The sequence below is a fragment of the Bacillus sp. B2-WWTP-C-10-Post-4 genome, assembly GCF_009183805.1.
Classification (GTDB): domain Bacteria; phylum Bacillota; class Bacilli; order Bacillales; family Bacillaceae_G; genus Bacillus_A; species Bacillus_A cereus.
Window position 1 is genome coordinate 1 of record NZ_WEII01000011.1, and the last position, 57,671, is coordinate 57,671.

Consider the following 57,671-nt stretch of genomic DNA (forward strand, 5'->3'; position numbering starts at 1 on the left):
CATTAATCCATGTTTTACACTGTATTCCTTAACAACATTTCGGTACAATACAAATACAACGATTTTAAATGAGGTGATGTTCATGGCAAAGCGCTATGAAAATATGGATAATGTTAGTACAAAAAAATCAATTCGCTCTTTTTTACGCTGGCGTAAAGAACGAAAGCAAAACAAAAAAGATTTTTCTTTCTTAGTAGAACAATCACCCGTTAAACAAAGTGCATTTTTGCAAAGTAATGTTGAAAAAACGACTATCACATGGATTGGGCATTCCACTTTTCTTATCCAAACGAATGGACTTAATATATTAACAGATCCAGTATGGGCTAATAAATTAAAGCTAGTTCCAAGACTTACAGAACCTGGACTCTCTATAGAAGCACTACCTAAAATTGATATTGTCCTTATTTCACATGGTCATTATGATCATTTAGATTTTTCAACTCTTCGTCAGTTGAATGATGATGTTCTATATCTTGTACCTATTGGATTAAAAAAATTATTTACTCGTAAGAGATTTAAACATGTAGAAGAGTATAAATGGTGGGAAAGTACGATAATTAACGAAGTTTCTTTTCACTTCGTACCTGCTCAGCACTGGACGAGAAGATTCTTATTTGATATGAATACGTCTCACTGGGGCGGATGGATTATTGATAATGAAACGACTATGGAAACCATATATTTTTGTGGCGACAGTGGCTATTTCCAAGGTTTCAAAGAAATTGGTGAACGCTTTTTAATTGATATTGCTCTTATGCCCATTGGCGCTTATGAACCAGAATGGTTTATGAAAGTATCTCATGTTTCACCTGAAGAGGCCGTGCAAGCTTATTTAGATTTAAACGCTACACATTTTATACCAATGCATTACGGAGCTTTTGCACTCGCCGATGAAACACCTCGTGAAGCAATAACTAGACTTCGAAATAATTGGAATTTGCGCATGTTACCGTGGGAACAACTGCATGTACTCTTTTTAGGTCAAACTTTTATTTATAGTAACGCAACAAATGATAAGCAAATAAACGAAAAAATTGAAACTTTACATGTGTAACGTAATGACTGATTTTCTATATCCAACATATAATATAGAAAATCCTATAGTGAAACTTTAATCAGTGGGATTTCTTCATCCCCACTGATTATTTGCCTTCACCAATCAAGCTTTTACGGGCAGCCCGCTACCTAACCTCTTTGCTCCAGCTAAATTTGAGGTAGAGAGTTTTACTGTCCGCAAATAGCGGGATAAAGGGTGTTTTCTATGAATGAATATTTACAGACTCGCTATATCATTAGCGGTAGTGCCTGTGTAGCTCTTCTTATTTCTTACTTTCTATTTACATAAAAAGCTACTTGAAATATATTTTCAAGTAGCTTTTTTATTACTCTGCTAAATACATAAATCCGATTGCGCCCGGACCTGTATGAGTACTAATAATAGGCGTTGTATAAAAAATTTCTGATTGAGCAAATCCACTCACTTTTTCAACCGCCGCTTTCATACTTTCAGCTAAAGGAATTGCTTTCGCATGCGGAATTGCAACAGCTTTTACGACTTTTCCAGCCGTATCTTGCTCAAATAACTTAGCTAATGTTTTTACAATTTGGCCTTGGCTACGAACTTTCGTTACAGGATTATAAACACCGTCTTCAAGACTAGCAATTGGCTTTATATTAAGTAGCGAACCGATAAACGCTTTTCCTTTACCGATACGTCCACCCTTCACTAAGTTTTCTAATGTATCCACTACTACATATAAACGAGTATTCTTTCTTACTTCATCTACACGTTTTAAAATTTCTTCTAGTGAGCGTCCGTCATTTGCCATTTTTGCAGCTTCAATTACTTGATATGCTAAAGCATGTGTAATAAATTGAGAATCAACAACTGTTACTTTTGTATCAGTCATTGATGCAGCGCTATTTGCAGTTGCTACAGTACCGCTCATTCCACTTGTCATATGGATAGAAAGGACTTCGCTTCCATCTTCCCCTAGCTTGTCATACATTTCTACAAATGTACCCATAGCTGGTTGTGATGTTTTTGGTAATTCCTCTGATTTAATCATTTCTTCAATAAATTCGTCAGGTTGTAAATCAACGCGATCTAAATATGTTTGTCCATTTACAGAGATTGATAATGGTAAAACATGAATGTCATACTTTTCGATTACGTCTTGTGATAAATCTGCCGTTGAATCTGTTACAATTTTAATTTTTTGCATACTATACTTCTTCCCTTTCCAATACGCTCTCCTTGTTATTATACTAGTATTCCCATTGCTTTCAACAATTTGGAACGAAATTTCATCAAATTAATTATATTTTCATATCTAAAATGAAAAAGACAGAGTTTACTAACCCTGTCCGTACTTCGTATCATGCATTTTTTTCAAGGGTATTTGTTTTATATACATTTAAATAATCATTCCACTTCAAACAATTTTGTAAATATTCACGGAAAGAATACGAAAATCTTGGGTGTTTTTGTCTTTGAATTTTTGCAATAAATAATTGAAGACGAGACTGAATTAGAAACGATAATGGATGCTGTGCCTGTAGGACAGGGATTTCGAATATTTTAATGCAATCCCCTGTTGAATGAGTGAAATAAAAACTTTTCGTAATCACAATATCAATCCTCTTTTTCATTGGATTTTTGAACTTCCTCTACTTTGCGCTGTAACACGTTGTTTAAAGTGGAGTAAAATCAGACTTATATGATTTCTGTAGTCCTTATGGCTAGAAGATTTATACTCTATTCATCTCCACCTAATTCACCTTCCCGTCCTAAATATCTCTGAGACGGGAATCTCATTATCCATCAATTGTTTAATACATTTAGTATAAGCTTATAAAAGCGCAAAGTTTGTCTAAATTTTGGAGATTCTATAATTTTTTTCTTCTATATATTGTATACGTTTATAGCTATAGTATAACAAATAAATAAAAAAGTGCCTTTATAACGAGGCACTTTTCGACTGCATTTCTTCTCTTTTCTTTTTCCTCTTACTAACAACCTTTGATAACGCAATACTTACTTCATAAATACAAATAAGCGGCACTGCAACTAAACTATGAGATAAAAAGTCTGGCGGTGATATACAAGATGCAATGATAATTAATGCTACGTAAGCATACCTTCTTATTTTTATTAAAAATTCCGCCGTAAGTATTCCAATACTAGTTAAAAACATTACAACGACTGGCAATTCAAAAATCACAGCAAATGGAACTGTTAAATTAAGTACAAAATGAAAATACTTTTCTGTCGTAAACATCGTATTAAACATTTCATTACCTATCGTAGTTAAAAAGTGAAATAGAAACGGCATTACAATGAAATATCCAAAACATAAACCTGCGAGAAATAATATAGACAATACCGGTATATACATTATTGTCATCTTTTGTTCATTTGGATGTAAACCCGGTTTTACAAATAACCAAATTTGTATAGCAGCAAAAGGAATTGTACAAACGATAGCAAATACTGTAGCAATCGAGAAAAAAATCCACAATACATCACTTGGACCGAGAACAGTTAATTTCATTGGTAAATCTTTTACAAGCCAAAAATAAATATCCTTTGTAAAAGTAAATCCAATAATTAAAAATAGTACAAAGGATAACACCGTATATATTACTCTTTTTCGAAGCTCAACAATATGTTCTACTACGCTCATTTCCCGATCTTCCATCTCGTTCACCACACTTTATTTATCCATTACAAGGAAAATACACTACATTTTTTCTTTCTTTTCCTTTTCTTGAAATGCGTCATCTGTCAATTCTTTCGTTGATTTTTTAAACTCTTTTAACGTTTCCCCTAAAGCCTTCCCGATTTCCGGCAATTTTTTAGGTCCAAATAAAATGAGTACTGCTACTAAAATTAAAATTAACCCTGGAAAGCCAATATTTGAAAACATTTCCCCATCCCCTTTATTAGTAGTTTCCTTGTCCTACTATTACATAATTTTATTTTGTCAAAAAAGTTTGAAAACGTCAACAAATCCATTGTCTTTTATCAAAAAAATTCAAAAATATAATCAATTATACAAATTTCATTTTCTATTGCTCTTGTGTATGATATGGTAAGGGAAATGACATATTATTTTATGATAGTAGAAAGGATTTGCATTATGACTGAAAAAATGACACGAATGACCCAATTTGTAAAAGAAGAAATTGCAAATGCAATTACACATGGTATCGGTGCCATTTTAAGCATCCCTGCCTTAATCATATTGATTATTCATGCTTCTAAGCACGGTACCGCATCAGCTGTAGTTGCATTTACTGTTTATGGTGTAAGCATGTTCTTACTGTACTTGTTTTCAACATTGCTACATAGCATTCATCATCCTAAAGTAGAAAAAATATTTACTATTTTAGATCATTCAGCCATTTACTTATTGATTGCTGGCACGTATACTCCTTTTCTACTTATTACACTTCGTGGCCCATTAGGATGGACGTTGCTTGCTATAATATGGACACTAGCAATCGGAGGTATCGTCTTCAAAATTTTCTTTGTACGTCGCTTTATAAAGGCTTCAACTTTATGTTACATCATTATGGGATGGCTCATAATCGTTGCCATTAAACCACTTTATGAAAATCTAACTGGACATGGTTTTTCACTACTTTTAGCAGGTGGAATTTTATATTCTGTCGGAGCTATATTCTTCCTTTGGGAAAAGCTACCTTTCAACCATGCTATATGGCACCTGTTCGTTTTAGGTGGTAGTGCGATGATGTTCTTCTGTGTACTCTTTTATGTCTTACCTACAGCATAATAAAAAAGGATTCAGCTTACTATAAGCTGAATCCTTTTTTATTACTTATGTAATTGTGATGCGATAACTTCCTGTGTATGCTTCGTTAATTCTTTAATATCCATATTCGCATAATCTTCAGGTGTAATCGGCTTAGAAATTGTTACTGTTGCATGAGCTGGCTTCATACGATTTCCATTCGCTTCAAACATCTTATATGTACCATCTAACGTTACAGGTAAAATTGCTACACCTGACTTTACTGCAAGGTGGAAACTACCAGCCTTAAACTCTCCAACTTCGCCGCCCTTACTTCTCGTTCCTTCTGGGAAAATTACGATAGAATGTCCATTCTTTAATAGTTCGATTCCGTCTTTAATTGCTTTAAGAGATTGACGACGATCGCTACGATCCATAAATACACAATTCATAAGTTCCATCCAAGTTGGTACAACTGGGAACTTTTTAATCTCTGCTTTTGACACGAATCCAATTGGTTTATTTAAGTAACCTAGTAAAACAGGGATATCCATATTACTTTGGTGATTACTTACAACTAGTACCGGCTTGTCTTTCGGAACATTTTCAAGCCCTTTCACTTCTACTGTCCCTCCAGCTACACGTACCATTTTCTTACCAAACCAATTTGTCGTTTTGTACACAGCATTATCTTTTTCTTTTGGCGCCATCTTATTTACTTGTCTTTTAAGACGCCACATTCTCGGTGTAATCGCAATTACAATTAAAATTAAATAAAAGATTTTAAAAAACGTTTGAATCATACAGAACCCCCACCTATTATCATTCCGACCTTCATTATACTAGACAAACGAAGGAAAAAGAAGAAAAAAGTCCAAACAGCAAGTGTTTGGACTTTTTAAGCATTCTATATTAGAAACGTTTTGCTAATTCACGAGCATTAGCAATTGCTGCTTCTTTAATTTCTTGTGCTTTTTCAGGGTTTGCATTCATACCTTCAACTGCGATATATTCAGTATCATTTACACCGACAAATCCTAATACAGTCTTTAAGTGATTGCGACCGAAGTCTACAGCTGCGTATGCTCCTTCAGAATATACGCCACCTGTTGCTTGAATGTGAAGTGCTTTTTTACCTTCTAATAAGCCGACTGGACCATTTTCAGTATATTTGAATGTTTTACCTGCGATTGCTACGTTATCTAAGTATGCTTTTACTACTGGTGGATAGCTAAAGTTCCACATTGGAGTTACGAATACATAACGATCTGCATTCATAAATGTTTCTAAGTTTGTGTTCATTGCTGCTACTTTTTGTTGTTGAACTTCAGTTAAAGCTTCAAAGCCTTCACCTGCTGCAAATTTACCCCAAGCAGCAAATACATCTGCATCAATTGCTGGTACTGTAGTGTTGAATAAATCAATTGTTACAACTTCGTCTTGTGGATGTTCGTTTTTATAAGCTTCGATGAAAGCTTCCCCTACTGCCATTCCGAAAGAACCTTCTGCTGAATTTGGATTTGCTGTAATAAATAGTACTTTTGTCATTGTATTCTCTCCCTTTTTTTTCTTTATCTTTAATTCAAGATTTGTTTTTTAAAAGTTAATAACTTACCTTATGTAAGTATAATACAAAAAGTTTTAATCAATGTCAATAAAAAATAGCTACTTTTTTTTCGTAAGTTAATGATTTACTTTGTTTCCTTAAAATTTAGTATACAGATATTAAGAATTCTTTCGTATAAAAAGGCTACCTCTACAACTTATAGAGATAGCCTTCTATTACATATTATTTTTGAAATACATGTTTTACTTTTTCAGCTGGAATATTACTCCCGCCTCTACCTTTTACATCTTCAATCATCATTGTAATGACCATATCTGGTGAATTTAAATCAAATGCAGCGAACCAACCTAGTTCTTTTCCTTCGGCCTCTTTTGATACTTTTAATTCCGCTGTACCTGTTTTTCCAGCAAGAGTCATACCATCAATTTTAGCAATTTTCCCTGTACCATCTGGATCATTAATTACTTTCGTCATTGCAGTTTTTAATATATCCTGATTTCCTTTAGAAATTACATTTTCTTTCCAAGCTTTTGGTTGTTTATCTGTTTTAATAATATACGGTGACGGAATCGTTCCATCATTTACAATCGGCGCATACGTTAAAGCTAAATGAAGAGGAGTCATTAATACTTGTCCTTGTCCATATCCCGTATCTGCCATTTGAATATCATTTTTAATGCCGTCATTTGCAATTTTAGAAGCAGGGAATCCATATTCAATTGGTAGTTTCTCATCGAATCCGAATTTTTTTGCTTCACTCATAAACTTGTCTTTTCCGATTTTTAAAGCTTCTTGTGCGAAGTAAATATTATCCGAGTATTTCATCGCCTTATCAAAATCAATCGGATTTGCATCTTTCACACGCGTTACATAGTAATTACCCCAAGAAGAATTTTTTGTCCATTTTAATCCTTCAATTTTCAACTCTTCTTTTGGATCAATCGTTTTCGTTTCAAGACCAATTGCAGCTGTAATAGGTTTAAATACAGAACCTGGTACCGACAATTGTGTAAAGCGATTTGTCATTGGTTTTTTCGGATCATTATTCCAAGCTTCGCGTTGTGCCTTCGATGTCCCTCGTGCAATTATATTAGGATCATATGCTGGACTACTTACTAGTGCAATTGTTTCTCCACTTTTCGGATTAATTGCTGCACTTGAACCAGCTTCGCCCTTCATTTCATTATACGTTTTTTCTTGAACAACACTATCAATAGTTAAAGTTACATTTTCTCCATCAACAGCATCTGTTTTTGCTAAATTTTTAATTTCTTTTCCTTGCGCATCTTCTACAAAGACACGGCCACCTTTTTTACCGCGTAGCTTTTCCTCTAATACTTGCTCTAAGCCAGCTTTACCAACTGGGTCATCAGCTTGATAGCCTTTCTTTTGTAGCGTTTTTAAATCTTCAGCATTTACCTTTCCAATATAACCAGTCAGATGAGCTGCCGCTTCCCCTAACGGATATGTACGAACATTTACAGGTTTTGTTGAAACACCTGGTAAATCAATGTACGTATTTTGTGTTGCCCCTTCAGGCAAAATTCCAATTGGTACGAGATACCCTGGTTTTACCCATTTAGCAGCTAATTTTTGATCAATTTCTTCTACAGACATATTTAATAACTTCGCTACTGTTTCTTTCGTTTGCGGAGCAGTATCGCCTAACTTTTCAGGAATCAATCCGATTTCAGAAGCTTTCCCATTCGTTGCAAGACCTTTTCCATTACGATCGTATATTTCACCACGTTTTGGCTGTGTTGTCTGCATACGCACTTTACTATCTTTCGTCATACCTGGGAAAATAAAATCAGGAGTCCAATCTATTTTCCAAGATTCTTTATCTCCATCTTTTTCTTTCACCATTTTTGCTTCATGACCAAATGTAATTTTACCACCAACTGTATCCATGCTTACTTTAAAAGGAACAGGGCCTTCATCTTTTTTATCTTCTTTTACTTCCCCTGCTTCTACCTTTAAGTCTTTCACTTCGATACCAGAATAAATTTTTTCATATTTCTCAGTAAACTCTTTCTTTGAAATATCTTTTTTTGCATTTTTTGATAGTTGATCATACATATCTGCAAATTTTTGTTTATTCCACGCTTTTACATATGTATCAAACGCTTCTTGTGGTTTTTCTTCTTTACCACATCCAACTAACATGAATGTTAAGCAAAGAAAAAGAATCCCCCATATCTTTCTCAATCGATTCTCCTCCTCTTTCTATATTAGTACTTTTGAAAATTTTAGCATTTTTACATGCTACCTATCATTATAGCACTATCGAATCTCATCTATAAACTTATATTGGTGAATATAAATAAAAAGATTGATGCGAATTCTCACATCAATCTTTTTTATTATTGTTGCTTCTCATATACATGGTAATAATACGTATACGGGTTTTTTTCATCCGTTAAACCTTTTTCTACAAAAATCTCTTTCCAATTTGTCATATCCATTTCTGGGAAGAATGTATCTCCTTCAAATGCATGATGGATTTTTGTTATATATAACTTGTCTACATAAGGTAAAAAGAGGTCGTAAATTTGCGCTCCACCAAAAATAAAAATCTCTTCTTCATTTTTACATAGTTCAAACACTTCTTCTACAGAATGAACAACTTCACAACCTTCAACATGATACCCTTCATTACGAGTTACAATAATATTACGTCTTCCAGGCAGTGGTCTACCAATCGCTTCATAGTTCTTTCTTCCCATAATAAGCGGGTGACCCATCGTTGTTTTCTTCACGTATTGTAATTCACTCGGTAAACGCCAAGGTAAATTATTATCTTTACCAATTACTCTATTTTCGTCCATAGCGACCATAAATGAAACAATCATTTTTTCATCTCCTCTACAATTATACTGCAACCGGTGCTTTAATTGCTGGATGCGGATCGTATCCTTCAATCGTTAAATCTTCCATTTCAAAATCGAAAACAGATTTCACATCTGGATTTAATGTAAGTTTCGGGAATGGACGTGGTTCACGTGCCAATTGCTTTTCTACTTGTTCAAAATGATTTGTATAAATGTGTGCATCACCAATTGTATGAACAAATTCTCCCACTTCAAGTCCGCATTCATGTGCAATTAAATGTGTTAGTAGTGAGTAACTTGCAATGTTAAATGGAATTCCAAGGAATATGTCACCACTTCTTTGATATAACTGACAAGAAAGCTTTCCATCTGCTACATAAAACTGGAATAGCGTATGACAAGGCGGTAAGGCCATACTCGGTACGTCTTCAGGATTCCAAGCAGAAACGATTAAACGACGTGAGTCTGGTGTTTTTTTAATCATTTCAATTACATCTTTTAATTGATCAAGTGTCTCACCAGCTGTCGTTTTCCAAGCACGCCATTGTTTACCGTAAACGTCTCCTAAATAACCATATTTATTTGAGAACTCATCATCTTCTAAAACGTTCTTTTTAAACAATTCCATTTGCTCGTCGTACTGTACTTTAAATTCTTCATCTTGTTGTGAGCGAAGACCAAAATCAGTCATGTCAGGACCAGTATACTCATCACTTTCTACCCAGCTCTTAAAAGCCCATTCATTCCAAATGTTATTATTATGCTGCAATAAATAGCGAATATTTGTATCACCTTTCATAAACCAAAGTAGTTCACTTGCTACAAGGCGAAATGGTACTCTTTTTGTCGTTAATAAAGGAAATCCTTTGCTCAAATCAAAACGCATTTGATATCCAAATACAGATACCGTTCCTGTCCCTGTACGATCTTCTTTCTTCGTACCATGTTCCATTACATGGCGGCATAAATTTAAGTATTCATTTTCAGCATGTTTCATATGTAGGAAAACCTTCTTTCAATCGTATATGGAATTTATCATAACATGAAAAATGGTAAATTTAATAATCTTAATTAATAAAATTTCTTGCGCTAATTCTTACAAAATTATTAACTTTCCATATTTTAAAAGGTTTTCATTTTCTATTACCGAAAGTATAGTGCGGTAGATCAAAATTTATATTTGGAGGTTAGAAATATGTCTAAAATTGAAACACCTGTTATGACTTCTTTACAAACCACGGTTGAAAAAATGATGAAGGATTTAAATGTTCCTGGTGTTGCTGTCGCTGTTATAAAAAACGGTGAAGTTATTCTTTCAGAAGGTTTCGGCTATCGTAATATAGAAACAAAAGAGGCTGTTACACCGAATACTCGATTCGCAATCGGTTCCTCAACGAAAGCGTTTGGTACACTTTCATTAAGCTTGTTAGCACAGCAAAAAAAGTTTAATTGGGATGCTCCTGTCCCGTCTTATATACCTAACTTTACTTTATCTGAACTACTTGCTAGCTCACAAGTTACAGGACGGGATTTAGCTTCTCATCGAACTGGAGTGAGTCGTCATGAGGCTCTTTGGTACAGTTCTTCCTTATCTCGAAAAGATCTCGTTGAAAAAATAAAACATTTACCACTTGATGCACCGTTCCGGACTGCATTTCTATATAACAACTTAATGTATGCAACAATTAGCTACATTGTTGAAAACATTACAAATCAAACGTGGGAGCAATACACTACAGAACATATTTTAGAACCTTTAAATATGAGACATACAAACTTCTCTGTTAACGATTCACAAACTACAGATGATTACGCTTTACCTTACATTGAAAATGACGGTGAAATAAAAGCAGTTCCATTCCGTAACATCGATACAGTTGGCGCTGCTGGGTGTATTAATTCCACAATTGAAGATATGGCAAATTGGGTACTTCTCCACTTAAATGAAGGAAAATTTGGAGATCATGAATTAATCTCCTCTGAATTATTACAACAAATGTATACACCACACAATTCAATTCCAGACCAACCGGTTTTATCACTCCCTGAATCTCCATTAAATAGTTACGGTCTTGGTTGGTTTATTAGCGCTTATCGTGGTAAAAAAGTGATTCATCATGGCGGTAATATCGATGGATTTTCAGCGCTTGTTTCATTCATACCAACAGAAAACATAGGCCTTGTCATTTTAACGAATGCTGGAGGAACATTACTTCCTACTTATCTCGCTAATCAAATTTATGACGAACTACTTGAATTAGAATCCATTGATTGGCATAAACGTGCTGTAGAAGATACTAAAAAAATGAAGGAAATGATGAAAGAAGCAACTGAATCCCTCCCTGAACAAATTAAAGGGACTACACCTTCGCACAAGTTAGAGGATTATACTGGTACTTTTGAACATCCTGCATACGGAACATTACAAGTATACAAACGAGATGATTCGCTATATGTACAATTTATGGAAATGGATATTCAATTAGGGCATCATCATTACGACATCTTCTCCACAAAAGTTGACTTATTCCAAATGAAAATGAGCTTATTATTCGCTTATGAAATGAATGTAAGTGGTGAATTCCCATCCCTTCAGTTACATGTACCAGCTACATTAAGTACTCAGCCGCTTACATTTAAGAAAATTAAATAAGTATCTTGATGGTAAAAAATAAAGGTAGGTGCGAATCACACCTACCTTTTCTATTTCATATCAATCTTATCTGGTTGAAACCAAATTGGCTTCGATAACTCAAAGTTATTATGATCCTCTAAAACTATAGTAAGACGCTCTAACATATCATCTAACATATGCGGCGCTGCTCGTAATGTCCAGACAACTGAGGAGAAAACTGTCATGCCAACATACACCGTGTATAATTTCCAGAACTCCTCTGGTATTTTCCTATTAAAGTATCCTTCTATTTGTCCGATTGAATACGGAATACTAATATCCCTTGCAAACAGTGCAATTTTTACGAAATCATGAATTGGGTCACCCCAGTCATAGCCATTAAAATCAACAACACCTACATATTTTCCATCCCGTACAATTATATTTTCTAAATGAAAATCATCGTGTTGAAATCGATTCGGGCGGCTCTTTAAATATATTTCATTTTCTTCTATAAACTTTATGATTTTATCATCATTTTTTATTTTTATTCCGCATGTTTTGTATACCTCTACATATTTACTATGTTTTTTCATAGCTCTTTCATACCATGGAAGTATATCCTTAGGAGCTTCAAATGTATGCATTTTTGCTAAATCTTTTCCTGCCTCTATACCAATATCATATTGTTCTTTTGGTGAATATGTAGGCAATAGCTTCTTCGCATCTTCCCCTTCTAAATATGAAAAAATACTATAGCATACACCTTCTTCTTCCAATATACCTATTTCAATTGGCCTTTGTGCCTGTACGTTACGTTTTACCATTTCATTTAAAATTTGAAACTCTATTTTCTTTCTTTCATACTCTTTTATATCGCCTGTCCGAAATAAATATTTTTCATTATTTGCATTCGTAATTATATATTTCTTATCAGGCGAAAAACCTTTAGAAATTTCTTCAATATTCGCTGCATCTTTTACTATTTGTATATTGCTTTGCCGTGCTGTAATTATTATCTTCATATCTATTCCCCTTACATTTCTGCATTTGGTGTATAGGCAACTTCTACAATAACTCCATTCGGATCGTAAAAATCAATCGTATAGTAACCTTCCGAATAATGATTCATTTCAATTGGACCACGTATTACCTTCACTTTCGTACTAGAAAGAAAATCTGCTACTTCATCAACTACTTCTCTATGAATAGCTTGATAACAAATATGTCTAGGCCCTAACGTCCTTACAATTTCCTCATCTACTTCTTTAAAGTATATTTCACTTTCTCCTGTGCTATATGCTACTTCATTTAACTTTCTCCACCCAATTATGGAAAACAACTTATTATAAAAAGAAATGGACTCCTCTAAATTTGCTACCCAAAATTCAATATGATGAATGCCTGCTCGCAGTGTATTCATATTAAGAATACGCTCCTTGTACTACTTGCACAATTTCCATCGGCTTATGAACCATGTAATCTGGTGCATCTTTTTTCACTGTTTCAATAACATCATATCCCCAAGATACCCAAATTACGTTCACTCCAGCCTTTTTACACGCTGCTACGTCTCGCTGTTCATCACCGACATATAACATATCTTTCTCTGTTATCTTTTTCGATTTTAAAAATCTTTTTATCATCTTGTCTTTACCGAACAAATTTTTAGAACAATACACTTCTTGTATATTTTCTATATCATTCTTTTGTAAAAACGCCCGAATATGCTCTTCTGAGTTCGATGATATGACTGCAATTCCGTAGCCTTTTTTATGTAGTTCATCTAATACTTCCTTCATCCCATGGAACAAAATAAGATCTTTTATAGCAGGTTGATACAATTTATAAAACTCCAGCGCTAATATCGGTAGTTTATACAGTGGTACATCGAGTTGTTTACATCTCTCCGCCATCGTTAACTTGCGTAAATACTCAATTTCTTCTTCTCTTACCGTTTTATATCCGTGCTTTTCAGCAATTTGATTATAAATTGGTACAAATATATTTTGTGAATCTACTAATGTGCCATCAAAGTCAAAAACAATATATTTTTGCATTCCCATACTCCCTTTGCTTCTTTTTTCTAAACCTATGTTATTCAACAACATGGTTGTCTGTCCCTTCTATAAAAATAAAAAAGAACAAGATTTTCTTGTTCTTTTTAAGAAAGCCATTTCGGCGGTACATTCGTATTCCAATAAATATTTCCTAACTCATGATGTCCTGAGTATCCATCATCAAAACGATGATAATGGAAATTAAAATAATAACCATCTTGCGGTGGATGATCTCTTCTTACATGGAAACGCAATAAATCATTTCCTGATTTCGTATCGTAGACATGAAAAATCTTTTCATTATTCCCACCAGCTGGTTTTTGAGAAATCGCTAATGATTGTAGTGAATCTTCTGGTACATCACTAGCAAGCTCAGCAATTGCCTCTTCAATCTTTGGTAATATTACATCTTTAAATTCATCTTCAATTACTGGACCAATTTTAGTACCAAACTTTTGCATCGACTGCTTCTCTGCTTCTTGCATCGCATAAGTAATAAAAGTATCGGTGGTTAACCTGTCATTCGTTTCTTCATATGTATAGGACGTACTCTCCAAACTTTGTTGCCCAGCTGTGCTCGTAGGCTTGTCCGCAGCTTTGGCATTATCAAGCAATATGGAAGGAGGCGTCACTAAACCAAATGTAAATACGGTAATTAATGCGACTAAGGTTTTTCTAAACCAATTTGGCATTTATGTTCCCTCCCCTTTCACTCATTATTTTTTATATAACGGTGGTTTCTTCTATTATACAAAATGATTGTAATTTTTGCACTTTACAATTTTGTTAACGTTCACATATTTTTCACTTGAATATGAAATTGTAAGATTTCATACAATATTAATACCACGATATTGAGGAGGCACTTGAATGACTTTAGACGTCATGTATTCCGCCGCAAGCATACTCGTTTTAGTATATTTTATTTATCAATGTGTTACAGACTAGAAAAAGAGCCGTCAATGGCTCTTTTTTAATGGTAGAAATACAATCCATACAATTAATAAAATAAAAACAATGCCACTGATCACAGCTGGCAATAAATAAAACTGTGAAAGTATAACTATTACAATCAAGGAAAAGAATAACATATAACTATCTATATATCATTATAAAATATTTATTTTCATAGCAGGAAAAAACATTTTTTAACAGAATATTAAATGTTTGATTACATTTTATTGGAGTGGATAATATGTCTTTTCAAATTCGTGAAGCAACGATAGATGATATAGACGCACTTTGTTCTTTAACGAAAGAATTAAAAGGTTCCTCTATTTCCTATGAAGATATGAACAACCGATTACAATTCGTACAAATGAGTCCGTTTGATTTTTTATATGTTTACGAGGAAGAAGAAGCTATATTTGGATTACTTGGATTTCGTATACGTGAAAATTTAGAAGATGTAACACGTTATGGAGAGATTTCAATTATTAGCGTTGATTCTAACATACGACGGAAAGGCATTGGACAAGTGTTGATGGATTATGCCGAGCAATTAGCAAAGAAACATAATTGCATTGGCACATGGCTAGTTAGTGGAACAAAAAGAGTAGAAGCTCATCCTTTTTACAAAAAATTAGGATATGAAGTAAATGGCTACCGATTTGTAAAACATTTTTAAACTACTTATAAATTGAAGGGACTATAACTATGACAAACATTAAAGCAATTTTCATTGATCGTGACGGTACAATTGGTGGTGACACTACAATACATTATCCAGGATCTTTTTCATTATTTCCATTCACAAAAACATCCTTGCAAAAACTAAAAGCTAAAAATATAAAAATTTTCTCTTTCACAAATCAACCTGGTATCGCAGATGGAATTGCAACTGTAGCCGATTTTGTACAAGAATTAGAAGGCTTCGGTTTTGATGATATTTATGTATGTCCTCATAAACACGGTGATGGTTGTGAATGCCGTAAACCAAGTACAGGCATGCTGCTTAAAGCAGCAAAAAAACATGGACTTAATTTAACACAATGTGCTGTAGTTGGTGATCGCTGGACTGATATTGTTGCAGGAGCAAAAGTAAATGCGACTACGATTCTAGTCCGAACAGGCGCTGGGTATGATGCTTTGCATACGTACCGAGACAAATGGGCACATATTGAACCAAACTACATTGCAGATAACTTTGAAGATGCAACGAACTGGGTTTTAAATCAACTATAATACAAATGAAGTTTTTGATTCACTCGAAATAATTTAAAACATAGTTTAAATAGCCTTTTTGGCAAATAATTGTCTTCCACAAAACGGATCACCTCAAAAGGTAGCAAGTTCCCTTTTGATACGCAAACATTGCAATTCAAATTATATTTTTTATTAGTAACAGCAATTAACGTAAAGAAGGAATAGCTTAGTGGCTATCCCTTCTTTATTGACTTCTATTATTTACATTTGTTATTTGTTTTTATTGAGTATTCTCATCGTTTTTATACTCCAAAACATCCCCTGGCTGACACTCCAAAGCTTTACATATCGCTTCTAATGTTGAAAAACGAACCGCTTTTGCTTTCCCATTTTTCAAAATAGAAAGATTCGCCATCGTAATTCCAACCTTCTCCGAAAGCTCCGTTACACTCATTTTTCGTTTTGCTAACATGACGTCAATATTAATAATGATTGTCATATCCGCCACCTCAGACCGTCAAATCATTTTCTGATTTTATGTTAATTGCCTCTTGTAGAAGTCGTTGGAGGATAGCAGCAAAAACGGCGATAACGAGCGAAGCAAAAACGATAATGAGTCCCACTAGCCCAATAGGAGGGTCCATTTTTTTCGCTATAAAATGAAAAAGTGGTAAACTTAATACATACAAACCACTGATTGTAATTGCACAGCGCTTTATATTCTTTAACGCCTTTACTGATAATTCCGAGAACGCTGTGTTCTCATCAATGTACTGTAAAAGATTGAAAGCCTGATAAAGAGCAACGTAAAAAGGCACAGCTGCTCCGTACATCACAATGAAAACAAGATATTTCATCGGAGCAATATTAGGATACAAATTTGCTGCGAAATTCGCCATTTCCGGCACTAAAAATATGCATAAAGCAAGTACTGAAATTCCAGCAAGAAAAATAATTACTTTTAAGAACGTTGTTGAACTTCGTTTAAGATTCATTTACAATACCTCACTTATTTAATGGCAACATAATTTTATCACAACATTTATTGTTTAACAATAAATAAATATCGTTTTATTTTCGTCATATTTTTTAATTTAAGCAAAAATAAAAAAGAATTTCTCATTACAAAGAAATTCTTTTTCTTGAAAATGTCTCTTTCAACTTAATTTTTTAAAACGTTAATTCGTAATGGAAATAACGATTATCTCTCAAATAACCATTTTCAGCGTATAATCGTTGTGCTGATAAATTATCAATCTCCGTTTGCAGCTTTACACCTTTTGCTCCATTTTCTAATGCGTATTCTTTAGCAGCTTCTAATAATTTTTTACCTGTTCCGGCTCCACGCTTCGCCGCTTGTACAAATAAATCATTTAAAATCCATAATTCTTTCATTGAAATAGAAGAAAATGATGGATATAGTTGCGTGAACCCAATATATTCGCCGTCTTCAACTGCTACGAAAATAACAGACTCTTTTTTCTCAATTCTATTTCGTAAAAATACTTTTGCCCCTTCTAAATCAGAATCTTGCCTATAAAACATGCGATAGTTATTAAAAACTGATGCTAGTCCATCTAAATCTGCAATTGTTGCCTCATATATTCTCATTTTACTCCATTCCCCTTCCAATACTGTCTCATTATATCCGTTGCCCATTTAGGCTGGTGTATTTCTTCTGTCGGCATAAACTCTTTCATTATTGGTTTTATATCCAATATAGGAGTGCCATCAATAGCATCTAATCCCTCAACAATAATTGATTTACCTTCTCTTTTGATCACCTTTACAATTGTTACACCTATGCGATTTGGGCGATTTTTCCCGCGCTGTGCAAAAATACCTACTTCAGGATAATCCTTATTATTTCTAGGATGTCTAGCAAAATACTGAATTTGCTCGTCAGTTACTTTATGAAAATAAAAAACAACTTCAATATGAGAAAAATCTTCAACCCCTTGTATACTCTCTTCTGCATACATTTCAGTTAAAGTTATACGAGATCTTACTTCTCCCCACTCATCATCTTTTATTTCCTTTCTTTCATTATGTACAAATGCGATTGGTTGAACTGAAAACATACGCATTCCCCCTTAAATGTAACCACTTACATTATAAAATATTTTCTGAATGTTTTCCAGATATACGAATAAAGTTTACATAATATAATTATACTCTATCTAGAGCTACCTTGACTGCTTCAATTGCATGTATATGAGTTGTATCAAATATCGGGACAGATACGTTTTCTTGCTTTATTAATAACCCTATTTCTGTACAACCTAATATGATTCCCTGTGCTCCTTTTTGCACTAACTCTTCGATGACTCTTTTATAATATTCTCTAGATTGAGATACTATTTTTCCTAAACATAATTCTGTATATATTACTTTATTTATTTCTTTTCTATTTTTTTCTGATGGTACTATTACTTTTATATCATGCTCTTCAATACGTGACTTATAGAAATCTTGCTCCATTGTATATTTAGTTCCAAGCAGACCAACCTTTTGAATGTCTTTTCTTTTAATTTCTTTTGCAGTTGCATCAGCAATATGTAAGACTGGAATATCAATTTTGGCCTTTATTTTTCCAACTACCTTATGCATTGTATTTGTACAAATGATTATAAAGTCTGCTCCTCCCTTTTGTAATGAATATGCCGCATTCCCTAGAATTTCTCCAGCACCATCCCAATCTCCGCTAGACTGACATCGTTCAATCTCTTCAAAATCCACACTATTAATCAAACATTTTGCTGAATGTAGCCCTCCTAATCTCTCTTTTATTTCTTCATTAATAATTCGATAATATTCAGAAGTTGATTCCCAACTCATACCACCTATAAGACCTATCGTTTTCATATAAACACCTACCTAAACTTTTTTTATAAAACTAATAACAACGTTTTATTATGTATATTATACACAATAAAACAAGACTTTAAGTTTGGAATATAAAGTCTTGTTTTAACGTAATAATATAGAATAATTGTACTTTCATTTCCAAGGAAATTTTTATAGAATATTCTGAAATTAATAATCTGATATTTTTATAAATTCTTTATACTTATAATTAAAACACTCTCGATACAACTCTTTGATTTCATCATATGATGGAACACGTGGGTTATTAGCTGGGCTACCACTTTCAATTGCATCTGATGCCATTTTAGAGATAGCATTTTCAAATTCAATTTCATCGATACCGTATTCTTTTAAATTTGGAATACGAAGATCATAGCAAAGCTTTTTTATTTCCCCAATCGTATAGTCTGCTACTTCCTCATCAGAATTCGAATACAAATCCTTATTTAAGTTACGTCCAATTTTTGCTAACCTTTTCACTGCACTTGTTTTTGTAAACTCTAACACTGTAGGTAATAGTATGGCATTTGATATTCCATGCGGTACATGAAATAATGCTCCCACTGGCCTTGACATTCCATGAACTAATGTAACTGATGCATTCGAAAATGCAATTCCAGCTTGTAAGGAAGCAATCATCATCGCTTCTCTTGCCTCCATATTATGTCCATCTTCATATGCTATACGTAAATATTTCATAATACTTTCAATAGCTGAAAGAGCAAGTACATCTGTAAGTGGTTGTGAAAATTTAGAAATATAAGCTTCAATCGCATGACATAACGCATCTATTCCTGTTGCTGCCGTAATTTGTGGTGGTAACGAACTTGTCAAAACTGGATCTATAATTGCTACTTTCGGTATAAAACTAGGATGCTTCATCATCATTTTTACATCTGTTTTTTTATTCGTAATTACTGCTACACTTGTAACTTCCGAACCAGTACCAGAAGTTGTTGGAATTGCAATAAGTGGTAGTGGATTGTTTTCTATTTCAATATCCTTTTGGACATAATCCTCAACTTCTCCACCATTTGTATATAAAACCGCTACCGCTTTCGCAGCATCAATACAACTTCCACCACCAATACCGATAATAAAATCGCACTTTTCCTCTTTACAAAGAGATAACGCTTCTAATACGTGTATATTTGTAGGCTCAGCATCCACTTTATTATATGTGCTAACAGTAATACCTTTCTTATTTAGTTGTTGTATACACTTTTCAACATATCCTAATTTCTCCATAATTGTATCAGTAACTATAAAAGCTTTTTTCCCTAACTTTTTTGATTGTTCTCCCAGTTTTTCAAGCGAATTTCTTCCATATAATACCGACTTTGGCATACGAAACTCAGAAACCTCTTGCAAGTCCCCCACCCCTTCTTATCCTAATTAATATTTTATAATATAAATTATCGATTTGATGAATCTTTACGATTCAAATTTTTTAATAGAGTCCTGTTAAAGTATAGAATGCGATAACTAAAAATACAGCAACCGTTTTCAAAATTGTAATAGCAAATATATCTTTATATGACTGTTTATGTGTTAATCCTGTTACTGTAAGAATAGTAATAATAGCCCCGTTATGTGGTAGTGTATCCATTCCTCCTGATGCCATTGATACGATACGGTGCATAACTTCTAATGGAATATCAAATTGATTGGCCGCTGCAATAAATTTATCTCCCATTGCGCTTAATACTATTCCCATTCCTCCTGATGCCGAGCCTGTAATTCCAGCTAAAATATTCGTCGTTACTGCACCATTCACTAACGGATTTGTGAAAGTAGCAGAGATGCCATCTCTCATAATTGCGAAGCCTGGAAGTGCTGCAATGACACCACCGAATCCAAACTCAGCTCCTGTATTCATCGTTGCAAGTAGCGCTCCACCAATACTTGTATTCAATCCAGCTTGGAAACCTGTTACTACTCGCTTCCAATATAATAATAACGTTGTTAAGATCCCTATAATAAGTGCCAATTCTACAGACCAAATTCCTACCACTGCACTTAATTCTACTTTTCCAAATGCTTTCATACCAATTGCAGAAAAATCAAAACCGCTTGGATACCACTTTGGTATCATAATAGTAAACACTTTATTCATTACACCTACTAAAATAAGTGGTATAAATGCAATAAGTTGTTGTGCTCTTGTGATTTCAATGTTATTAATTAATGGCATATTTTTTTGTTCTACTTGCAAAGATGCTGCCATTTCAGTATTTCCATCATTAAAACCAAAATATCCTTCACCTGCTGCTTTTGCCTTCTTACGTCTACTCTCTAAATATAGTAAACCTAATGTAAGAACAAAAATTGCTCCTACAATCCCAAGTATCGGTGCAGCATAAATATCCGTTTTAAAAAATGTTGTAGGTATTACATTTTGAATTTGTGGTGATCCAGGTAGCGCATCCATTGTAAACGTTACTGCTCCAAGAACAATCGTTCCAGGGATTAAACGCTTTGGAATATTAGCTTGTCGAAACAACTTAGCTGCGAACGGATAAACAGCAAACACTACTACATACACACTAACACCACTATACGTTAAAATAGCCCCCATTAATACAATCGCTAATATAGTACGTTTTTCACCAACTAACTCAATAATTGTTTTTGCGATAGAATCTGCAATTCCTGACATTTCCACTACTTTTCCAAATATTGCTCCTAATAAAAACACAGGAAAATATAATTTTATAAATCCAACCATTTTCTCCATAAAGATATTAGAAAAGAAAGGTAATACATAACTAGGTTCTGTCAAAAATACTGCAAATAATGCAAATATCGGCGCGAATAAAATAACAGAAAAACCTCTGTATGCTACGAACATAAGTAAACTTAGTGCTAATAATATAATAACTAACTCCAATTTTACCCCTCCGTTAAACAGAATATTCTAAATTTTATTGATAAATTTCTACTAAACTTTTAATTCTGACATCCCTCCTCTTATTCATACAAATTTTTATGCTAAAAATGTCTAATTATAATTATTCGATTACATATGAAAAATCCCTTTAAACAGAAACGAATTCATCGTCATACGTTATAAAGGGATTGCTAGAATCTATATTTACTGCTGTATTAAATTTTTCTCTACACAAAAATGATACAGTTCTTCAACATCTTTCACTATGTAGGTCGCACTAACTTCAGTCAGTTCTTTTTCACAGCCATAGCCATATAAAACACCAATTGAAGCAATTCCATTCTGATTCGCACCTATTATATCGTGCTTTCTATCACCAATCATTATCATTTCTTCTTTATTTAGTTCTTCATGTGTTTGTAAAATATGAGCAATTATTTCTTCTTTTTTTATTCTCGTACCATCTAAATTACTTCCAATGATGTCTTCGAAATAATTCGTTAATTGAAAATGCTCTATAACTTGTTTCGCAAATACAGTGGGCTTTGAAGTTGCTACGAATATGCGATTCCCTGAACTTTTTAATTGTTGCAAGAGCTTCAGAATCCCCTCGTATACATTATTTTCAAACAATCCACGCTGCTTTAAATACTCACGGAAGTAAAAAACAGCACGTTCAACCTCTCCTTCACTCATATTATATCTCTCTATGAATGATTGCTGAATAGGAGGACCTATAAATGAATCTAACTCACTTATATGTACTTCTTCAATTCCTACTTTTTTTAATGCATATAAAACCGAGTTTACAATTCCTTCTTTCGGATCCGTTAAAGTTCCATCTAAATCAAATAGAAATGTTTTATACATGCTTCATTCCTCCACTTAATTTGCTGTATAAATAAGTGCTAACATCTCTTCCACTTCTCCCTATTATACTATTATTATCTATTTTTTCGAAAAATCAATTTCCATATGTCACATACTTTCAGTTACAAAATACGATAGATATGATACAGTAAAAAAGTTACAATTATTTTAATAGAAACTGGTGAAACAAATGTCAATTACGTTAATTTTTATAATGGCTTTCACAATTGTGATCCACGCAGTTGAAACAAGCTCTTATAGTATTCGATTAGCTGGAGTACGTTTAAAGAAGATTGCGGTTGCCTTGTCTGTTGTAGGAATGGTGTTACTTATTTCAAGAACATCAAACTTACTACAAGCCTTTTTAATCGGTGGTATTGTCGATGAAGCAAAACTAGATTCTTCTATTAATTTAGAGCATATTATACGACTCGTACTATTATCGGCTTCTATCGGTACATTAATCGCGATCATTCTTTATCCAACTTTGACAAAATTATTTGGATATGTCATTCAAAACTTTGAAACAGACGGTTCTTTCATTCGAATGATGAAAACGAATAACATTCAAAAATTAAAGTACACAAAAAAATATGTCCGTTTTCCAAAGTTAGAAATGATTCATAGACTGCGTATCGGTGGTATTCCAAAGCGTATTATGCTTATTAACATGTTTGCTACTGCTATTTATACAGCAGGGGTACTTTCAGCCCTTTACGCTTCTTTTTTAAATCCAGATTATGCAACAAATGCAAGTACAGCTTCTGGCCTTGTAAATGGTTTCGCCACTATTTTATTAACTGTATTACTCGATCCACGCATTGCTCTTTTAACAGAACGTGCTCTACAATCAGAAAGCGGTGCTGAATCTATGAGTAAAATGTATGGTTGGCTAATGATTTCTAGACTTCTCGGCACATTATTAGCACAACTGCTATTTGTACCAGGTGCTTACTGGATTTTATGGATTATTGAACTGATGCATTAATTTACTAGAAAGGTGAATTTATCAATGAAGATCAAAACAGAGAAAGATATAATTCGCTTAATAGAAAACGACGAATGGATGATGAATGTATTACAAATGGCAAAATCACTAGAGCTACCTGATTGGTGGATTTGTGCCGGATTTGTTCGTTCTAAAATTTGGGATACTTTACATGACTATGAAGCGAAAACGGCTATGCCTGATGTTGATGTGATTTATTATGATAGTCTACATCAAGATGAGATATACGAACAATCATTAGAAACGAAATTAATGAATATTGATGCTACTATCCCTTGGTCTGTAAAAAATCAAGCTCGTATGCATGTAGTGAATAATATGCCACCATATTCTTCTTCTGTTAATGCTATTTCTAAATTCCCTGAAACAGCAACGGCTTTAGGAGTTACACTTGATGAACTAAACAACGTTATCTTAACAGCCCCATGGGGTATTGAAGATGTCCTTTCCTTACAAGTGAAACCAACAGCTCATTTTCTTGAATCGAAAGAACGATTACATATGTACAAAAACAGAGTTATAAAAAAGAATTGGCAAAGTAAGTGGCCTAACATCACAATCACATATCCAGAAATTTAGAAAGGGTGCCTCTCATTTATAGAAGCACCCTTTTCTTCATTTCAAAAAATGTATGACTGTTTCTGCAAATCTATCTGCTTCCTCATAATGAGGTGAATGACCGCTCTCTTCAAATACGATATACTTGCCGTTTCGGGCATCTTTATTAAATGTTTTAATTTGTTCTTCACACGTTACTACATCATGTTTTCCTACTATTAATAACATTAGATTTTGTACATCTTTTATTTTTGATAATAATGATGTATGACATGCTCCCTCTAATTTTAATCTATCAAAGTGAATTTTGGAGCGATTTGAAAATATTTCCCACTCTTCATCACTGTATAAACTCTCATCTGTCCTATCTTCCTTATTATTGTAAATCTCCATTCTTTTTTCTTCTAATTCAGCGCTTAATCTTATATAAGCTTCTAACAACTCTTCTGAACTAGCCTCGCTAGATGAATAAGCAAAGCACTCTTCTGCTACTTCTTCTTTTCCATACTTTTTTAATAAATGCCCTGTCTTTTGTAACAAAGCCCTACTTGTTAATGCAAAATCAAAAGTTGGTCCTTCAAATATTATTTTCTCTATTGAACTTGGATATATCGACGCATAAAGCAATGCTACATATCCACCGAAAGAGTGTCCAATTATAGACCACTTCTCAATTTGTAATACTTTTTTTAATTCCTCACAGTCTTCAATCAAATCATTTAATCCAAAAGCTTCGTCTTCAGTAATTTCTTCTGAGCGACAAACACCTCTTTGATCTATCATAATTACATATAGAGAATCTTTTAAACGTTCCGATTGATGAAATGAAAAATCATAACAACTTTCTCCTGGTCCACCATGCAAGTATAAGACTGGCTTATTTTTAGGATTTCCATGTGTTTCAACGTATAGCTTTTTCCCTCTAATATTCATATATTTCCCTGCTTCTATCAAATTTTTCTTTATGATCATCACCCCTTTTTTTACTGAGTATTATAACATTTAATGTTAAATAATCCCTATTACATTTAAGAAGACTATAATTATTGCAAGTGGTGCTACAAATCGAAGTAAAAATGCCCAATAAGTAAATACTTTCTTTCCATAATTTCCACCTACAAAAAACTCTGCTTCTAGTACCTTCTTCTCCATTTTGAATGAAACGAAAATACTAATAAATAGTGCTCCAAGTGGCATTAATATATTACTAGATAAGAAGTCTACTGCATCAAAAATATTCTTTCCGAAAATCGTAATATCACTCCATACTCCAAATGATAACGCTGATGGTATACCTACCAAGAAAATGCCGAAACCGATCAGCCATGATAATTTCGTTCTCTTTTCTTGTTCACCATTTGCTAATGCTGAAACAACAGTTTCTAGTAGAGAAAATGCTGATGTTAATGTCGCAAATGTAAATAGTGCAAGAAATACTGTTAAGAAAAATCCACCGAATGGGATTTGACTAAATACAGATGGTAATACGATAAATAGTAATCCAGGTCCTTCTGTTGGCTCCATTCCTAATGAAAATACGGCTGGAAAAATAGCAAGACCTGCAAATAATGAAACAAATAAATTTAATCCAACAATTGTTATTGCTGATTTTGGTAAACTTTCTTTTTTATTTAAATAGGAACTATACGTAACCATAATTGAAATCCCGATACTAATTGCAAAGAATGATTGCCCCATTGCGAACAAAATACTTTCCGAAGTAATCTTTGAGAAATCTGGTTGTAAGAAAAACTTCACACCTTTCATTGCATCATCAAGTGTTAACGAACGAATAATAAGAGCGACAAATAAAACGAACAATGCTGGCAACATATATTTACTTGCTTTTTCAATTCCGTTTTGAACACCCTTTGATACAACCCATATCGTAATGAACATAAAAGCGAAATGTCCCATAATAGCCCAAGCAGGATTCCCAATTGTTTCAGTAAATAATGTACCGTAATTTTGTCCTGGAGTAATCAGTTGTCCAGTTATTCCTCTGAATAAATAAATTAATACCCATCCACCTACAACACTATAAAACGAAAGTAGTATAAAACAAGTTCCAACACCAAGGCGTCCAATCCAATGCCATCCTGTATTTGGTGCGATGCTTTTAAATGCTCCAACTGCTTGTTTCTGCGTACTGCGTCCAATCATAAATTCAGCTATAAGTAGCGGTAGTCCAATTAAAACAGTAAATAATATAAATATTAAAAAGAACGCTCCTCCCCCACTCTTCCCAGCGATATAAGGGAACTTCCATATCGCACCAAGTCCAATTGCTGATCCGGCTGCCGCCATTATAAAACCTAATTTCGAAGTCCATTGCTCCGTCTGTTTCATCTCATTTTCCTCCTAATTAAATCTTTTTATATAAATAAATAAATTTTATAAACCTATTCAAATAAACCCTCCATTTCTTCTTCCATATAATAAAAAAATGGCCTAGCATCTCTATATAAAGAGACGCTAAGCCATTTACTTAACGCGGTACCACCCTTATTGATTCCATTATGAATCCACCTTAGTAGTAATCGTTTGATTACAAACCTAATATCGAAGGTTAACCGTTAAGATTTACTAAGAATGTAATTCCGTTCCACCTTACTGCTCCTAGGCGAGTTCAGGATGTCATTTGACTATGTCACACCAACCCATAGCTCTCTGTACAAATACATGACCTTACTACTCCTATTCAACACATTTTAATATTTAGAATATATTTTCTTTTGAAATTAATATGAAGTATATCTGTTATATTTGTAACTGTCAAGGGTATATTGATTTTTTTGTCGAAATGGTTCATATTTCAACTGACTTTTACTAAGCTTATTAGAAAAAGAAAGAGTCTATATTTTCACCTTTTTAAACGAACTATAAAAAAAGAATCTTCGCGATAATCGCGAAGATTCTTTTTACGGTATGAGACGAGTACAATCTCTCGGAAAAGCACTCGCCTCTCGTACATTTGTTAATTCTAAAAGTTTATATACAACCCTTTCTAACCCAATTCCGAAACCTCCATGTGGTGGACAACCATATCGAAATGTATTTAAATAAGATTGAAATTTATCTGGGTGTAATCCTTTTTCTTTAAACGAAGCGAGTAACATTTCATAATTATGAATTCGCTGTGCCCCTGACGTTATTTCTAATCCTTTATATAATAAATCGAATGAATCAGTAATAGCTGGATTCTCTTTATTCGGCATCGTATACATCGGTCTCGCTTTTTTCGGATAATGCGTAATAAAAACAAATTCACTATTATATATTTCCTTCACATATTTCCCTAGTAACTTTTCACCTTCTGTATCTAAATCCCCTACAGGAGATTCTTTACGATACTTACTTTTCAAAATTTCTTGTGCTTCTAACAATGTAATTTTAGGTATTTCAGTAATAACAGGTACTTCTATTTGTAATAGTTGTAGTTCTATTTCACATTTTTTCGCTACTTGTTGAAACATATATCGTAAAACATCCGTTTCTAGTTGCATCACTTCATAAAAATCATGAATAAAACCAAGCTCTACGTCTAACGATATATATTCATTCAAATGACGGGAAGAATTATGATGTTCCGCTCTATATACAGGTGCAATTTCAAAAACTCGTTCTAACCCACCTGCCACCATCATTTGCTTATAGAACTGTGGTGATTGTGCTAAATAAGCTTCTTTTTGGAAGTATGGAAGCTTAAAAACATTTGCTCCTCCTTCTGCCCCTTGCGAAACAATTTTCGGCGTAAATATTCGTGTGAAATCGTTCTCTATAAGAAATTCACTAAAGCTTTGAACGAGTGTAGATTTCACTTTAAAAATTGCTGCGGTTCGCTCATGCCTTAATGATATTACTCGCTCATTAAGTAGTTGATCTAAGCCAACTTGTAACTTCTTTTTATTTATTTCAAATGGAAGTGGCTCTGCACCGTTTATTACTTTCACTTCATGAGCAAGTACTTCAACACCCAATTCTGTTTTCGATGTCTCGACTATTTCACCAATTACGTGGACGACACTTTCTACATCAACTTTATATCCAGCCAATTCATTTTCTAATACACATTGAATTACTCCTGTTCTGTCTCGTAATAATAAAAAACTAACATTTCCAAGATGTCGAATCTTTTTTACCCATCCTTGAAGTAATACAACCTTTCCACTTTGCTTTGTACATTTTTTTGTGAGTGAACGCTTCATTATTGAATCCATTATTTTTCCCTCCAGTAATTTTATATTTATTTACGTTATTGTTGTCATCGTCATCATCCACGGTCACTCACCCCCTTTCAAAGAATACAAAAATCCGCCCCTATAAATAGGGACGGATTTTTTCCGCGGTACCACCCAAATTGTCATACTGACCATCTTAGCCCTGATAACGGTAGGTACCGTTTGCTTTTACTAATAATCACGTTCAAAGCAACACTCACAGGTGTCTTTCCATCATGCGGTATCGCAACCTTCCCAGCAACTGGCTGCTCTCTGTAGACCTTTGCACCATGTACTTTTCCTGATCATCACTTTTTATATTTACAGAGTATTCTAACTCCTTACCTTATAAAACGCAAGCTTTTTTTGAAACATTCTGGTTTTATAACTCCTAACTTCTTCTAAAGTGTGAAAAGTTAATTTTGTAATACATATTCTTATGTATTACATCCAAAATTACACCTTTAATATTTTCCAATTTTTACATAAAAACTAATTCATTTACGCATATTAATAAAAATTTTAAAGCGAGGTGTGTATATGCAAAAAGCAATTAGTTTCTTTCTCCTTTTGTTTTGCTTAATTGTAGTAAATGAAACGTATGCCTATTCACCAAAATCTTTACCAATCTCTCAAAACTCTGATCAATGGCAAGTGAATATTGATAAACCGAAAAAAACAAACAAGAATATGCTTCAAGCTAAAAAAGATGAATTTCAAACATATCATTTTTCAGTAAAGAATGTCGGGAATAGTGAAGTATATAATGTAAACGTCGAAGTATTCCGCAACGAACCAAATAAGAAAACGAAATATGAACTCTTTTCCCTAAAGGAAAGTCGTTTGGCAAGTGGAAAAACTGGATTTGAACACGCTAATTTACCCGTTGCTACAAAAGCAGATGAAGTTGATGTTATTATTACATGGCAAGAACACCCATTCCGATCGATGCGAAATGGTCAAAAAGTTGAATCTAGAAAATTTAAAGAGCATTTTGTTTTTAAAGAAGCTAAAAAGTAAATGGGATACGGATATATTCACACTATCATTGATATAGCTTTATTTACTAGTACCAGTTCGTAAGCAAATTAAAAAGTCGTGGCTTATAAATGCCACGACTTTTTATATTAATTCGTACTAATACCTCTCGCTGCCCAAATGCGATCGATATCAGCAGCATGTTGTCCGCCATATAAAAGAGCATCCGCTTGCTTAATCGCTTTTGCTCCATCACTGAATTTAGAGTTTGGTGTTAATGACCAGTGCGATTGTAAAATAATTTTCGTTGCTACATCACGTCCAAATGCTTGTGCCATTTCATATTGGCCTTGTGCCCAAATTTCCCCATCATCATGTACCTCATTTGTAATATCTTTCGGATACACTTTATTCGTATCTAATCGGCGTAAGCACGTCGGATCTGAACTAGAATAAGCAGTCGCATCCCATTCTCCAACACATGCTTTACCATATCCAGTAGTCGATACTGCATCTTCATATGTAGCACCTAAGAAGTCGCCAAATCCTTCTCCCATCGCTCCACCTTCTGCTGAACTACCAAAGCCAGGAACTTGGTTATCTTGAATCGAATGCCCATACTCATGTGCGATAATACCAGCATCTTCTGCATCATCAACACCGCCAGTACCGAAAGTTAAAGCTTTTGTTGATGGAGAATAGAATGAGTTATCATCAGTTGTACCATTAACATTCACTTTTATCGAACGGTTATTAATATTTTTAAAACCTAGACTTTGAATGTAACGTTGCAATGTATCAATATGATAATATGACATTACATCTTCAAAGCTATCATTTGCACGTGTATAGTTGAATTGTAAGTTTGTAGATTTTGTTTTCGCTTTTGAAGAAATCGTTACATATTCTCCAATTAAAAATCCTGTTCCATCTAAACCTTTTAACGTAACAGTTTTTAATTGGTTCGTTAGAGCTGTTGAATCTGCATCGTTATTATCTTTTAAGCCTACTTTACTACCGCTAGATACGACTGGGTTAGGTAAAAATACTTTTCCTGACCCTTCAGCTTTTCGGTTTATATCAACCTTTTTAATTAACTTTCCATTTTCTGCATCAATAAATGTTTCCCATGCACCAAATGGATTATTAGAATGGACTACAACTTTATATACTGGACGAGCAATTCCTTCTTCAACAATATATCCGAACTCTTTATCTGTAGGAGCCCATAAATTTTGCTCACTTGCTTCTCCAACATACGCCATTGATTTTTGTATTGCATCTTTTTCACTAATTTTTGTCGTTACTTCCTTCACACCTGTAACAGGCTGATAATCAGAAACAGCGAGTACTCCCTTTCCCTCTCCGTTAAGCGTAACTGTTATTTGTTTTGAAAATACAGGTGCACCATTAACAACTTGTTGGAACCTAACATATGAAGCTACTGATGTTTCTGTTGTAGAAATATATTGCAAGTCTGAAAGATCTGTTTTCAATCCATACTGCGCAGCATTTTCTTTTAAATATTCAGTTGCTTTTTTCTGTGGCGAATAAGCTTCTAACTTTACTTGCTGTTGTTTTTCCAATGCCGAAACCGTAGAAATCGTCCCCATTACTAACGGCACGGTCATTGCCATTGCCACCATTTTTTTATTAAACATAGAACCACTCCCCCTAATAAAGTAGCTCAACCTTATCCCATTACCACTAGGCAATCATTCCCCGCAAAACGGATGGATAAAAATTGAATCTACGAGTAATTCTCTATGAACACTTCTATTACCTTTCCATTTAGGGTAAGTGAAATTTTCTCAATATTTATGTATGAATTGAACACAATACTGTAGAAATATATTTCTACGGTATTGTGTTCGGTACGCTATGAAAAAAGACAATTGCTAGTGGTCCTATCGAATGTATAGTCAAATAAATTCTAATCATACAAAAAAGGAAGTTGGAATCATTCCAACTTCCTTTTTTCTTTAATTAGCTGCACTTAATTTAATTCTAAGTTTTGTTTCACCTAAAGAAAGTTCATCGTCTTCGTTCGTTAAGTGACCAAATGTAAATTGTTTAACGAGTAAGTTTTCTTCCAATAAATCTTTATGGTTCGTTAACGTTCGCTGTAGTTCTTCTTCTGTATCAAGAATAATATCGACTCGTAAATTAACTGGTAAATTCAACTGTTTACGATATTCTTGAACCGCACGAATGAATTCACGCGCTACTCCTTCTTGTAACAATTCTTCCGTTACATTCGTATCTAACATAACCGTATATTGTCCGTTAGTTGTATTAGAGAATCCTGATTTTGCAACTTTCTCAACTAACACATCTTCAGCAGTTACAACTACTTCTTCTCCTGGTGTTGCTTCGTAAACTGCTCTTCCTGTTAATACAAAGTTTTGCACTTCTTCTTGTGATAATTGTTTTAGCCAACCATTCACTGCATTCACATTTTTACCGAACTTCGGCCCCGCTGTTTTAAAATTAAGCTTCAATTGATATGATGTGTATTTTGTTTCATCGAGTTCAACATGGAACGCTTTTACATTTAACTCATCCATAACGATATCACGATAAGATTCCCAATCCATATCATTCTCGTTATGCTCAAGTAATACAAGTTCTGCTAGCGGCTGTTTTACTTTTAAAGAATGCTGATTACGGTTACTTCTTCCAAGTTCAACAACTTGTAAAACAGCATCCATTTCCGCTTCTAATTTCGGCTGAAGTAGTGATTCATTTACAACTGGATAATCGGCTAAATGAACGCTGCTTCCTTCTAAATTCAGATGAATGTCTTCCGCGACAAATGGTGTAAATGGTGCAATTAATTTACTAATTGTTACAAGTACTTCATGAAGTGTCTCATACGCAGCTGCTTTCTCAGCGTTCATACCAGATTCCCAGAAACGATTACGTGAGCGTCTTACATACCAGTTACTCACTTCATCTACAAGTGTTGCAATTTCACGAGCTGCATTCGTAAATTGATAATCATCAAGTCCAGTTCTCACTTTTTTCGTTGTACTATGCAACCTTGATAATACCCATTCGTCTAATTTTGTAAGCTTTACATCATACGTTTCCTTCGGATTATACTCATCTAAATTTGCATATAAAACGTAGAAGCTATACACATTGACTAATGTATCTACAAATTTAGATTTCGCTTCCAGTACTGTTCTTTCAGAAAAACGCTTCGCATTCCACGGGGCACTATCAACAAGTAAAGCCCATCTTAGCGCATCTGCACCAAACTTATCTACTAAATCAACTGGGTCTAGTGCATTTCCTTTGCTTTTAGACATTTTCTGCCCTTCTTCATCTAAAACATGCCCTAGTGATAACACTCGTTTATACGGTACTTTTCCTGTATATAGTGCTGATACTGCTAATAAACTATAAAACCAGCCGCGTGTTTGATCAATTCCTTCTGCAATAACATCCGCTGGAAACTGCTCTTCAAATAACTCTTTATTTTCAAATGGGTAATGATATTGTGCAAATGGCATAGAACCACTATCAAACCAAACATCAATTACTTCTGGTGTACGATTCATTGTGCCTCCGCATTTCTCGCAGCAGACTTGCACTTCATCTACATACGGCTTATGCAATTCCAAATCTTCCGGTGTTTCTTTCGTACTATGCTTTCTTAATTCGGCAATGCTCTTCGGTGCGAACTGATGATTACAACTTTCACATTCCCACACGTTTAATGGTGTTCCCCAATATCTATTTCGGCTAATATTCCAGTCCACCATATTTTCTAAAAACTTACCAAAACGTCCATGTTTCATATGATCCGGATACCAAGTAACAGAATCATTATTTTGTAAAAATGTATCTTTAATTGCAGTTGTTCGGATTAACCAACTTTCTCCTGCATAATAAAGTAGTGGTGAATCACAACGCCAGCAATGCGGATAGCTATGTTCATATTTTTCTTTATGATACAGTAAACCTTCCTTCGCTAAATAACGAACGATATCCACGTCACAATCTTTTACAAATCTCCCTTTCAAAAATGGTACCGCTTCTGTATACTCACCTTTTTCATCTACAACGTGCAAGAATGACAATCCTTCACTTTGAACGACTCTATAATCGTCCTCTCCATATGCTGGAGCAATATGAACAAGTCCTGTACCACTATCTCCCGTTACAAAATCTGCTGCAATAACGCGGTAACCATTTGTAACTTCTTTCATCGGAAATGGCGCTGTATAAGATGTGTTTAATAATTCTTCGCCTTTATGAACAGATAATACTTCATAGTTCTCTTTTAATACTTCTTGTACACGTTCTTTCGCAACAATATATACATGACCTTCTTGTTTTGCTTTAACGTATTCCATATTTGGATGGACAGCAAGCGCAACGTTTGCTGGAAGTGTCCAAGGTGTTGTGGTCCAACCTAAAAAATACTCATTTTCACTATCTTTCACTTTAAACTTCACAGTTGCACTTAAATCTTTTACTGTTTTATACCCTTGTGCAACCTCATGTGAGCTCAATGAGGTTTGGCAGCTTGGGCAGTATGGTGAGACTCTATGTCCTTTATATAACAATCCCTTTTCATGGATTGTCCCCAAAATATGCCATACACTTTCGATATATGGATTCTTTAAAGTTACATATGGATCGTCCATATCTACCCAATAACCGATGCTTTCAGTGAATTCACGCCACTGCTTTTCATATGTGAAAACACTCTCTTTACACTTTTGAATAAATGGTTCAATGCCATATTCTTCGATTTCATGTTTACCAGAAATACCAAGTTGCTTCTCAACACCTAGTTCTACAGGTAAACCGTGTGTATCCCATCCTGCTTTTCTTACTACTTTATAACCAGCCATCGTTTTATATCTTGCTACTAAATCTTTAATTGCCCGACCAAGTGCATGGCCGACGTGTGGTAAACCGTTCGCCGTTGGTGGTCCTTCATAAAACACAAACGATTGCGCGCCTTCTCGATTCTGAATTGATTGTTCAAAAATGCTTTGTTCGTTCCACTGCTTACGAATACGTGTTTCTCTCCCTACAGCTGACTCTTTTACATCTACTTTCTTCATCTACAATCACTCCTTTGAATGTTTTAAAAGCACACAAAAAACCCGTCCCTATAAAGTAGGGACGGGTTTACCCGCGATACCACCCTAATTCTATTAGCTTTTTCACTAATAGCACTTAGCAACGTACTATCATACGTGTTCTTTGTAACGGTAGACATCCGTCCGGGCTTACTTACTTTCAGCCTCGGCTCCTCGGAGATGATTTTCAAATAACGTCTGCACACCGGCTTTCAGCAATATACCGGCTCTCTGGAGAGCAGCTCACTATTTTACTCTTTCTCGTCTTCAGATTTGTATACTTTGTTAAAAGTTATTTTATGCCATTTAGCAACTAATTGTCAACTAATTCAAAATATATCCTTATCTTTTTTCCCTATTCTTATACAATTACTTTTCAAATTCTCGCAATGCTGCTAAACTTTCATCATCCTCAATAAGTTCAGCAAAAAATCCCGATTCATCCTCACGAAGGACAAATTCAAGCTCTTCCTTCGCCTCTTCATTTCTATTTAACTGCGCTAAATAACAAGCACGATCATATCTTGCTAACAAATCACTCGCGTCAATTATTAATACTTCATTTGTTATTTTTTCTGCCTTTATCGTTTGGCCGACACCATGATATGAAGATGCTAAAGAAAGAAGAATTGCTGTTTCATTTGGATGATGTACAGAAGCATTTTCTAATACATGAATTGCCTCTTCAAACCTTTCTTGACTTTGATATATTTCTCCTAAAGCAAGAAATGCTCTACTTACAAACGGTGTTTGCTCTGTTAATTGTAAGATAATCTTTTCTGCTTTTCTTTCTTCCCCTGCTTTAAAGAATACTTGTGCTTGCAGAAGAAGAGTATCATAATCATCTGGTAGTTCTCGAACCATTTGTTTCGTTAATTCCAAAGCATCTCTTAACATATCTTCTTCCTCGCACTCAACGAAAAGATTTACAAGTTGCTTCGCTACGTCATAATCCCATTTATTTTCTAGTGACGTGTGCAGAATCTCTATTGCTTCTTTATTCATCTCTACATTCTCATAAAATAGCGCAAATCGCTGTGCTGCCATACTATTTTTCGGATTTAACTTTAAAGAGATTTCATATAAATCAATTATCATAGTAACCATTGAAATTTCTTTCGCACGATTTTTCATACGATAAAAAGCTCTCGTAATGATAGATCGTTTCGGCTGTTCATGCAGCTGGCGTTCAATCCATATTTCCGTAACCGCAGCTGCAGCATACATGAATGCTGTACTTCTTTCTGCTTTTTTCACCTTTAATGTATGAAGAAAATCTCGTATGTTAGACAATTTTTTATGTTGCTCTACTGCTTTTACATAAACATCAAATATACGTTCATTATCAAAATCTTTTTGTATTACTTTCATTGCAACTTCAATTGCTTTTACATTTCTTTTTTTCACTAATACTTTTGCATAATGATATAGTACTTCTATATGCTCACCATCTAATTGTAGCGCGTATTCAATCTGTGCTTGTTCTTTATCTGTTTCATTCATCGCTCCGTACACATATGCAATCGCATCTAAACGCCATATTTCAGGTACTTCGTCCGCTAATTGTTCTAGTTCAATCAGTAATTCTTCCTGAAGGTTCATTTCTACTGAAAGCTGTGCCAAATATTCCATATTAATATGCAACGGCTCTTCTTTCATCGCCTGAACCATATGACTTTGTTCTTTAGAACGGTTTTCTTCTTTTTCGTATATTTCCGCAAGCTGTAAATGTACACCTACGAAATTCCCATTAAACTCTAAACATGTTTCATACGCCTGCTTTGCTTCCGTCAATTGCCCTAATGCCATAAGTGTTTCGCCAATTCGGTAATACGGTAATGCCGTTTCCATTTGTTCTATCGCCTTATTATATCTTTTCATCGCTTGGCCGTACTGTCCAATAGATTCATATAAAATACCTGCATAACAACCGTACTCACTTACTTCATTTCTTTCTTTGTGTAACGTTCTTAAAAATGCTATACCTCGTTGTACAAATTCCGTTCCTTTAATTCGATTCACATATTCATCTAACGCACTTGCTACATTATAATCACTTTTCTTTATACCATTTTCTAACTTAGATAGCGCTACTTTAAATCCTTCTTCATTTCCACCAAGTTCTATTTCAGCATCCCATAAAACCATTCCTGCATTCATGAGGAAATCTTGGCTCTTTTCAATTTGCTTCTCAAGACCAAGAATATATTCTTTTGCTTCCTTATATTGTTCTCTTGCCATATAAACTTGTGTAAGTCCGAAGTGAGAATAAACATCCTCATCATTTTCTTCTAAAGCACGCTTATACAATACTTCTGCTTCTTCCAAGCTATCATTTTGAAAATGATAGTCACCTAATTTTACGTAAAGAGGTGCTTTATCATCACAATTCTCAATACCGTTTAATAAAATTTCTTTCGCACTTTCCTCATCCTTCAAATCAGATTCGTATATTTCCGAAAGTTTCGTATAAATGTAAGGTGCATTACTATCCAAATGAATCGCTACTTTAAGCCCTTTTATTGCTAAATATAATTTCCCTAGTTGATGTGCACATCTCGCTCGTTCATACCATACATGTGCTTCATATTTATACTCTTTTAACAAGTCATTAAAGATTTCATATGCTTCTTCATATCTTTCTAAATCTATTAATATTAAACCGTGATTTGTTAAAGTGAACCTTTCAGGACTACGCTCTAACGCAACTTGAGAGTATTGCAATGCTTTTTCAGATTGATCAATATACATATAGGATAAAGCGAGAAAACTCCAAGCAATAGGCTGATCTGCGTCTAATTGTAACGATGAACGAAAGCTTGAAATCGCTTCTAGATAACTTTCCTGTTCAAACGCATATCTTCCGTTTATTAAATGATATAAAGCACGATTATTTTTCTTCTCAACGCTTGTCAGCATTTGCTCCGCTTTCTCTACTTCTTGAAGACGAATAAAACACTGTGCACCATGCAATTTAACAAAGTCCGAGTTCGGAAACTTTTCCATTAACTTATCGATACAATATAAAATAAATTCTTTATCTACTTCAACATCTAAGTGCTTTATCGTATATAACCACGTATTTGGATTATCACTCGTTTCTTTTAAAAATTGTACTAAGTTACTAATTCCCTCTTTGTCATGTTCATCTAAATGATCCGTAAGAGAAAAAATAGATTTAAAGTAACGATTTTCTTCTTCACTTAGAAACGCTAGTTGCTCCTTCTTTTCTTTCGGAACAAACGTGATTGCTAAACAGCCTGTATAACGATATTTTTCTTGTACTTTACTATATTCCACAAGAACTGGCTCTATAAAGTTTGGATCTTGAACATAGAAAGCTTGCAATGTATCATCATATCCAGATAGAACTTGTACGTGTGAAGCATGCTCAATATCTATACTTAATAAAACAGGAATTCCTTCGTCAATCAGTCTCTTATAATTCTCTTCATTCCCTTTAAAATAACGATATTCATAACCTAATTCTTCTAAATAAGAAACAGTATCTGAAAACTTCGATCCTGTCATATCAAAAATAAACTCTGCTATTTCATCTTGTGTACGTTTCTCTCCCCATATACGCAACATCATCTCTAAGCTTGTCGGAACACAATAATTATCCTTTTGTACAATAGGAACTATCGGCAAGTGCACCTTTTTTCCATCCGGATTTTTTTCTAAATTATGATATAAAGATTCTTTTAAACTCTTTTCTTCTTTTAATAGTTTTTGTAAATCTGCAAATTTATTCATTTTGTACAGTGCTTCTGCACGTAAATGTACAAAGTAAGTATTATAGGCATGATATGGCAGCTGAGTATTTATGTTATCTATTACCGCTAACATCTCTTCATATTGCTCTAAATCTAATAAATACTTTATCTTCTCAAAATGAAAATATGGTACTTGTGGGAATTTTACAATCGCATCATCGATTAACTGTATCGCGCGTTTTTGTTCTCCTTTATTCGCATACAATTGTGATAATAAATAGGTAGATAACTCTTCACAATCTTCATGCTGCATGCCAGCAATAAATTGTTTTTCCGCTTTCTCCCATTCACCTGTATGCATATAAACGTAGCCCCATTTATCAAATACTGCGCGTGCACTGTACTCCTCTGCTTTTTGCATATACATTAACGCTTCTTCGTTTCGTTTCATTTCTAAAAGACATCGTACTAACGTAAAATATGTTTTCGCTAAAAAATCTGCATCTATTTCTTCTTTACTTAACTCTTCTAAAGAAGATTTTAACAACTGCTCCGCTTCAAGAATTTTCCGCTCATCAATTAACTCATCACAATATAAAGAGAGCGTTCTCATATTTGGGAATTTTTTATAAGCGTAACGAATGAGGAATGAACTGTATTGGTGCATAAGCCCTTCATCAGTAAGGCGAATTAATATATCGAACTCCTTATGCGAAGGAATATTGGCAAGCCAATTCTTCACAGAGGATAAAGTATTCGTTTCTTTTATATATGCAATTTCATTATTTATTTCCTGTAATCCATCTACAAATCTCTTGTCTTTTAAACAAGTTTCTAACTGCTTAAAATCTAGCATGCATTCACCTCGAATTTATATTTATACTGCTACTTGCTTAGATTTTACACACCATATAGTATGTATTCAACTAAAATCTCTTATAATGGATGGTATTAATTAATATTATTCAAATTTATAACAAAATATAGTAAAAATGATTGTTTTTCTCCGTATTTTGTTTAATTATATGGAATAACGTAACATGCGGTTTTAATCTTGTAGAAGCTGAAATTAGTACATAAAATTATATCGGCGATAATTCAAATATATCAGCGATTCTTTCATTTTATCGGCGATTTTCAAATTATATCGACCGATTCTTAACATTTATCAGCGATTATATGTCGAATATCGACTTATCGACATTAAACGACAAGCCTTATACATCATACCTTTTAATAAACTATGTCACCAAATGTAATTTTCATATTGGGAGCGTATACAAAAGAATAATACACATGAAATATTTTAAAAAATCGTAGTTCAGCTTCATATTGAGCTAGCGCATTATCATATGTTAATCCTCTGGCTATTAAACGTTCTACAAATTGTTGCTTATCACCCGGATCACCTGCAATCCCCTCTTCTTTTAATGATTGATACAAATCGTTTTTATCATTGTGATGCATATTTGAATCTAAAAAGTTCACTTTATCGCTTACTCTACATTCAATATTTTTCACACCTAATTCACTTAAATATATCGGTATTTTCATGCCTATATTGCCATCTTTACCATTTCTTTGCGTATCACTTTCAAATAATTTCTGCAAAACACCTAGCTGAATAAATTCCGATTGTTTCTCCCCATCTAGTAAATAAGAAGCCATATTAGAAATCCAATGTGGTTCAAAACAGATTATTTTCCCGCCTCCTTTTATATACAAAACTAAAGTTCTCTATATAATAGCCGTATTCCTACACTTTTCTTAAAATTTCAAAGCAAAAAAGCTAGTGTATTTTTAATAATACACTAGCTTTTTATTTGGAAGAAAAATTTAACAAGTACAATCACAATCAAAACAATCCGTACAGTCTAAATCGTCACAATCTGCTTTTCTCTTTCTTTTGTTTCTTTTAAGATAATAATACAGTAGCCCAAACAATAGTATACAAATAACAAAAGCTATTATTGCTTCTGTATACTTATTTTGAGTCATAAAACCAATTCCACTTCCGCCTGAAATAAAAATTAGAATTAAATAAATCCAGAACATCTATGTAAATACCTCCATTACTATATATCTTAAGATAATATCCATATAACACTAGAGGAAATGAATAATCCCATACCATTACCGCTTAATACACCAGTAGTTATTCTTAGCAAATTTGAGCTACTTCTCCATTTCCACTTTTGGGTGAACCCATCGATAAGTAACGGAATTTGAGCGAAAAATGATAGTATGATTGCCAAAAGAAATGAAGGTGTCATATAAAAATAAATTGGAAACATTAAAATACCAATAAGCATGCCTGTACAACGCGCACATAAAGGTATGTACTTTTGTAGTTTAAAAAAACTCCTATCTAATCTTCTATGACAAGGAATTTGTAAAATAAAAGTTCGAATCAATATGAATCACCCTCTCTAAAAAGATTTTAATTGATTTTGCAAAAAAAATATATATCCAATAAAAAAACAAACCAGGTTTATACTAGACCCAGTTTGTCAGTTTACTACTATGTTACATTTCCTCAGGTGCCTCCACCCCAAGTAAACGTAATCCTTCTTTTAATACAACCGTCACAGCATAAACCAATGCGAGTCTGCTGTCTTTTTCTTTGCTCTCTTCTAATATACGAACATTACCGTAATATTTATTGAATGATTGTGCTACATCTAATATATATTTCGAAATAATAGATGGCTCATTTTTATTGAAAGCCGCTTCAATTACTTGAGGGAATTTATTAAGTAATTTTACGACACTCCAGCTATGATCGTCTTTTAAAGCAAATGTACATGTTTCAAATTCTACACTTTCTTTTCTTAAAATAGAACAAGCACGTGCATGTGTGTACTGTACGTAAGGTCCTGTTTCTCCTTCAAATTTCAGCATATTTTCTAATGAGAATTCGATATTATGCATACGCTCATTTTTTAAATCGTGGAAGATGACTGCACCAACACCGACTTGCTTTGCTACTACTTCTTTTTGTTTTAAGTTTGGATTTTTCCCTTCAATATTTTGTTTTGCAAGTTCGATTGCTTCTTCGAGTACTTCTTCAAGTAAAATAACTCTTCCTTTACGTGTCGACATTTTCTTACCATCTTTTAAAATGAAGCCAAATGGTACGTGTTCCATACCATCAACCCAAGTATAGCCAAGTTTTTTTAATACGGTGAAAAATTGATTGAAATGTAAGCTTTGTTCTGGACCAACAACATATAGCGCTTTATCAAACCCATAAGTGTTTTGACGATATAAAGCTGCCGTTAAGTCACGCGTTGCATAAATCGTCGCACCATCTGATTTTCTAATTAAACAAGGCGGCATTCCTTCTTCTTCTAAATTAACGACTAATGCACCTTCTGATTCTTCAAGCAACTCATGTTCTTCTAAAATCCCAATAAAATCTTCCATTAAATTATTATAAAATGCTTCTCCCTGAAAATTAGTAAATTCTACACCGAGAAGTTCATAAATGCGAGAAAATTCTTTAAGGGACTCATGACGGAACCAATTCCAAAGCTCTACCGCTTCTTCATCACCTTCTTCTAATTTCTTAAACCAAGCACGTCCTTCTTCTTCTAGTTCTTCGTCGTCTTTTACCTCTTCATGGAATTGAACATATAACTTAAATAGCTCACGTATTGGATCTTCTTTAACTACTGCTTCATTTCCCCATTTTTTATAAGCCGTAATTAACTTTCCAAACTGTGTTCCCCAATCTCCTATATAATTAATCCCTACAACTTCATAGCCACATTTTTCAGCGATATGTTTCAGCGAATTTCCTATCATTGTAGAACGTAAATGTCCCATCGAAAAAGGTTTCGCGATATTAGGAGAGGAATAATCAATTACTACTGTTTTTTCACAGCCAAAGTGGTTTTGACCGAACTCTTCTTTCTCCGCTAAAACTGTTTTTAATACTGCATCACTTACAGTTTCACGATTGAAAAATACATTTACATAAGGACCAACGGCTTCTACTTTCGTAAAAAACGGATTATTTAATTTCTCAGCAACTTCCTTTGCGATAAGAGCTGGTGCTTTTTTATATTGCTTCGCTAATGAAAAGCATGGGAACGCTGCATCTCCAAATTCATCTTGTTTCGGTGTTTCAATTAAATCTAAAATTTGTTTTTGCGTTAATTCATTCGTGAAAATATTAGATAAACTTTCCACAAACTGCATTTTATAATCCATGATACAACCTCCTTATTTTTTAAAACACAAAAAACTCGTCTCTAAAAAAGAGACGAGTTTTAACCCGTGGTACCACCCTTGTTGTTCGTTACGAACCACTTTCCCGTTTATAACGAGGACAGGGGGCCTCGGCTTTCTCTACTATTCGTTCAAGAAGCATCTCCGAAGTGCGCTTCATCTTTTTCCTCCGTACTAGGCTCACACCATCCCTAGCTCGCTTTCCTTCTAAAAAAGACTACTCTCTTCATCACAGACAGTATATTTAATTAATTATTGCTTATTATACATCTTTTCAAACAATTAGCAAGGGTCAATTACACCAAAGTGAAACTTAGCACTTTTTCTTTTGTATACATAAAAATTGTGTTTTTCAAATCTAGAACTACGAAAATGATCTTTTAAAACGACACGTTTTCTCGCCACTCGTTTTGCCTCCGCAATTGTTTCATCAATAATATCATGATACAAAGCGAAGTGTTTTAATCCTTTAATTCCGTCGGATTCTATGACAGTTTCTTCAAACATCGGATCAAGGTAAACGACATCGTAACTATTGTCTTCACATTGCGCTAAAAATGAAAAATGCTCCGTTTGCTTTACTTGAATTCTTTGCATTGCTTCATCAATTTCAGAAACGGATGAAGACCATGTTTTCAAACCATTTTCCATAATATAAGCCATATACTCATTGCCTTCAAGTCCTGTTACTTTTCCGCTTTCACCAACAACATAACTAGCTACAATACTATCTGATGCCATCCCGAGCGTACAATCTAACACTGTCATTCCTCTCTCTAATTGCGTGGCTTGTACAAACGGATCGTGTTCTCCACGCATTAACCTTTTCACACGAAACATCGCTGAGTTCGGATGAAAGAAAAACGATTCTTCCGTACCTTTCGGATAAATAGCTAATCGGTTCTTCCCTACGACAAGCACATCTTGTTCATACTGCTCATGCAGCTTATGTACTGGTATGTCATTACGTTTAACGAATGAACGATTTAATTCTGCGGCTACCTGCTTTGCATAATCTGTCATTTCTTTATTCGTTCTTCCTGCTGTTGTTACGATCATTGTTTCACCTCTATATAAAGAAAAGAGGGAGATTTACTCTCCCCCTTCTTTAGCAATTCTTTTCGAAAGCTTGTTCTAAGTTCGTAATAATTTCGTCCATAGTTGCACCTTCAATTTCATGACGGTGAATGAAGTGAACAACTTCTTTTCCTTTTAATAATGCCATAGATGGTGAAGATGGAGGAATTTCTCCGAAGTATTCACGCATTTTTGCAGTAGCATCTTTATCTTGACCTGCGAATACAGTTACAAGATGATCAGGTTGTTTTTCAGCACGAACAACCGCTTGACCTGCTGATGGACGTGCTAAACCAGCTGCACAACCACAAACAGAGTTTACAACTACTAAAGTTGTACCTGATGTATTTTCCATAAATTCTGTTACAGCTTCTTCTGTAGTTAACTCTTCAAACCCCGAACGCACTAACTCTTGGCGCATTGGGATTACCATTTGGCGCATGTATTCTTCATAAGCATTTGACATCTTGTAATCTCTCCTTCAACTTTCATTCCAAATTCATCATATCACGCTCTATTAATAGGTGCAAAAGAAAGATAACGATGATTTCATTTTTTTGTAGGGATTTCACAAACCCCACCGCGGCAATGCCCCACTGGAACAAGTTTTCTATTGTTAGCGATATAATCGTATACTTTACTTCCAAAACCAAGTACGATAGATAACTTTATAAAAGGAACGGCAAAGCAATAAGATGGAACGGCCTTTGCTAATACATGTATGCTATGAATGCCGTCATACCACTTATTATTTTTAAAAATATACAATCTTTGTTCCATCTTACTTTGTAGTTCTTGAGAAAGCTCATACTTCTCAACTACATCTTCATCTCGAAATGAAACAAATTTCATCTTACCCTTTTTATCTAATTTTTTCGTACGTTCTGCAACCGCCGTACACATCGGACACCAACTATCATAGAAAACAATCATATATTATTCCCCTTTACGAGACTCCGTCATTTGTTTCCATACAGAACCTTTTGCTTCTTCTCCGCCTTCAATACGTTCTAATGCTAGACGTGCTTGCATAGCTACTTCAAACTCTGGATCATCTTGCGCTGCTTTTAATGCTGGAATCGCACTTTCATCTCCAAGTTCAAATAAGAACATAGCTGCACGCCAGCGTACTAATTTACTTGGATCTTTCAGAGATTTAATCATAACGAACATCGCTGCCGGATCACCTACATCTGATAAACAATCTCCTGCAGTACGACGAACACTTACAGAGCGATCTAATAAAGCTTTATATAATAACGGTAATACTTCATCACCTTTTACCATACCTAAATACGCTGTTGCTAAACGGCGTATTGAAACTTTTTCATCATCTAACGCCATCTTCAACACTGGAATATCTTCTTCAGTAGGATCCATTTGTTCTAATGCTGCAAAACGGTTTTTCCAGTCAGAATCTTTCATCATCTCTTCTGTTACTTTATATGGCTCACGCTTTTGGATCGTTACTTCAACAGCACCTGCTTGATTTAATAATTCTTTAACCGTTTCATTTACACGTTCTTCTGAATAAGCAGCAACAATCTCTTCTACTACTTCTTTCCCGATTTCTTCAAAGTTACCGTAACGTGTACTTTGTTCCACCCATTTACGCTCTTTTACAACATTTGGTGCAGACATTTGCACTTTCATAATTGATTCTTTAAAACGATCAGGTAAACCAACACGTTCTTCCGTCGTTCCATCTGTTAACTTTACTTGCATTGGAATTGTAAAGAACATTTGAACAAACACTTTCACTTCTCCAAAATGAGCAAGTTGTTGTTCTTCACTTTCTTCTACTACTTCTTCGCCGAAAACAGCACGAACTTGTTGTAATAAAACTTTCCAGTCATACTTCGCATTTCGCTCCACTGCTAAAAAGTCGGCTACATGATATACACCTTTAATGCCTTCAATTTTCAAAATTTCTTGCACTTGCATTGGTGCTTGTTCTTTATTTTCATTTGTATAATTATTACGCGCTCCTGATGGTAATACTTCATTCAAAATAACTTTCATTGTATTTGGACTTGGCGTCGGTTCAATTGCTTTAATCTTCACGTAAAAAACTCTCCTTTATTGCATGTTCTTAGCTGTATTGTAACATGTTATCACTCTATACTCCTACTCGGATGCTTAATTTTACTACTTTCTTCCCCCTACCATACTATTTCATTCTTTTTACATTTTAAATTAGGAACGGGATTTTAAAAGCTTTCGTTTCCGATGATTTTTATTTTTTATCCATTTCTTGAGGTACCGCCAGTATTTTTGAAAAAAACACGCTAAACAAAAAAATATAATAAGCTATCCATATGGATAGCTTATTTACATAATTTTCGTTATTGGAAGACAACTATTTTTATAAATACAAAAGGCAGAAAAGTATATAGATTCTACAAAATATTTTGATTGTGATACATTTACAGAATCTCTTATTTTATAATTAATGTCTTATTATTTTTTGGAGGGAATTCGATGAAAAAGTTTGTTTTGATATTTGGGCCACAAGCAGTTGGGAAAATGACAGTTGGACAAGAACTAGCAAAGATGACTGATTTAAAATTATTTCATAACCATATGACAATTGATTTATTGGAGCCATTGTATGGATTCTCTTCGGAAATGTGGCGATTAACCCATCTTTTCCGAAAGGAAATATTTCAATCATTTTCAAAGAGTGAACATTATGGAATGATTTTTACATACGTATGGGCGTTTAATGAAAAGAAAGATTGGGATGATGTTGAAAGTATATGTAATATTTTTCGTTCCCAAGGGGTTGATATTTATTTTGTTGAATTAGAAGCTGATGTAGAAGAAAGACTTCAACGAAATAAAACACCTCATCGACTTGAACATAAGCCAACGAAAAGAAAGATTGAACAATCTGAACAAAATTTATTAAGCACATTTGAAAATTTTAGATTAAATTCAAGAGAAGGGGAAATTACAGAGAAAAATTATATAAGGATCAATAATACGAATTTAAATGCTACAGAAGTAGCTGAAATTATAAAGAAAGAATTTCAACTATAGTTTTTTTTTAACAAATTAAACAGTTCGGATTTTATGAATATCGTATACATTTCTAATTAACATAACGTCCTATTATCGGTAGCAACAAAAAGGAGGATTCCTTACTCTCAGAAGGAATCCCTTTTTTTATTTTCTATCACTCGATTCATCTTTTTATACATTCCTATCCTGTGATGGGTTTTATGGTTCTCGTTTGTTACTGGATTAGCCAAAAAACGTTATAAAATTTTGTATACTCTTTACTTGTTTTTTCAAAAAAGCTGGCGGTATCCCCCTCTTTAAGTTTATTAAAATACTTTCCACAATTTTTTCCGAAGCTATTACTTAAAATCACCTTTTATTACGATGCCCCCTCCCGCCTTCTCTCCAAAAAGGTAATACTCTCAATCACAACTTCAGTTCTATATATTCTCTTGCCTTGTTCATCATCGTAATTACTAGTCTGAATACGCCCTGTAATCCCAACGAGCGACCCCTTCTTACAATATTCAGCTACATTCTCAGCCGATTTGCGCCAAACGACACAATTAATAAAATCGACTTGTTGTTCACCTAAACTATTTCGAAATCCTCTATTTACCGCAACACATATTCGTGCATAAGCGACGCCTTGTTTTGTGTAGTATAATTCTGGCTCCTTTGTCAATCTACCGATTAATACAACTCGATTCATCATAAGTTATACCACCTCACATGTTTTTCTTCATTGTAAGGAGAAATGTTTGAATGGTAAAAAGCACAAAATGATATATCCGTAAGTAGAAAGTATTATTTGGGACCTTACAAAACAAAAAAAGAAACCATACATAGTTCAAACATGTATAGTTTCAAAATTTATTACACTTCAGTACAAGATATGTAATATCCTCCGCGAGCCATCTTTATTTCAGCACGGTACATTACATTTTCTAAGTAGAAAGTAATCGGTTTAACTTTACTCTCAAATTTTAGTCTTTCATTGCATTCAGCCGCATATCTCTCTATTGCTGAAGTAATGACTTTTGATGATGGATACGTTAAAGCATCATCTAGTTCTATGAAAAAACTTTTAGAAAATAGCTTTTTCATAATCCCTTTCTTCTCTTTCATCATATTCCATCCCCCCTTAACTCAAGTTACCAATATCCATATTATACCATAAAATCAATTTATCTTTAAAAATAAAAAAATCCTGCATTTCTCATGCAGGATTTTTTTATTAGTCATTTTTCGTAAAGTAAGAAACGAAACGAAGAATTTCTAAGTATAACCATACTAATGTAAGCATTAGTCCCATCGCAGTGTACCACTCCATATATTTCGGAGCTTGACTACGTACACCATTTTCGATTAAATCGAAATCTAGTAATAAGTTTAATGCAGCAACTACAATAACAACTGCACTAATAATAATACCGATTGTACCACCTTGGTGAATGTATGGAACAGTTACACCAAACATATTTAGTAGGAATACGACTAAATACATAACCATAATTCCAAGTGTTGCTGCCATAACGCCTGTACGGAATTTATCCGTTACTTTTACTACGCGTGTTGCATATAACACTAACATTGCAAATAGAATTGAGATTGTTAGTAATACAGCATTTAAAACGATAGAATCGCCAAATTTCATTGTATAAACTGCTGAAATACTTCCTAACACAACCCCTTCTACCGCTGCATAGATTGGTGCACCAAAAGGTGAAATACGCGGGAAGAACATAGACGCGAATGCGATGATTGCCGCAACGATTAAAGCACCAATTAATACTGGCATCTTCATCGTCCCCTGCATCATCTGTATGTATGAATAGACAGACGTTGCAAGTAGCAAGATAAGCATAATAAACGTTTTGCCTACTGTTCCGCCAATCGTCATCGCAGAAGCGCTTGCTCCCTCTTTACGGAATGCCTCTTTTTTCAACATTGGATTAGATGTTCTCATTTTTTCCCTCCTAAAATAGGTTCTACCAATAGTGTAAAGTTTTTCTCTTTACTTTTCAATATATGCAGCTTGTTTTTATTTTAATCCTTCAACGATGTCTGATAGTTCACTCCATCTTTCCATCTTTTTTTCTAGCTCTTCTTCTGTTTTCTGCTGTGCTTCAGATAATTCTTGTGCCTTTGTGAAGTCAGATCCAACTTTCGCAAGTTCTTCTCCAATTGACTCAATTTTTTCTTCAAGTTCGGCAATTGTATCTTCAATCGTTTCCCATTCACGCTGCTCATTGTATGAAAGTTTACGTTTACGTTGTTGTTTTGGAGCTTCTTCTACTACTTTTTTCTCTTTTTGAACTTCCGCTTTCTCCATAAGTTCTCTCGTTTTTTCCATTTCTAAATAATCTGTATAACTACCTAGAAACTCACGCACTTCGCCTCCGCCAGTAAAGATGAACAGTTCATCTACTACTTTATCTAAGAAGTAACGGTCATGCGATACAGTTAAAACGACACCTGGGAAATCCTCTAAATAATCTTCTAGTACTGTTAATGTTTGTGTATCTAGATCATTCGTAGGTTCATCAAGTAAAAGTACGTTTGGTTCTCCCATTAAAATACGTAATAAATATAAACGTCTTCTTTCACCACCAGATAGTTTACCAAGTGGTGTACCATGTGAATGCGTCGGGAATAAGAAACGTTCTAACATTTGAGATGCACCAATTACTTTTCCATCTGTCGTATGAATAACTTCTGCAATCTCTTTAATGTATTCAATCATACGCTGATTTAAATTCATCTCTTCATTTTCTTGCGTATAATAAGCAACTTTTACAGTTTGTCCTACTTCCACTTCACCACTATCAGGAGATAACTTACCTGCAAGCATATTTAATAGGGAAGATTTCCCGCTTCCATTCGCCCCAATAATTCCGATACGATCACCCGGTTTCACAATATGATTAAAATTATGTAATACCGTCTTATCGCCAAATTTTTTCGTTACATCTTTTAACTCAAGTACTTTCTTTCCTAGACGACTTCCGCTTAGTGCAATATCAACTGACTGTTTTGCAGCTGGTCCTTCTTGTGCCTTTAGCTCATCAAAACGCTGAATACGCGCCTTTTGTTTCGTAGAACGGGCTTTTGCACCACGACGAATCCAAGCAAGTTCACGACGATATAAATTTTGGCGTTTCGATTCTTGTGCCAATTCTTGCTCTTCACGAAGTGCTTTCGCTTCTAAAAATGTACTATAGTTTCCTTCGTAGCTATATAATTTACCATTATCTAATTCAAAAATACGGTTCGTCACACGATCTAAGAAATAACGATCATGGGTTACAAGTAATACCGAACCTGTATATCTCGCTAAATATTCTTCTAACCATTCAACTGTCTCATGGTCAAGATGGTTCGTAGGCTCGTCTAAAATTAATAAATCAGGTGTTTCAATAAAACATTGTGCCATTGCGATACGTTTTTTCTGTCCACCAGATAAGTTCCCAACAATTGCAGTGAAGTCCGTAATTCCTAATTTCGTTAAAAGAGATTTCGCATTTGCATTTGCTTCCCATGCACTCATTGCATCCATACGTTGCTGCACTGCAAATAATTGTTCCTGTACTTTTTCATTACTTGGATCTTTTTCAATATTTAATAGTGCTTTTTCATAATCACGAAGAAGACGAATTAAAGGTGTATCACCATGGAACACTTGCTCTAATACTGTCAGTTTTTCATCAAACTCTGGTTGCTGTGATAAATAACTAATTGTATACCCACGTGAATGCGTCATATCACCTGTATCAGGAGTTTCTAATCCTGCAATAATTTTTAATAATGTCGATTTACCAGTTCCGTTTACACCAATAATTCCGACACGTTGTCCTTCTGTAATACTACATGATAATCCATCAAATAACGGCTTTTCCCCATATGATTTTGATAAGTTCTCCACAGTTAACATTTTCATATTTGTGCATTCCACTCTTTCATAAATTGTTCAATAAACTGTTCCATATAACGATGACGAATTTCAGCCTCTTGTTTTGCTGCATTCGTATTCATTAAATCTTTTAATTTCAAAAGTTTTTCATAAAAATGATTTAAAGATGGATCATTATTTTTTCTATATTCTTCTTTCGTCATTTCTTCACGCGGCGGAATAGTTGGGTCATACATTAATCTCCCTTTCGCCCCACCATATGCAAATGTACGAGCAATTCCTATTGCACCAAGAGCATCTAAACGATCCGCATCTTGAACAATTTTCCCTTCAAGTGACTCTACTGTGCCGCCATGGCCACCTTTATAAGACATATTGGCGATGATATGAAGAATATGTTTACTTTCCTCTTCTTCAACCCGTAGCTCTTCTAACCAATCAGAAACTTTTTTCATTCCTGCTTCTTCACTTTCATTTAGCTTTTCATCTGCCACATCGTGAAGTAATGCTGCCATTTCAATTATAAAACGATTTCCACCTTCTTGCTCAGATAAAGAAATCGCCATTTTATGTACACGTTCAATATGATACCAATCATGCCCACTCGCATCTTTTTCTAAAATATGTTTTACAAAAGTAATTGTTTTTTGAATTTTTTCTTGTTTTGTCATTTTATCTTCACCCAGTTACTTATTGTAACACGCCCGCATTTTTTCATCACATATTTTCTTGTCCGCCCATACACTAGGTGGTAGGCATCATCATGAAGGAGGAATAAACATGTTCTATAATAATCAACCGCCTTATCCAAGGCAACCATTGTATCCTCAACAACAAGAACAGAGATACACAGAACAATACGAAGAACAAGAGTTACAACAGCAAGAGCCACAATATGACGAAAACCCATATGCAACAACGCAAAACCAAGAAACTGAATTTCAACAAAATCCATATGACACACGTCCAAATTATGAATATCCTCAAAATCCATATGCAGCACTACAAAATCAAGAACAGCGATATCCTCAAAATCCATATGTAATACCACAAAACCAAGAACAACAATATCAACAAAATCCATATGCAGCACCACAAAACCAAGAACAACAATATCAACAAAATCCATATGCAGCACCACAAAACCAAGAACAACAATATCAACAAAATCAACAAAATCCATATGTAGCACCACAAAACCAAGAACAACAATATCCTCAAAATCCATATGTAGCACCACAAAACCCATACACAACTCAACCACAACAACCGCAATACCAACAACAAATGTATCAACCAAACTACGACGCACGTGTCTCACCACCTAAACCACCAACAATAGATCCAACTCAACCACAAATTTTACCGCCTGGACCAACACTAGACATTACACAACCACAAATATTGCCACCTGGACCAATTACTGAACCAACACAACAACAAATTCAACAAGTTGTCGGTACACAGTTTTTACCTTTCAAGAAACCCGTACTAGATTTCGTAAAACCATGGGTAGATTACGGTTTAAATGAAGCAAAACATACATCACATGAACACGCATTAACAGAAGTTGCTGCGATTATGTTTTTAGTTGGTAAAGGCTTCAATCCGACGATCGCACATTATATCGTTGAATCTTGGGAGAAGAATGAACAGTTTTAGAATTGTTTATTTGATAAAATATAAAAAACACAAAAGTGCCAAACCCCTTATACCACAAGGGTTTTGGCACTTTTTAATATATAAAACAAATTTTATTGAAATAATTATTTTTATAGATTTTCATACTTTTTTATATAGTACGTGAACATATACAGTACAAAATTACACCTTTGTATACACATTTTTAGAAACATCTTACGTTTATCAAACAATAACCAAAAGACGTACCTGCAACCTCATCATATAAATAATAGATATTAAAAAGAGGACACTATAAGCGCCCTCTTCCTTAGGTTTTAAATATGTTCTCCATGATCCATAAACACTTCAATTGCTTCGTTTTGTGGTATGTCTTTTACATTAGTAAGACCAAAAGTAAAAACAGCGGATAACATCATCATTAATAAGATTGCTTTTTTCATTTTAGCGCCCTTCTTTCTATGCTCTTTTTGTCTGCATCTAAAGCGATGTGCAAATACTTGCTTGCTTTTCTGTGATTTTCTGAACCATAGAATCTTTCACCTAAAAGAGAAGCATATTCTTTTACCCAATCATATAATTCTTCTTTTTCAAAATACGAAATACCTTCTATAACCACATTTTCTAATTCTTCTTGCGGTACATAGTTATGTACTGCTTTTAAAATTCGGAAATGATGACGATAACATAAGTCGCTAATCTTATAGCCATTCTCAATATATTCATTAGCGATATGACTATAACCTAACTTAAAATGTTCTCTTGCTAAAAGAAACATAGTTTTAGCGTTATTTTCTAATGAATCCTCTAAGTGTTTAATTGCTAACTCTGGCATGTTTTGACTTGCGTATAAAAGTCCTAAATTATGCTTAACTCGTTTAATAAGAAGTTCATCATTAGATTTTTGGAAGGTACCTAGTGCTGAAAGTAAATATTCCTCTGCACTTTCGAATTCATTTAGTCGAATGTGTGCCATTCCTAAAGTATTTAAGCATGCTGCAGTTTTTAATTCATACCCTGGACTAATTGAAAATACTTCATTCGCCTTTGTAGCAAATTGAACTGCTAGGATTGGTTTTAATACGTGATAGTAATGGACTGCAAGCCAATAATTAAATTCAGCTTTTTCAATTTCATCATGCATGTACTCTAAAAACGTTTCAGCTTTTTCAAATTGCATTCTTGCTTCACTATGGTTTGCTTTATTAATAGCGTAAATTGCTTTAAATAAATGATGATAGTACTCTAAAAATGTTTCTGTAGACTCTGGTAAAGGCTCGATTTTGTCCAGAATATCTTTTGTACTATCCATATCCCGAATTAGCAGTTTATACCGGGCATTCAATAAAGCGTAGTAGACTAATATTGTTTGGTCTTCCTTAATATTATTGATTTTATTTGCAATATCTTCTTTTATTTTCTGAGACTGTAATACACGTTGTGAAATCATAGCTTGATACCATTCGTTTAATAATTTTGTGATTTCTTCTTTAGAAATAATGTCAACACTCATCTACTTCTACCCCCTTTTGTTAAATGTTATCATGACATGCTTGTTTGCATAAATAAGTTTTTGAATATTCTAACTTGAAAAAATTATTTTTGAATATTCATGTTAACAAAATGGTCCCTTTTCAAACCTTAAAAAAGAACACATGTTTGTAGCGGAGTTAAAAAAACAAAAGTGAGGTATTACATCATGGAATATAACAGCTTTCCTGTAGTACGTGGAAGAGGTATGGTGAAATGGAATCCATTTGCTTCAATACCGGAGCAATACGAGGAAATACATAGAATGTTTGAGGAACAATATAAAGTACCTAAACCTTTTTTAACACAAGATACTATGGAACGAATAGAAAGAGCGTTAATGCAATCTTTTCATGAGGAAGAAGAAATACATATCTCATACTATCGTGATGGAATGGTGCAAGACATGTACATAAATGTATTACATATTGAACCGATGACGAAAACTATATATTGTACAGATGCCTTTGGTTTGAATACTAAGTTTAAGTTTGATGAATTGGTGAATATAAATTAAAAGAAGCCGCCCGACAGGACTGAAGTGCACCCCAATTGTTAGACACAGCCTAACAATTGGGGTGCACTTCACATATATAGGTGGCTTTTGTACGACAAAAAAAAAGAGCTCTGCTATACAGCAGAGCAAAAGAAAAATATATAACCCTATAAAAATAATACAAATTATTGATACTTTCAAAAGACGAAATTTAAATTTCCATCACAATAATAGCTATGTTTAAGTATGAAACATTCTACCTTCACTATAGCTATGAATATTCTTATTTTAGAATTCCATAGTATCCAAATAGCTCTTTGAGAAATACCTCAATACCGAACTTCTTCAAAGAATCTTTTCTTTGTTCAAAGAGAAGTTCTAAAACTTTTTTCTTATCTTTGTCTCTTCCATAATGAATCAACCTATGACAGTTCGGACATATACTAACTATATTTCCAACAACATCTAAACTATTTTCAAAATCAATTCATTTATACGATTAATTGTGTAAGAATTATGATGTGTGATTTCTCCTAATTCCTTGTACTGCCTTACGTTTTTTTTCCATTTCACAATTACAACATTATTTTTTTGTAACTGTTTAAATTGCTCTTGTGTTTCAAAGTTTACAAAATTCATATCAATTCCCCTTTGTATGAAAATGAAATTTCTATAATAAAACTTTATAAGCTTTATATATCCATTCTTCATCTTTGTCTTCTTCCACATAAAAGATTTCTATTTTTATTTCCATACCATTTTCCATTAAAACGTGCGCTTCATATTTCCCATCTACATAACTAGCACAATCAATATTGTCTGCTACTATTTCTCTCCATTTATCAGGTAAACTATCATAAAAACGTTCAATGGCCGCTACTAAAACTAAATCTTCTAAATGAGCAGTTTTAGGGTTGTTTATTTTTAAAAACATCAAAAATGCCAAATCCCTTATATCACAAAGGATTTGGCATTTTTAAGTATCTAGAACACGCGCTAAATTTAAGGAGAAATTAACAGACATGAGTCCGGTATAATGCCGTGTCCACACCCAAGGATCGGTTACATAAAATAACGTATCTAACCTGGGAAGTCTATTAGCTTTTTCCCTTATAGTAACGCTCTCTTCTACTAAGACCTTTTCTTTCTAGGGCCAACAATTAATTTAATCGCTGTTCTCTCTTCATTATTGATAGAAATCTCTTGAAACGCTGGAACAAAAGCTAAGTCAATACCACTTGGAGCGACGAACCCTCTTGCAATCGCAATTGCTTTAATCGCTTGATTTATAGCTCCAGCCCCAATCGCTTGAATTTCCACATTACCACTTGTTCTTAGTACTCCTGCTATTGCACCCGCGACTGAATTTGGGCTTGATTTTGAAGATACCTTTAATATATTTTCCATGTAAGTTGCTCCCTCTATTATTTAATCTCTCTTTCGTTACAATTTTAAATATTTTAGCGTATCTTTAATTACTATTCACCCCAAAAACAAACGATGCTTCATATGTATATTATTCTATATTTTCTGACTTTTTCCTGCTCAGCTACGCAAATAAAAAATAAACTGAATAACCTAATATAAATATAGCTAAATATTATAACTTCACCAAATAATAACATCCATACAGCTAAAGGTAATATTTCTGTTTTGTCAGACTAAATAAATATAGTAAAGTGAAATTTTCATGAGTGGGGGTTTAATTCATCCCCCACCTAACTTCTTTGCTTTCGCTGAATTTTGAGATGGGAGTCTTACTGCTCGGAAAATAGCGGGATAAACGTTTCCTCGTTACTTCAATCTATTTAGAAATTCCATTTATTTTTCTATCAAATTATAAACCTTATCATCTTCAAAAGGTGTTACAGGTAATACCCAAATACTACACTTCATCATTTGACCACTTTATATTCCAAATCTATTTCCTTTTATAGTACAAGCATACACGCCAATTGTGATTCATCTTCATAAACTACTATGTGGTTTAAATTTATTAAGAATAGGAGGTAATATATTGGGTTCATACTATCATTCTTCAAACTCGTATAAAAAATGCTCATGCAAATCTTCTTCCAGTTCAAATAAAAAATGTTCATGTGACCATTCACATAAACGAAGCTGTCCTGCATACGGAACTTTTTGGCAAACTGAATTTATAACTGTTCCTTTTGGCGATCCTTTTCCATTTAATCACGTTGGACCTTTAGCAGGAGGTGTTTCCTTACTAAACCCTACTACTATACACTTTAGACAAGCTGGTGATTATAGAGTTTCGTTCATTTCCAGTATTAATACTACTTTAAATCCTGTATTTCCACATATCCCAGTCATAACTATATTTTTAAATAACAATCCACTTGCTAATAGTCAAGGTGACTTCGCTATTCAAATGAATACTTCATCAAATAACGAATGTCTTCAACTCGTTGGCGAAACGATTGTTACAGTGCCTGCTAATTCAACTCTTCAACTTAGAAATAATAGTGCTTTTAATCGTCAAAGTATTGTAACTTGTGACAATGGTATAAATTCAGTTGAATTAACAGTTACAAAACTAAGTTAAAATTATTTCTTCACATTCAGATGCTATTTCAGCATCTTTTTTTATTGAATAACAGTTTTTTCAACTTTTATTATCTCTCCCCACATAAAAAAGTGCAGAATTCTTTCTAACACAAGATTTCTGCACTTTTTTATTATACTTATTTATTCTTCCTTATTTCTCTACATAAACCGACTTAACAATCGTACGATTATATGGTTTTCCTTCTTTATTCATCCCTTTTATATCCATCGTAACGTTATATACTCCCGGTTGTTTTATATCTTTCAAAGCACCTGTAAATGTATTCGTATTAACATTTTGTAATTCATTAAATTCAGAGACTAACTTACCTTCTTTATTAACGACTCTTACTGTTATGGAAAGATCCCCTTTCATTTCAGGTGCTACAGGTGATTTTTTCAGTTTATACTCAGGTTTATTTATTTTAACTTTTGTAGGCATTCGAAGAACAAATGGTGCGTCATCCTTGTAATCGCTTACAACTAAATATGCATCTTTCGACTGCTTCGCCATCATTTTGATTTTCCATTCGCCTATTTCTAATTTATCAAACTTAAACGTTCTAATTGTCGCCCCATTAAAAAAAGATTCGCCTTCACCAGTAGTTATAGCGCTATCTTTATTTGCATAGATTTTTCCTTTTGGAGATACCATTTGTACTTCTACATCAGAAGAAGCAGTTAGTACAGAAACTATTCCTTCAGCCTTTTTATCAACAGAAATACTTTGCTCTATCCACTGATTTTGTGGTAATTCGCCTCCTAAAATATTTTGATTTGAAGTTGTATTTAATTGTTCTAGATCTCCATTTGAACTAGTGCTGGATGCTACTAAAGCTGGTAATCCCACATTTGTCGTACGTAAATATGGTTCAATTCGTGCAAAAACAGCTGATCCTTTTCTTATATTGTCATGATCAAATCTGGAATCTGTAAATAAATGTGTACCGTACGATAGCTTCGCACTCCATTCATTTACTAGTCCATCATTTGAACCGTACGATGATAAATATAACCCGCCC

The 57,671-nt window shown here is 34.0% G+C and carries 57 protein-coding genes, 3 pseudogenes and 4 other annotated features (1 of these 64 running past the window's edge); of the genes and pseudogenes, 12 read left to right on the forward strand and 48 right to left on the reverse strand.

What is annotated here, in order from left to right:
- The first annotated feature begins 82 nt into the window (after positions 1 to 82).
- Positions 83 to 1,057 (forward strand): MBL fold metallo-hydrolase, encoded by a 975-nt coding sequence (locus GBN78_RS07740; RefSeq protein WP_016117735.1) that lies wholly within the window; start codon positions 83 to 85, stop codon positions 1,055 to 1,057.
- Between the two features lie 328 nt (positions 1,058 to 1,385).
- On the opposite strand, the gene GBN78_RS07745 is transcribed toward GBN78_RS07740, so the two are convergent.
- The 4 genes from GBN78_RS07745 to GBN78_RS07760 form a co-directional block, all read right to left on the reverse strand.
- Entirely contained in the window at positions 1,386 to 2,228 is an 843-nt protein-coding gene (locus GBN78_RS07745; RefSeq protein ID WP_001169470.1) for a DegV family protein, read from the reverse strand.
- Positions 2,229 to 2,382: 154 nt separating this feature from the next.
- A complete protein-coding gene (locus GBN78_RS07750) occupies positions 2,383 to 2,634 on the reverse strand; it encodes a DUF2535 family protein (protein WP_000629013.1) in 252 nt (83 codons plus the stop codon).
- Between the two features lie 329 nt (positions 2,635 to 2,963).
- Positions 2,964 to 3,704 (reverse strand): twin-arginine translocase subunit TatC, encoded by a 741-nt coding sequence (gene tatC / locus GBN78_RS07755; RefSeq protein ID WP_000390120.1) that lies wholly within the window; start codon positions 3,702 to 3,704, stop codon positions 2,964 to 2,966.
- A 42-nt stretch (positions 3,705 to 3,746) separates the two neighbouring features.
- Positions 3,747 to 3,932 carry a twin-arginine translocase TatA/TatE family subunit gene (locus tag GBN78_RS07760; RefSeq protein ID WP_000492443.1) on the reverse strand — a complete coding sequence of 62 codons (186 nt, stop codon included), beginning with the start codon at positions 3,930 to 3,932 and terminating at the stop codon, positions 3,747 to 3,749.
- 213 nt (positions 3,933 to 4,145) lie between these two features.
- On the opposite strand from GBN78_RS07760, the gene trhA reads away from it, so the two are divergent.
- A complete protein-coding gene (gene trhA / locus GBN78_RS07765; protein WP_000136889.1) occupies positions 4,146 to 4,802 on the forward strand; it encodes a PAQR family membrane homeostasis protein TrhA in 657 nt (218 codons plus the stop codon).
- 41 nt (positions 4,803 to 4,843) lie between these two features.
- Here the strand turns inward: trhA and GBN78_RS07770 are convergent, their stop codons facing one another.
- From GBN78_RS07770 to GBN78_RS07790, 5 genes are all read right to left on the reverse strand, one after another.
- On the reverse strand, positions 4,844 to 5,563 hold the full coding sequence (locus GBN78_RS07770) for a lysophospholipid acyltransferase family protein (protein WP_000616572.1): 720 nt from the start codon (positions 5,561 to 5,563) through the stop codon (positions 4,844 to 4,846).
- Between the two features lie 109 nt (positions 5,564 to 5,672).
- A complete protein-coding gene (locus GBN78_RS07775; RefSeq protein WP_000170025.1) occupies positions 5,673 to 6,308 on the reverse strand; it encodes an FMN-dependent NADH-azoreductase in 636 nt (211 codons plus the stop codon).
- Between the two features lie 241 nt (positions 6,309 to 6,549).
- Positions 6,550 to 8,535 (reverse strand): penicillin-binding protein 3, encoded by a 1,986-nt coding sequence (gene pbpC / locus GBN78_RS07780; protein ID WP_152127147.1) that lies wholly within the window; start codon positions 8,533 to 8,535, stop codon positions 6,550 to 6,552.
- Between the two features lie 155 nt (positions 8,536 to 8,690).
- Positions 8,691 to 9,179 carry a dihydrofolate reductase gene (locus GBN78_RS07785; protein ID WP_000637206.1) on the reverse strand — a complete coding sequence of 163 codons (489 nt, stop codon included), beginning with the start codon at positions 9,177 to 9,179 and terminating at the stop codon, positions 8,691 to 8,693.
- A gap of 19 nt (positions 9,180 to 9,198) precedes the next feature.
- Positions 9,199 to 10,155, reverse strand: a complete 957-nt coding sequence (locus GBN78_RS07790) for a thymidylate synthase (protein WP_000679609.1) — start codon at positions 10,153 to 10,155, stop codon at positions 9,199 to 9,201.
- A gap of 198 nt (positions 10,156 to 10,353) precedes the next feature.
- Between GBN78_RS07790 and GBN78_RS07795 the strand changes: the two genes are divergently transcribed.
- Positions 10,354 to 11,811 (forward strand): serine hydrolase, encoded by a 1,458-nt coding sequence (locus GBN78_RS07795; protein ID WP_152127149.1) that lies wholly within the window; start codon positions 10,354 to 10,356, stop codon positions 11,809 to 11,811.
- 50 nt (positions 11,812 to 11,861) lie between these two features.
- Here the strand turns inward: GBN78_RS07795 and GBN78_RS07800 are convergent, their stop codons facing one another.
- The 5 genes and pseudogenes from GBN78_RS07800 to GBN78_RS30595 form a co-directional block, all read right to left on the reverse strand.
- Entirely contained in the window at positions 11,862 to 12,797 is a 936-nt protein-coding gene (locus GBN78_RS07800; protein ID WP_069604967.1) for an aminoglycoside phosphotransferase family protein, read from the reverse strand.
- Between the two features lie 11 nt (positions 12,798 to 12,808).
- The gene (locus tag GBN78_RS07805) at positions 12,809 to 13,195 is read right to left on the reverse strand and encodes a VOC family protein (protein ID WP_152127151.1); all 387 of its coding nucleotides are present in this window, start codon (positions 13,193 to 13,195) and stop codon (positions 12,809 to 12,811) included.
- 1 nt (position 13,196) lies between these two features.
- The gene (locus tag GBN78_RS07810; protein ID WP_001987851.1) at positions 13,197 to 13,832 is read right to left on the reverse strand and encodes an HAD family hydrolase; all 636 of its coding nucleotides are present in this window, start codon (positions 13,830 to 13,832) and stop codon (positions 13,197 to 13,199) included.
- 104 nt (positions 13,833 to 13,936) lie between these two features.
- Entirely contained in the window at positions 13,937 to 14,524 is a 588-nt protein-coding gene (locus tag GBN78_RS07815; RefSeq protein ID WP_001134421.1) for a YpjP family protein, read from the reverse strand.
- A gap of 267 nt (positions 14,525 to 14,791) precedes the next feature.
- Positions 14,792 to 14,902: pseudogene (locus tag GBN78_RS30595) on the reverse strand (ABC transporter permease); the annotation flags it as partial.
- Positions 14,903 to 15,027: 125 nt separating this feature from the next.
- Between GBN78_RS30595 and GBN78_RS07825 the strand changes: the two are divergent.
- Together GBN78_RS07825 and GBN78_RS07830 are read left to right on the forward strand one after the other, a co-directional pair.
- Positions 15,028 to 15,459, forward strand: coding sequence for a GNAT family N-acetyltransferase (locus tag GBN78_RS07825; protein ID WP_000009776.1), 432 nt, complete (start codon positions 15,028 to 15,030; stop codon positions 15,457 to 15,459).
- A gap of 29 nt (positions 15,460 to 15,488) precedes the next feature.
- On the forward strand, positions 15,489 to 16,016 hold the full coding sequence (locus tag GBN78_RS07830; protein ID WP_000181772.1) for an HAD-IIIA family hydrolase: 528 nt from the start codon (positions 15,489 to 15,491) through the stop codon (positions 16,014 to 16,016).
- Between the two features lie 241 nt (positions 16,017 to 16,257).
- On the opposite strand, the gene GBN78_RS07835 is transcribed toward GBN78_RS07830, so the two are convergent.
- The 8 genes from GBN78_RS07835 to GBN78_RS07870 all read right to left on the reverse strand — a co-directional run bounded on the left by GBN78_RS07835 (position 16,258) and on the right by GBN78_RS07870 (position 22,605).
- A complete protein-coding gene (locus GBN78_RS07835) occupies positions 16,258 to 16,476 on the reverse strand; it encodes a helix-turn-helix domain-containing protein (protein ID WP_000152535.1) in 219 nt (72 codons plus the stop codon).
- Positions 16,477 to 16,486: 10 nt separating this feature from the next.
- Positions 16,487 to 16,972 carry a DUF2975 domain-containing protein gene (locus GBN78_RS07840; protein ID WP_001050149.1) on the reverse strand — a complete coding sequence of 162 codons (486 nt, stop codon included), beginning with the start codon at positions 16,970 to 16,972 and terminating at the stop codon, positions 16,487 to 16,489.
- Positions 16,973 to 17,147: 175 nt separating this feature from the next.
- Positions 17,148 to 17,588, reverse strand: a complete 441-nt coding sequence (locus GBN78_RS07845) for a GNAT family N-acetyltransferase (RefSeq protein ID WP_001223866.1) — start codon at positions 17,586 to 17,588, stop codon at positions 17,148 to 17,150.
- Complete coding sequence (locus GBN78_RS07850) at positions 17,585 to 18,058, reverse strand: SAM-dependent methyltransferase (RefSeq protein ID WP_000493255.1); 474 nt, start codon at positions 18,056 to 18,058, stop codon at positions 17,585 to 17,587. The genes GBN78_RS07845 and GBN78_RS07850 overlap by 4 nt, the downstream gene beginning before the upstream one ends.
- Positions 18,059 to 18,146: 88 nt before the next feature.
- The gene (locus GBN78_RS07855) at positions 18,147 to 18,842 is read right to left on the reverse strand and encodes an aspartate/glutamate racemase family protein (RefSeq protein WP_000848569.1); all 696 of its coding nucleotides are present in this window, start codon (positions 18,840 to 18,842) and stop codon (positions 18,147 to 18,149) included.
- 171 nt (positions 18,843 to 19,013) lie between these two features.
- Positions 19,014 to 20,216 (reverse strand): iron-containing alcohol dehydrogenase, encoded by a 1,203-nt coding sequence (locus GBN78_RS07860; protein ID WP_001158661.1) that lies wholly within the window; start codon positions 20,214 to 20,216, stop codon positions 19,014 to 19,016.
- A 79-nt stretch (positions 20,217 to 20,295) separates the two neighbouring features.
- Complete coding sequence (locus GBN78_RS07865) at positions 20,296 to 21,735, reverse strand: GntP family permease (RefSeq protein WP_000424327.1); 1,440 nt, start codon at positions 21,733 to 21,735, stop codon at positions 20,296 to 20,298.
- Positions 21,736 to 21,939: 204 nt separating this feature from the next.
- On the reverse strand, positions 21,940 to 22,605 hold the full coding sequence (locus tag GBN78_RS07870; protein ID WP_000278478.1) for an HAD family hydrolase: 666 nt from the start codon (positions 22,603 to 22,605) through the stop codon (positions 21,940 to 21,942).
- Between the two features lie 190 nt (positions 22,606 to 22,795).
- On the opposite strand from GBN78_RS07870, the gene GBN78_RS07875 reads away from it, so the two are divergent.
- Positions 22,796 to 23,593 (forward strand): lipid II flippase Amj family protein, encoded by a 798-nt coding sequence (locus GBN78_RS07875; RefSeq protein WP_000028915.1) that lies wholly within the window; start codon positions 22,796 to 22,798, stop codon positions 23,591 to 23,593.
- A 24-nt stretch (positions 23,594 to 23,617) separates the two neighbouring features.
- Complete coding sequence (locus tag GBN78_RS07880) at positions 23,618 to 24,193, forward strand: nucleotidyltransferase family protein (protein WP_000695359.1); 576 nt, start codon at positions 23,618 to 23,620, stop codon at positions 24,191 to 24,193.
- A gap of 36 nt (positions 24,194 to 24,229) precedes the next feature.
- Here GBN78_RS07880 and GBN78_RS07885 read toward each other — a convergent pair whose 3' ends face one another.
- The 3 genes from GBN78_RS07885 to aspS form a co-directional block, all read right to left on the reverse strand.
- Positions 24,230 to 25,105: an alpha/beta fold hydrolase gene (locus GBN78_RS07885; protein WP_025966775.1), complete on the reverse strand. Its 876-nt coding sequence runs from the start codon at positions 25,103 to 25,105 to the stop codon at positions 24,230 to 24,232.
- A 75-nt stretch (positions 25,106 to 25,180) separates the two neighbouring features.
- On the reverse strand, positions 25,181 to 26,521 hold the full coding sequence (locus GBN78_RS07890; protein ID WP_000814538.1) for a sodium-dependent transporter: 1,341 nt from the start codon (positions 26,519 to 26,521) through the stop codon (positions 25,181 to 25,183).
- Positions 26,522 to 26,637: 116 nt separating this feature from the next.
- Positions 26,638 to 26,886, reverse strand: a binding site (T-box leader).
- 207 nt (positions 26,887 to 27,093) lie between these two features.
- Positions 27,094 to 28,392, reverse strand: coding sequence for an aspartate--tRNA(Asn) ligase (gene aspS, locus GBN78_RS07895; RefSeq protein ID WP_025966776.1), 1,299 nt, complete (start codon positions 28,390 to 28,392; stop codon positions 27,094 to 27,096).
- Positions 28,393 to 28,497: 105 nt separating this feature from the next.
- Positions 28,498 to 28,710 (reverse strand) — a binding site (T-box leader).
- 222 nt (positions 28,711 to 28,932) lie between these two features.
- Here aspS and GBN78_RS07900 point away from each other — a divergent pair.
- On the forward strand, positions 28,933 to 29,412 hold the full coding sequence (locus GBN78_RS07900) for a hypothetical protein (protein ID WP_001167912.1): 480 nt from the start codon (positions 28,933 to 28,935) through the stop codon (positions 29,410 to 29,412).
- Positions 29,413 to 29,519: 107 nt separating this feature from the next.
- Here GBN78_RS07900 and GBN78_RS07905 read toward each other — a convergent pair whose 3' ends face one another.
- The 11 genes and pseudogenes from GBN78_RS07905 to GBN78_RS07955 all read right to left on the reverse strand — a co-directional run bounded on the left by GBN78_RS07905 (position 29,520) and on the right by GBN78_RS07955 (position 45,562).
- The gene (locus GBN78_RS07905; protein ID WP_000482274.1) at positions 29,520 to 31,031 is read right to left on the reverse strand and encodes a M36 family metallopeptidase; all 1,512 of its coding nucleotides are present in this window, start codon (positions 31,029 to 31,031) and stop codon (positions 29,520 to 29,522) included.
- A 321-nt stretch (positions 31,032 to 31,352) separates the two neighbouring features.
- Positions 31,353 to 34,454 (reverse strand): isoleucine--tRNA ligase, encoded by a 3,102-nt coding sequence (ileS, locus tag GBN78_RS07910; RefSeq protein ID WP_152127152.1) that lies wholly within the window; start codon positions 34,452 to 34,454, stop codon positions 31,353 to 31,355.
- Between the two features lie 54 nt (positions 34,455 to 34,508).
- Positions 34,509 to 34,749, reverse strand: a binding site (T-box leader).
- 92 nt (positions 34,750 to 34,841) lie between these two features.
- Positions 34,842 to 39,044 (reverse strand): bacteriocin-processing peptidase family protein, encoded by a 4,203-nt coding sequence (locus GBN78_RS07915; RefSeq protein WP_152127154.1) that lies wholly within the window; start codon positions 39,042 to 39,044, stop codon positions 34,842 to 34,844.
- A 377-nt stretch (positions 39,045 to 39,421) separates the two neighbouring features.
- Positions 39,422 to 39,907 (reverse strand): annotated as a pseudogene (locus GBN78_RS07920) (class I SAM-dependent methyltransferase); the annotation flags it as partial.
- Between the two features lie 117 nt (positions 39,908 to 40,024).
- The gene (locus GBN78_RS07925; protein ID WP_000498604.1) at positions 40,025 to 40,243 is read right to left on the reverse strand and encodes a hypothetical protein; all 219 of its coding nucleotides are present in this window, start codon (positions 40,241 to 40,243) and stop codon (positions 40,025 to 40,027) included.
- Positions 40,244 to 40,272: 29 nt separating this feature from the next.
- Positions 40,273 to 40,602 carry a DUF2085 domain-containing protein gene (locus GBN78_RS07930; protein WP_000621475.1) on the reverse strand — a complete coding sequence of 110 codons (330 nt, stop codon included), beginning with the start codon at positions 40,600 to 40,602 and terminating at the stop codon, positions 40,273 to 40,275.
- A gap of 112 nt (positions 40,603 to 40,714) precedes the next feature.
- Positions 40,715 to 42,403 carry an arginine--tRNA ligase gene (gene argS, locus GBN78_RS07935; protein ID WP_025966780.1) on the reverse strand — a complete coding sequence of 563 codons (1,689 nt, stop codon included), beginning with the start codon at positions 42,401 to 42,403 and terminating at the stop codon, positions 40,715 to 40,717.
- A gap of 45 nt (positions 42,404 to 42,448) precedes the next feature.
- Positions 42,449 to 42,663, reverse strand: a binding site (T-box leader).
- Between the two features lie 40 nt (positions 42,664 to 42,703).
- Positions 42,704 to 43,480: a class I SAM-dependent methyltransferase gene (locus GBN78_RS07940; protein WP_025966781.1), complete on the reverse strand. Its 777-nt coding sequence runs from the start codon at positions 43,478 to 43,480 to the stop codon at positions 42,704 to 42,706.
- A 49-nt stretch (positions 43,481 to 43,529) separates the two neighbouring features.
- Positions 43,530 to 43,964 (reverse strand): BrxA/BrxB family bacilliredoxin, encoded by a 435-nt coding sequence (locus GBN78_RS07945; protein ID WP_000063706.1) that lies wholly within the window; start codon positions 43,962 to 43,964, stop codon positions 43,530 to 43,532.
- 83 nt (positions 43,965 to 44,047) lie between these two features.
- Positions 44,048 to 44,431, reverse strand: coding sequence for a thiol-disulfide oxidoreductase DCC family protein (locus GBN78_RS07950; RefSeq protein ID WP_152127156.1), 384 nt, complete (start codon positions 44,429 to 44,431; stop codon positions 44,048 to 44,050).
- Between the two features lie 3 nt (positions 44,432 to 44,434).
- The gene (locus GBN78_RS07955) at positions 44,435 to 45,562 is read right to left on the reverse strand and encodes a conserved virulence factor C family protein (protein ID WP_000692580.1); all 1,128 of its coding nucleotides are present in this window, start codon (positions 45,560 to 45,562) and stop codon (positions 44,435 to 44,437) included.
- 417 nt (positions 45,563 to 45,979) lie between these two features.
- On the opposite strand from GBN78_RS07955, the gene GBN78_RS07960 reads away from it, so the two are divergent.
- Positions 45,980 to 46,540, forward strand: coding sequence for an AAA family ATPase (locus GBN78_RS07960; RefSeq protein ID WP_000714950.1), 561 nt, complete (start codon positions 45,980 to 45,982; stop codon positions 46,538 to 46,540).
- A gap of 340 nt (positions 46,541 to 46,880) precedes the next feature.
- On the opposite strand, the gene GBN78_RS07965 is transcribed toward GBN78_RS07960, so the two are convergent.
- The 5 genes from GBN78_RS07965 to GBN78_RS07985 all read right to left on the reverse strand — a co-directional run bounded on the left by GBN78_RS07965 (position 46,881) and on the right by GBN78_RS07985 (position 51,085).
- Entirely contained in the window at positions 46,881 to 47,216 is a 336-nt protein-coding gene (locus GBN78_RS07965; RefSeq protein WP_000982014.1) for a single-stranded DNA-binding protein, read from the reverse strand.
- A 161-nt stretch (positions 47,217 to 47,377) separates the two neighbouring features.
- Positions 47,378 to 47,632 (reverse strand): DUF4318 domain-containing protein, encoded by a 255-nt coding sequence (locus GBN78_RS07970; protein ID WP_000975130.1) that lies wholly within the window; start codon positions 47,630 to 47,632, stop codon positions 47,378 to 47,380.
- Positions 47,633 to 47,738: 106 nt separating this feature from the next.
- Positions 47,739 to 48,470, reverse strand: a complete 732-nt coding sequence (locus tag GBN78_RS07975) for a Bax inhibitor-1/YccA family protein (protein WP_001260655.1) — start codon at positions 48,468 to 48,470, stop codon at positions 47,739 to 47,741.
- A 75-nt stretch (positions 48,471 to 48,545) separates the two neighbouring features.
- Complete coding sequence (locus GBN78_RS07980) at positions 48,546 to 50,441, reverse strand: ABC-F family ATP-binding cassette domain-containing protein (protein WP_000783169.1); 1,896 nt, start codon at positions 50,439 to 50,441, stop codon at positions 48,546 to 48,548.
- Entirely contained in the window at positions 50,438 to 51,085 is a 648-nt protein-coding gene (locus GBN78_RS07985) for an HD domain-containing protein (protein ID WP_000165966.1), read from the reverse strand. Before GBN78_RS07985 ends, GBN78_RS07980 begins: the two co-directional genes overlap by 4 nt.
- A 109-nt stretch (positions 51,086 to 51,194) precedes the next feature.
- Between GBN78_RS07985 and GBN78_RS07990 the strand changes: the two genes are divergently transcribed.
- A complete protein-coding gene (locus GBN78_RS07990; RefSeq protein WP_152127158.1) occupies positions 51,195 to 52,076 on the forward strand; it encodes a hypothetical protein in 882 nt (293 codons plus the stop codon).
- A gap of 296 nt (positions 52,077 to 52,372) precedes the next feature.
- On the opposite strand, the gene GBN78_RS07995 is transcribed toward GBN78_RS07990, so the two are convergent.
- Positions 52,373 to 52,498: a hypothetical protein gene (locus GBN78_RS07995; protein ID WP_000709202.1), complete on the reverse strand. Its 126-nt coding sequence runs from the start codon at positions 52,496 to 52,498 to the stop codon at positions 52,373 to 52,375.
- Positions 52,495 to 53,568 carry a response regulator aspartate phosphatase gene (locus GBN78_RS08000; protein ID WP_000109862.1) on the reverse strand — a complete coding sequence of 358 codons (1,074 nt, stop codon included), beginning with the start codon at positions 53,566 to 53,568 and terminating at the stop codon, positions 52,495 to 52,497. The genes GBN78_RS07995 and GBN78_RS08000 overlap by 4 nt, the downstream gene beginning before the upstream one ends.
- Positions 53,569 to 53,754: 186 nt before the next feature.
- Here GBN78_RS08000 and GBN78_RS08005 point away from each other — a divergent pair, with 186 nt between their 5' ends.
- Positions 53,755 to 54,102: a YolD-like family protein gene (locus GBN78_RS08005; protein WP_000456233.1), complete on the forward strand. Its 348-nt coding sequence runs from the start codon at positions 53,755 to 53,757 to the stop codon at positions 54,100 to 54,102.
- A gap of 262 nt (positions 54,103 to 54,364) precedes the next feature.
- Here GBN78_RS08005 and GBN78_RS30975 read toward each other — a convergent pair.
- The 4 genes and pseudogenes from GBN78_RS30975 to GBN78_RS08020 form a co-directional block, all read right to left on the reverse strand.
- Positions 54,365 to 54,565 (reverse strand): annotated as a pseudogene (locus GBN78_RS30975) (HNH endonuclease); the annotation flags it as partial.
- Positions 54,547 to 54,720: a hypothetical protein gene (locus GBN78_RS30120; RefSeq protein ID WP_164876739.1), complete on the reverse strand. Its 174-nt coding sequence runs from the start codon at positions 54,718 to 54,720 to the stop codon at positions 54,547 to 54,549. The pseudogene GBN78_RS30975 and the gene GBN78_RS30120, both read right to left, overlap by 19 nt.
- Positions 54,721 to 54,751: 31 nt before the next feature.
- A complete protein-coding gene (locus GBN78_RS08015) occupies positions 54,752 to 55,015 on the reverse strand; it encodes a hypothetical protein (RefSeq protein ID WP_000478849.1) in 264 nt (87 codons plus the stop codon).
- A 197-nt stretch (positions 55,016 to 55,212) separates the two neighbouring features.
- Positions 55,213 to 55,488 (reverse strand): stage V sporulation protein S, encoded by a 276-nt coding sequence (locus GBN78_RS08020; protein ID WP_000427801.1) that lies wholly within the window; start codon positions 55,486 to 55,488, stop codon positions 55,213 to 55,215.
- A gap of 610 nt (positions 55,489 to 56,098) precedes the next feature.
- Between GBN78_RS08020 and GBN78_RS08025 the strand changes: the two genes are divergently transcribed.
- Complete coding sequence (locus tag GBN78_RS08025) at positions 56,099 to 56,647, forward strand: preprotein translocase (RefSeq protein WP_152127160.1); 549 nt, start codon at positions 56,099 to 56,101, stop codon at positions 56,645 to 56,647.
- A 153-nt stretch (positions 56,648 to 56,800) separates the two neighbouring features.
- On the opposite strand, the gene GBN78_RS08030 is transcribed toward GBN78_RS08025, so the two are convergent.
- Positions 56,801 to 57,671, reverse strand: partial view of a lipase family alpha/beta hydrolase gene (locus GBN78_RS08030; RefSeq protein WP_152127162.1) — the 3' portion only. Its footprint extends 731 nt past the window's final position; only the last 871 of its 1,602 coding nucleotides appear in the window; its start codon lies off the right edge, out of view; its stop codon occupies positions 56,801 to 56,803.

Coding starts and splice junctions, on each gene's coding strand:
- GBN78_RS07740 (WP_016117735.1), top strand. CDS start 83: ATGGCAAAGCGCTATGAAAATATGGATAATGTTAGTACAAAAAAATCA.
- GBN78_RS07745 (WP_001169470.1), bottom strand. CDS start 2,228: ATGCAAAAAATTAAAATTGTAACAGATTCAACGGCAGATTTATCACAA.
- tatC (WP_000390120.1), bottom strand. CDS start 3,704: ATGGAAGATCGGGAAATGAGCGTAGTAGAACATATTGTTGAGCTTCGA.
- GBN78_RS07760 (WP_000492443.1), bottom strand. CDS start 3,932: ATGTTTTCAAATATTGGCTTTCCAGGGTTAATTTTAATTTTAGTAGCA.
- trhA (WP_000136889.1), top strand. CDS start 4,146: ATGACTGAAAAAATGACACGAATGACCCAATTTGTAAAAGAAGAAATT.
- GBN78_RS07770 (WP_000616572.1), bottom strand. CDS start 5,563: ATGATTCAAACGTTTTTTAAAATCTTTTATTTAATTTTAATTGTAATT.
- GBN78_RS07775 (WP_000170025.1), bottom strand. CDS start 6,308: ATGACAAAAGTACTATTTATTACAGCAAATCCAAATTCAGCAGAAGGT.
- GBN78_RS07785 (WP_000637206.1), bottom strand. CDS start 9,179: ATGATTGTTTCATTTATGGTCGCTATGGACGAAAATAGAGTAATTGGT.
- GBN78_RS07790 (WP_000679609.1), bottom strand. CDS start 10,155: ATGAAACATGCTGAAAATGAATACTTAAATTTATGCCGCCATGTAATG.
- GBN78_RS07795 (WP_152127149.1), top strand. CDS start 10,354: ATGTCTAAAATTGAAACACCTGTTATGACTTCTTTACAAACCACGGTT.
- GBN78_RS07800 (WP_069604967.1), bottom strand. CDS start 12,797: ATGAAGATAATAATTACAGCACGGCAAAGCAATATACAAATAGTAAAA.
- GBN78_RS07805 (WP_152127151.1), bottom strand. CDS start 13,195: ATGAATACACTGCGAGCAGGCATTCATCATATTGAATTTTGGGTAGCA.
- GBN78_RS07810 (WP_001987851.1), bottom strand. CDS start 13,832: ATGCAAAAATATATTGTTTTTGACTTTGATGGCACATTAGTAGATTCA.
- GBN78_RS07815 (WP_001134421.1), bottom strand. CDS start 14,524: ATGCCAAATTGGTTTAGAAAAACCTTAGTCGCATTAATTACCGTATTT.
- GBN78_RS07825 (WP_000009776.1), top strand. CDS start 15,028: ATGTCTTTTCAAATTCGTGAAGCAACGATAGATGATATAGACGCACTT.
- GBN78_RS07830 (WP_000181772.1), top strand. CDS start 15,489: ATGACAAACATTAAAGCAATTTTCATTGATCGTGACGGTACAATTGGT.
- GBN78_RS07835 (WP_000152535.1), bottom strand. CDS start 16,476: ATGACAATCATTATTAATATTGACGTCATGTTAGCAAAACGAAAAATG.
- GBN78_RS07840 (WP_001050149.1), bottom strand. CDS start 16,972: ATGAATCTTAAACGAAGTTCAACAACGTTCTTAAAAGTAATTATTTTT.
- GBN78_RS07845 (WP_001223866.1), bottom strand. CDS start 17,588: ATGAGAATATATGAGGCAACAATTGCAGATTTAGATGGACTAGCATCA.
- GBN78_RS07850 (WP_000493255.1), bottom strand. CDS start 18,058: ATGTTTTCAGTTCAACCAATCGCATTTGTACATAATGAAAGAAAGGAA.
- GBN78_RS07855 (WP_000848569.1), bottom strand. CDS start 18,842: ATGAAAACGATAGGTCTTATAGGTGGTATGAGTTGGGAATCAACTTCT.
- GBN78_RS07870 (WP_000278478.1), bottom strand. CDS start 22,605: ATGTATAAAACATTTCTATTTGATTTAGATGGAACTTTAACGGATCCG.
- GBN78_RS07875 (WP_000028915.1), top strand. CDS start 22,796: ATGTCAATTACGTTAATTTTTATAATGGCTTTCACAATTGTGATCCAC.
- GBN78_RS07880 (WP_000695359.1), top strand. CDS start 23,618: ATGAAGATCAAAACAGAGAAAGATATAATTCGCTTAATAGAAAACGAC.
- GBN78_RS07885 (WP_025966775.1), bottom strand. CDS start 25,105: ATGAATATTAGAGGGAAAAAGCTATACGTTGAAACACATGGAAATCCT.
- GBN78_RS07890 (WP_000814538.1), bottom strand. CDS start 26,521: ATGAAACAGACGGAGCAATGGACTTCGAAATTAGGTTTTATAATGGCG.
- aspS (WP_025966776.1), bottom strand. CDS start 28,392: ATGGATTCAATAATGAAGCGTTCACTCACAAAAAAATGTACAAAGCAA.
- GBN78_RS07900 (WP_001167912.1), top strand. CDS start 28,933: ATGCAAAAAGCAATTAGTTTCTTTCTCCTTTTGTTTTGCTTAATTGTA.
- GBN78_RS07905 (WP_000482274.1), bottom strand. CDS start 31,031: ATGTTTAATAAAAAAATGGTGGCAATGGCAATGACCGTGCCGTTAGTA.
- ileS (WP_152127152.1), bottom strand. CDS start 34,454: ATGAAGAAAGTAGATGTAAAAGAGTCAGCTGTAGGGAGAGAAACACGT.
- GBN78_RS07915 (WP_152127154.1), bottom strand. CDS start 39,044: ATGCTAGATTTTAAGCAGTTAGAAACTTGTTTAAAAGACAAGAGATTT.
- GBN78_RS07925 (WP_000498604.1), bottom strand. CDS start 40,243: ATGTTCTGGATTTATTTAATTCTAATTTTTATTTCAGGCGGAAGTGGA.
- argS (WP_025966780.1), bottom strand. CDS start 42,403: ATGGATTATAAAATGCAGTTTGTGGAAAGTTTATCTAATATTTTCACG.
- GBN78_RS07940 (WP_025966781.1), bottom strand. CDS start 43,480: ATGATCGTAACAACAGCAGGAAGAACGAATAAAGAAATGACAGATTAT.
- GBN78_RS07945 (WP_000063706.1), bottom strand. CDS start 43,964: ATGTCAAATGCTTATGAAGAATACATGCGCCAAATGGTAATCCCAATG.
- GBN78_RS07950 (WP_152127156.1), bottom strand. CDS start 44,431: ATGATTGTTTTCTATGATAGTTGGTGTCCGATGTGTACGGCGGTTGCA.
- GBN78_RS07960 (WP_000714950.1), top strand. CDS start 45,980: ATGAAAAAGTTTGTTTTGATATTTGGGCCACAAGCAGTTGGGAAAATG.
- GBN78_RS07965 (WP_000982014.1), bottom strand. CDS start 47,216: ATGATGAATCGAGTTGTATTAATCGGTAGATTGACAAAGGAGCCAGAA.
- GBN78_RS07970 (WP_000975130.1), bottom strand. CDS start 47,632: ATGATGAAAGAGAAGAAAGGGATTATGAAAAAGCTATTTTCTAAAAGT.
- GBN78_RS07975 (WP_001260655.1), bottom strand. CDS start 48,470: ATGAGAACATCTAATCCAATGTTGAAAAAAGAGGCATTCCGTAAAGAG.
- GBN78_RS07980 (WP_000783169.1), bottom strand. CDS start 50,441: ATGAAAATGTTAACTGTGGAGAACTTATCAAAATCATATGGGGAAAAG.
- GBN78_RS07985 (WP_000165966.1), bottom strand. CDS start 51,085: ATGACAAAACAAGAAAAAATTCAAAAAACAATTACTTTTGTAAAACAT.
- GBN78_RS07990 (WP_152127158.1), top strand. CDS start 51,195: ATGTTCTATAATAATCAACCGCCTTATCCAAGGCAACCATTGTATCCT.
- GBN78_RS07995 (WP_000709202.1), bottom strand. CDS start 52,498: ATGAAAAAAGCAATCTTATTAATGATGATGTTATCCGCTGTTTTTACT.
- GBN78_RS08000 (WP_000109862.1), bottom strand. CDS start 53,568: ATGAGTGTTGACATTATTTCTAAAGAAGAAATCACAAAATTATTAAAC.
- GBN78_RS08005 (WP_000456233.1), top strand. CDS start 53,755: ATGGAATATAACAGCTTTCCTGTAGTACGTGGAAGAGGTATGGTGAAA.
- GBN78_RS30120 (WP_164876739.1), bottom strand. CDS start 54,720: ATGAATTTTGTAAACTTTGAAACACAAGAGCAATTTAAACAGTTACAA.
- GBN78_RS08015 (WP_000478849.1), bottom strand. CDS start 55,015: ATGTTTTTAAAAATAAACAACCCTAAAACTGCTCATTTAGAAGATTTA.
- GBN78_RS08020 (WP_000427801.1), bottom strand. CDS start 55,488: ATGGAAAATATATTAAAGGTATCTTCAAAATCAAGCCCAAATTCAGTC.